This window comes from Actinoplanes ianthinogenes (genome assembly GCF_018324205.1).
Classification (GTDB): Bacteria; Actinomycetota; Actinomycetes; order Mycobacteriales; family Micromonosporaceae; genus Actinoplanes; species Actinoplanes ianthinogenes.
In genome coordinates this window covers 9663208-9719808 of sequence record NZ_AP023356.1, presented here as the reverse complement: position 1 = coordinate 9719808, position 56601 = coordinate 9663208, and the positions used below count along the sequence as shown (strand labels likewise).

General features: G+C 72.0%; 53 protein-coding genes (2 of these 53 cut by a window edge). 28 read left to right on the top strand and 25 right to left on the bottom strand.

Going from position 1 to position 56601, the window contains the following annotated elements:
- Positions 1–56, top strand: partial view of a patatin-like phospholipase family protein gene (locus Aiant_RS44410; RefSeq protein ID WP_189335501.1) — the 3' portion only. The gene continues 838 nt to the left of window position 1, outside the view; only the last 56 of its 894 coding nucleotides appear in the window; its start codon lies beyond the left edge, outside the window; the stop codon is at positions 54–56.
- A gap of 210 nt (positions 57–266) precedes the next feature.
- On the opposite strand, the gene Aiant_RS44405 is transcribed toward Aiant_RS44410, so the two are convergent.
- Complete coding sequence (locus Aiant_RS44405) at positions 267–1910, bottom strand: methyl-accepting chemotaxis protein (protein WP_229831226.1); 1644 nt, start codon at positions 1908–1910, stop codon at positions 267–269.
- Between the two features lie 156 nt (positions 1911–2066).
- Between Aiant_RS44405 and Aiant_RS44400 the strand changes: the two genes are divergently transcribed.
- The gene (locus Aiant_RS44400) at positions 2067–2474 is read left to right on the top strand and encodes an MmcQ/YjbR family DNA-binding protein (protein ID WP_189335503.1); all 408 of its coding nucleotides are present in this window, start codon (positions 2067–2069) and stop codon (positions 2472–2474) included.
- Between the two features lie 49 nt (positions 2475–2523).
- On the opposite strand, the gene Aiant_RS44395 is transcribed toward Aiant_RS44400, so the two are convergent.
- Positions 2524–5415, bottom strand: coding sequence for a hypothetical protein (locus tag Aiant_RS44395; protein ID WP_229831228.1), 2892 nt, complete (start codon positions 5413–5415; stop codon positions 2524–2526).
- Positions 5416–5876: 461 nt separating this feature from the next.
- Here Aiant_RS44395 and Aiant_RS44390 point away from each other — a divergent pair, with 461 nt between their 5' ends.
- From Aiant_RS44390 to Aiant_RS44380, 3 genes are all read left to right on the top strand, one after another.
- On the top strand, positions 5877–6152 hold the full coding sequence (locus tag Aiant_RS44390) for a DUF1876 domain-containing protein (RefSeq protein ID WP_189335504.1): 276 nt from the start codon (positions 5877–5879) through the stop codon (positions 6150–6152).
- Positions 6153–6331: 179 nt separating this feature from the next.
- On the top strand, positions 6332–7042 hold the full coding sequence (locus Aiant_RS44385) for an AraC family transcriptional regulator (protein ID WP_229831232.1): 711 nt from the start codon (positions 6332–6334) through the stop codon (positions 7040–7042).
- A 55-nt stretch (positions 7043–7097) separates the two neighbouring features.
- Positions 7098–7757, top strand: coding sequence for a dihydrofolate reductase family protein (locus tag Aiant_RS44380; RefSeq protein WP_189335505.1), 660 nt, complete (start codon positions 7098–7100; stop codon positions 7755–7757).
- Positions 7758–7833: 76 nt separating this feature from the next.
- Here the strand turns inward: Aiant_RS44380 and Aiant_RS44375 are convergent, their stop codons facing one another.
- The 8 genes from Aiant_RS44375 to Aiant_RS44340 all read right to left on the bottom strand — a co-directional run bounded on the left by Aiant_RS44375 (position 7834) and on the right by Aiant_RS44340 (position 19374).
- A complete protein-coding gene (locus Aiant_RS44375) occupies positions 7834–9423 on the bottom strand; it encodes a glycoside hydrolase domain-containing protein (protein WP_189335506.1) in 1590 nt (529 codons plus the stop codon).
- 111 nt (positions 9424–9534) lie between these two features.
- Positions 9535–10548 (bottom strand): hypothetical protein, encoded by a 1014-nt coding sequence (locus tag Aiant_RS44370; RefSeq protein WP_189335507.1) that lies wholly within the window; start codon positions 10546–10548, stop codon positions 9535–9537.
- A 57-nt stretch (positions 10549–10605) separates the two neighbouring features.
- On the bottom strand, positions 10606–11244 hold the full coding sequence (locus tag Aiant_RS44365) for a C39 family peptidase (RefSeq protein ID WP_189335508.1): 639 nt from the start codon (positions 11242–11244) through the stop codon (positions 10606–10608).
- A 227-nt stretch (positions 11245–11471) separates the two neighbouring features.
- A complete protein-coding gene (locus Aiant_RS44360; RefSeq protein WP_189335509.1) occupies positions 11472–15836 on the bottom strand; it encodes a PAS domain S-box protein in 4365 nt (1454 codons plus the stop codon).
- An 83-nt stretch (positions 15837–15919) separates the two neighbouring features.
- Positions 15920–17227 carry a Na+/H+ antiporter NhaA gene (gene nhaA / locus Aiant_RS44355; protein WP_189335510.1) on the bottom strand — a complete coding sequence of 436 codons (1308 nt, stop codon included), beginning with the start codon at positions 17225–17227 and terminating at the stop codon, positions 15920–15922.
- Positions 17228–17407: 180 nt separating this feature from the next.
- Positions 17408–17614, bottom strand: coding sequence for a DUF1918 domain-containing protein (locus Aiant_RS44350; RefSeq protein WP_189335511.1), 207 nt, complete (start codon positions 17612–17614; stop codon positions 17408–17410).
- Between the two features lie 404 nt (positions 17615–18018).
- Positions 18019–18948, bottom strand: a complete 930-nt coding sequence (locus tag Aiant_RS44345) for a CE1 family esterase (protein ID WP_189335512.1) — start codon at positions 18946–18948, stop codon at positions 18019–18021.
- Between the two features lie 33 nt (positions 18949–18981).
- Entirely contained in the window at positions 18982–19374 is a 393-nt protein-coding gene (locus Aiant_RS44340) for a nuclear transport factor 2 family protein (RefSeq protein WP_189335513.1), read from the bottom strand.
- Positions 19375–19636: 262 nt separating this feature from the next.
- Here Aiant_RS44340 and Aiant_RS44335 point away from each other — a divergent pair, with 262 nt between their 5' ends.
- Genes Aiant_RS44335 through Aiant_RS44325 form a run of 3 tightly spaced genes read left to right on the top strand, consistent with a single transcriptional unit; the run spans position 19637 to position 22283 of the window.
- A complete protein-coding gene (locus Aiant_RS44335; protein ID WP_189335514.1) occupies positions 19637–20473 on the top strand; it encodes a CPBP family intramembrane glutamic endopeptidase in 837 nt (278 codons plus the stop codon).
- Positions 20470–21627 (top strand): sensor histidine kinase, encoded by a 1158-nt coding sequence (locus Aiant_RS44330; protein ID WP_189335515.1) that lies wholly within the window; start codon positions 20470–20472, stop codon positions 21625–21627. The genes Aiant_RS44335 and Aiant_RS44330 overlap by 4 nt, the downstream gene beginning before the upstream one ends.
- Positions 21624–22283: a response regulator gene (locus tag Aiant_RS44325; protein WP_189335516.1), complete on the top strand. Its 660-nt coding sequence runs from the start codon at positions 21624–21626 to the stop codon at positions 22281–22283. The genes Aiant_RS44330 and Aiant_RS44325 overlap by 4 nt, the downstream gene beginning before the upstream one ends.
- A gap of 90 nt (positions 22284–22373) precedes the next feature.
- On the opposite strand, the gene cspE is transcribed toward Aiant_RS44325, so the two are convergent.
- Positions 22374–22577 (bottom strand): transcription antiterminator/RNA stability regulator CspE, encoded by a 204-nt coding sequence (gene cspE, locus Aiant_RS44320; RefSeq protein WP_189335517.1) that lies wholly within the window; start codon positions 22575–22577, stop codon positions 22374–22376.
- Positions 22578–22694: 117 nt separating this feature from the next.
- On the opposite strand from cspE, the gene Aiant_RS46825 reads away from it, so the two are divergent.
- The gene (locus Aiant_RS46825; protein WP_268248854.1) at positions 22695–22817 is read left to right on the top strand and encodes a hypothetical protein; all 123 of its coding nucleotides are present in this window, start codon (positions 22695–22697) and stop codon (positions 22815–22817) included.
- Between the two features lie 3 nt (positions 22818–22820).
- Positions 22821–23195 (top strand): ArsC/Spx/MgsR family protein, encoded by a 375-nt coding sequence (locus tag Aiant_RS44315; protein WP_189335518.1) that lies wholly within the window; start codon positions 22821–22823, stop codon positions 23193–23195.
- A gap of 187 nt (positions 23196–23382) precedes the next feature.
- Here the strand turns inward: Aiant_RS44315 and Aiant_RS44310 are convergent, their stop codons facing one another.
- Positions 23383–26097, bottom strand: coding sequence for a bifunctional acetate--CoA ligase family protein/GNAT family N-acetyltransferase (locus Aiant_RS44310; RefSeq protein WP_189335519.1), 2715 nt, complete (start codon positions 26095–26097; stop codon positions 23383–23385).
- Positions 26098–26401: 304 nt separating this feature from the next.
- Between Aiant_RS44310 and Aiant_RS44305 the strand changes: the two genes are divergently transcribed.
- The 6 genes from Aiant_RS44305 to adhE all read left to right on the top strand — a co-directional run bounded on the left by Aiant_RS44305 (position 26402) and on the right by adhE (position 34790).
- Positions 26402–28057 carry a DUF4331 domain-containing protein gene (locus tag Aiant_RS44305; RefSeq protein ID WP_189335520.1) on the top strand — a complete coding sequence of 552 codons (1656 nt, stop codon included), beginning with the start codon at positions 26402–26404 and terminating at the stop codon, positions 28055–28057.
- A gap of 67 nt (positions 28058–28124) precedes the next feature.
- The gene (locus Aiant_RS44300) at positions 28125–29435 is read left to right on the top strand and encodes a tetratricopeptide repeat protein (protein WP_189335521.1); all 1311 of its coding nucleotides are present in this window, start codon (positions 28125–28127) and stop codon (positions 29433–29435) included.
- The gene (locus Aiant_RS44295) at positions 29432–31189 is read left to right on the top strand and encodes a sulfite exporter TauE/SafE family protein (protein WP_189335522.1); all 1758 of its coding nucleotides are present in this window, start codon (positions 29432–29434) and stop codon (positions 31187–31189) included. Before Aiant_RS44300 ends, Aiant_RS44295 begins: the two co-directional genes overlap by 4 nt.
- A 259-nt stretch (positions 31190–31448) precedes the next feature.
- Entirely contained in the window at positions 31449–31703 is a 255-nt protein-coding gene (locus tag Aiant_RS44290) for a hypothetical protein (RefSeq protein ID WP_189335523.1), read from the top strand.
- Between the two features lie 40 nt (positions 31704–31743).
- Positions 31744–32085: a hypothetical protein gene (locus Aiant_RS46385; protein ID WP_229831235.1), complete on the top strand. Its 342-nt coding sequence runs from the start codon at positions 31744–31746 to the stop codon at positions 32083–32085.
- A 119-nt stretch (positions 32086–32204) separates the two neighbouring features.
- Positions 32205–34790 carry a bifunctional acetaldehyde-CoA/alcohol dehydrogenase gene (gene adhE / locus Aiant_RS44285; protein WP_229831237.1) on the top strand — a complete coding sequence of 862 codons (2586 nt, stop codon included), beginning with the start codon at positions 32205–32207 and terminating at the stop codon, positions 34788–34790.
- Positions 34791–34798: 8 nt separating this feature from the next.
- Here adhE and Aiant_RS44280 read toward each other — a convergent pair whose 3' ends face one another.
- The 5 genes from Aiant_RS44280 to Aiant_RS44260 all read right to left on the bottom strand — a co-directional run bounded on the left by Aiant_RS44280 (position 34799) and on the right by Aiant_RS44260 (position 38369).
- Entirely contained in the window at positions 34799–35068 is a 270-nt protein-coding gene (locus tag Aiant_RS44280; RefSeq protein WP_189335525.1) for a GlsB/YeaQ/YmgE family stress response membrane protein, read from the bottom strand.
- Positions 35069–35178: 110 nt separating this feature from the next.
- Positions 35179–36075: an NADP-dependent oxidoreductase gene (locus tag Aiant_RS44275; protein WP_189335526.1), complete on the bottom strand. Its 897-nt coding sequence runs from the start codon at positions 36073–36075 to the stop codon at positions 35179–35181.
- A 78-nt stretch (positions 36076–36153) separates the two neighbouring features.
- Positions 36154–36987, bottom strand: a complete 834-nt coding sequence (locus Aiant_RS44270; RefSeq protein ID WP_189335527.1) for a helix-turn-helix transcriptional regulator — start codon at positions 36985–36987, stop codon at positions 36154–36156.
- Positions 36988–37179: 192 nt separating this feature from the next.
- Entirely contained in the window at positions 37180–37857 is a 678-nt protein-coding gene (locus tag Aiant_RS44265) for a DUF4389 domain-containing protein (RefSeq protein WP_189335528.1), read from the bottom strand.
- Between the two features lie 164 nt (positions 37858–38021).
- Positions 38022–38369: a nuclear transport factor 2 family protein gene (locus Aiant_RS44260; RefSeq protein WP_189335529.1), complete on the bottom strand. Its 348-nt coding sequence runs from the start codon at positions 38367–38369 to the stop codon at positions 38022–38024.
- 52 nt (positions 38370–38421) lie between these two features.
- Between Aiant_RS44260 and Aiant_RS44255 the strand changes: the two genes are divergently transcribed.
- Positions 38422–38979, top strand: coding sequence for a hypothetical protein (locus Aiant_RS44255; RefSeq protein ID WP_212846844.1), 558 nt, complete (start codon positions 38422–38424; stop codon positions 38977–38979).
- On the opposite strand, the gene Aiant_RS44250 is transcribed toward Aiant_RS44255, so the two are convergent.
- Both Aiant_RS44250 and Aiant_RS44245 read right to left on the bottom strand, forming a co-directional pair.
- A complete protein-coding gene (locus tag Aiant_RS44250) occupies positions 38934–39809 on the bottom strand; it encodes an ATP-grasp domain-containing protein (RefSeq protein ID WP_189335543.1) in 876 nt (291 codons plus the stop codon). The genes Aiant_RS44255 and Aiant_RS44250 overlap by 46 nt on opposite strands.
- Positions 39810–39998: 189 nt before the next feature.
- A complete protein-coding gene (locus tag Aiant_RS44245; protein ID WP_212846531.1) occupies positions 39999–41462 on the bottom strand; it encodes an NF041680 family putative transposase in 1464 nt (487 codons plus the stop codon).
- A gap of 216 nt (positions 41463–41678) precedes the next feature.
- Between Aiant_RS44245 and Aiant_RS44240 the strand changes: the two genes are divergently transcribed.
- The 4 genes from Aiant_RS44240 (at position 41679) to Aiant_RS44225 (ending at position 45619) form a co-directional block, all read left to right on the top strand.
- Complete coding sequence (locus tag Aiant_RS44240; protein WP_189330604.1) at positions 41679–42653, top strand: efflux RND transporter periplasmic adaptor subunit; 975 nt, start codon at positions 41679–41681, stop codon at positions 42651–42653.
- Positions 42650–43339, top strand: a complete 690-nt coding sequence (locus Aiant_RS44235; RefSeq protein WP_189330603.1) for an ABC transporter ATP-binding protein — start codon at positions 42650–42652, stop codon at positions 43337–43339. The genes Aiant_RS44240 and Aiant_RS44235 overlap by 4 nt, the downstream gene beginning before the upstream one ends.
- On the top strand, positions 43339–44622 hold the full coding sequence (locus Aiant_RS44230) for an ABC transporter permease (protein ID WP_229830031.1): 1284 nt from the start codon (positions 43339–43341) through the stop codon (positions 44620–44622). The genes Aiant_RS44235 and Aiant_RS44230 overlap by 1 nt, the downstream gene beginning before the upstream one ends.
- A gap of 325 nt (positions 44623–44947) precedes the next feature.
- A complete protein-coding gene (locus Aiant_RS44225; protein WP_189330601.1) occupies positions 44948–45619 on the top strand; it encodes a hypothetical protein in 672 nt (223 codons plus the stop codon).
- Positions 45620–45670: 51 nt separating this feature from the next.
- Here Aiant_RS44225 and Aiant_RS44220 read toward each other — a convergent pair whose 3' ends face one another.
- Positions 45671–45817 (bottom strand): hypothetical protein, encoded by a 147-nt coding sequence (locus Aiant_RS44220; RefSeq protein ID WP_189330600.1) that lies wholly within the window; start codon positions 45815–45817, stop codon positions 45671–45673.
- A gap of 25 nt (positions 45818–45842) precedes the next feature.
- Here Aiant_RS44220 and Aiant_RS44215 point away from each other — a divergent pair, with 25 nt between their 5' ends.
- Positions 45843–46400 (top strand): CGNR zinc finger domain-containing protein, encoded by a 558-nt coding sequence (locus Aiant_RS44215; protein WP_189330599.1) that lies wholly within the window; start codon positions 45843–45845, stop codon positions 46398–46400.
- Here the strand turns inward: Aiant_RS44215 and Aiant_RS44210 are convergent.
- On the bottom strand, positions 46378–47241 hold the full coding sequence (locus Aiant_RS44210) for a hypothetical protein (protein ID WP_189330598.1): 864 nt from the start codon (positions 47239–47241) through the stop codon (positions 46378–46380). The two genes, Aiant_RS44215 and Aiant_RS44210, sit on opposite strands and share 23 nt — an antisense overlap.
- Before the next feature lie 50 nt (positions 47242–47291).
- Between Aiant_RS44210 and Aiant_RS44205 the strand changes: the two genes are divergently transcribed.
- The gene (locus Aiant_RS44205) at positions 47292–48377 is read left to right on the top strand and encodes a helix-turn-helix domain-containing protein (protein WP_189330597.1); all 1086 of its coding nucleotides are present in this window, start codon (positions 47292–47294) and stop codon (positions 48375–48377) included.
- Between the two features lie 377 nt (positions 48378–48754).
- Here the strand turns inward: Aiant_RS44205 and Aiant_RS44200 are convergent, their stop codons facing one another.
- Positions 48755–49291, bottom strand: a complete 537-nt coding sequence (locus Aiant_RS44200) for a hypothetical protein (protein WP_189330596.1) — start codon at positions 49289–49291, stop codon at positions 48755–48757.
- Positions 49292–49499: 208 nt separating this feature from the next.
- On the opposite strand from Aiant_RS44200, the gene Aiant_RS44195 reads away from it, so the two are divergent.
- The 5 genes from Aiant_RS44195 (at position 49500) to Aiant_RS44175 (ending at position 55132) form a co-directional block, all read left to right on the top strand.
- A complete protein-coding gene (locus tag Aiant_RS44195) occupies positions 49500–50156 on the top strand; it encodes a ribonuclease FAU-1 family protein (protein ID WP_189330595.1) in 657 nt (218 codons plus the stop codon).
- A gap of 119 nt (positions 50157–50275) precedes the next feature.
- Positions 50276–51874 (top strand): cellulase family glycosylhydrolase, encoded by a 1599-nt coding sequence (locus Aiant_RS44190; protein ID WP_189330594.1) that lies wholly within the window; start codon positions 50276–50278, stop codon positions 51872–51874.
- Positions 51871–53046: a cellulose-binding domain-containing protein gene (locus tag Aiant_RS46820; RefSeq protein WP_189330593.1), complete on the top strand. Its 1176-nt coding sequence runs from the start codon at positions 51871–51873 to the stop codon at positions 53044–53046. Before Aiant_RS44190 ends, Aiant_RS46820 begins: the two co-directional genes overlap by 4 nt.
- Positions 53047–53119: 73 nt before the next feature.
- A complete protein-coding gene (locus Aiant_RS44180) occupies positions 53120–54637 on the top strand; it encodes a sensor domain-containing diguanylate cyclase (protein ID WP_189330592.1) in 1518 nt (505 codons plus the stop codon).
- A gap of 15 nt (positions 54638–54652) precedes the next feature.
- Positions 54653–55132: a hypothetical protein gene (locus Aiant_RS44175; RefSeq protein WP_189330591.1), complete on the top strand. Its 480-nt coding sequence runs from the start codon at positions 54653–54655 to the stop codon at positions 55130–55132.
- On the opposite strand, the gene Aiant_RS44170 is transcribed toward Aiant_RS44175, so the two are convergent.
- The 3 genes in view from Aiant_RS44170 to Aiant_RS44160 are tightly spaced (at most 47 nt apart) and all read right to left on the bottom strand, a layout consistent with a single transcriptional unit that may run on beyond the window.
- On the bottom strand, positions 55111–55518 hold the full coding sequence (locus tag Aiant_RS44170) for a YybH family protein (RefSeq protein ID WP_189330590.1): 408 nt from the start codon (positions 55516–55518) through the stop codon (positions 55111–55113). The two genes, Aiant_RS44175 and Aiant_RS44170, sit on opposite strands and share 22 nt — an antisense overlap.
- An 11-nt stretch (positions 55519–55529) precedes the next feature.
- On the bottom strand, positions 55530–56417 hold the full coding sequence (locus Aiant_RS44165) for a hypothetical protein (protein ID WP_189330589.1): 888 nt from the start codon (positions 56415–56417) through the stop codon (positions 55530–55532).
- A 47-nt stretch (positions 56418–56464) separates the two neighbouring features.
- Positions 56465–56601 carry the 3' portion of an NAD(P)/FAD-dependent oxidoreductase gene (locus Aiant_RS44160; RefSeq protein WP_189330588.1) on the bottom strand. The gene runs 1108 nt beyond the window's last position, so the window shows 137 of its 1245 coding nt (coding positions 1109–1245); its start codon lies off the right edge, out of view; the stop codon is at positions 56465–56467.

Genomic DNA, 56601 nt, shown 5'->3' with positions numbered 1-56601 from the left:
CTCAGGCCGGGTTCACCCAGGGCAGGCGTGAAGCCGGGCGCCTGACCTTCCGCTGATGTGTGTCCGCGCCCGCCGGAGCGTCACGGCCGGCGGGCGCGGGCGGGATCGCCTCGATGTGGCCCTTGTGGAACTCGACATCGGCCACTCCGGCCGCGTTGCGCCGCGCAGGTCGAGCATCTCGTCGGTCATGTCCAGGCCGTGCACCGTGCCGGTCGGGCCGACCCGGCGGGCGGAGAGCAGGACGTCGATGCCGCCGCCCCGGGCGGTCAGACGCGGAACTGCGCCACCACGGTCTGCAACTCGCCGGCGATCCCGGCCAGCTCGGTGGCGGTGTCGGTCGCCTCGGCCAGCGCGACGGTCGTGTTCTGCGCGGCCGTGGCGACCCCGCCGATGTTCCCCGCGATCGCCGCGGTCCCCTGAGCGGCGTCGCCGACACTGCGGCTCATCTCGCCGGTGGTGGCGGTCTGCTCCTCCACGGCCGACGCGATCGTCGTCTGGTAGTCGTTGATCCGCGCGATGATCGTGGAGATCTCGCCGATCGCGGCGACCGCGTTGGCCGTGTCGTCCTGGATCGCCTCGACCCGCCGGGCGATGTCCTCGGTGGCCCGCGCCGTCTCCTGCGCCAGGTCCTTGACCTCGTTGGCGACCACCGCGAAGCCCTTGCCCATCTCACCGGCCCGCGCCGCCTCGATGGTGGCGTTGAGCGCGAGCAGATTCGTCTGCTCCGCGATCGCGGTGATCGTCTTGATCACGTTGCCGATCTCGGCGCTGGACTCGCCCAGCTTCGACACGGTGGTGTTGGTGTTCTGCGCGACCCCGACCGCCTCCCCGGCGACCCGGGCGGCCTCGGTGGCGTTCGAGGCGATCTCCCGGATCGAGGCGCCCATCTCCTCGCTGCCGGCGGCCACCGACTGCACGTTCGTCGACACGCCGCCGGCCGCGGTGGCGACCACCTCGGCCTGCGCCGCCGCCTCCCGCGCCGACTGCGCGATCCGGTCCGCGGCCCGGCCGAGCCGGTCGGTGCTGGCGCCCAGCGTCTGTGAACTGGCCGTCACCCGGACGATCATGCCGCGCAGCCCGTCGCGGGCGGTGTTGACCGCGGCCGCCATGGCGCCGAGCTCGTCGCGGGCGTGCACCTCGGCCGGCACGGTCAGATCCCCGGAGGCGACCGCGGCCAGGGCCGACGAGACACTGCCGAGCTGCCGGGTGATCAGCCGGGTGACGACCGTGGCCAGCGCGAGCGCGAGCGCCAGCCCGGCCGCCAGGTAGATCAGCATCTGGTTGCGCGCGTCGTGGTAGGCGTCCTCGTCCTCGGCCGCCATCGCCGTGGACTCGCGGTCCTCGGTCTCCTGCAGGTGCACCACCGAGGCGGTGAGCCGCTGCTGCGTCTGGGTCCACTCCGCGGACAGCCGGTCGCCGGCCGGCATCGACACCCCGGCCGGCGGCGCCTCCCGGAACAGCGCATAGTCGCGCAACTGCTGGAAGTAGGCGAACGTGTGGGCCACGTCCTTCGCGGCCGCCGCCCGGGTCGCCGAACCCTTGGCCAGCTCCTGATAATTCTTGATCGCGGTGACGGTGGCCTCGTCGGCCGCGGCGACCGCCGAGCGCTGGGCCGCCTTCTGCGCGGCGGGCAGGACGGCCCAGCCGAACATCGCCGCGGATCCGTCGCCCAGCGCCCCGCGCAGCGTGCTCAGCTGGAGGCTGCTGTCGACGTGCTGCGCCTTCATCGCCTGAAGGTCGCCGTTGAGCGTGCTGAGCCGCCCGAGCCCGACCCACCCGATGCCGGCCGCGACCACCGCGCCGCACAGCGCGGCGGCATAGATCTTGGTGCCCACGCGGCGGTCCGCCAGCCCGCCGACCAGCCCGTTGCGCCGGCTGGTGACCACCACGTCCGGACCCGATCCGCTCACCACAACCACGTACCTTCCGCGTCGACGGCCCGAGAGGTGCCTAATGCCGTTATCGACCGGTGCGCGCTCCCGATGAGGCGATTTGTCAGACCACATTTTTCGTACGCCCAGAGCGCGGGCTCGCGTGGTCCCCGGGTGGTCGTTACTGTCGTGCGCATGTCCGCCCCTGGAGACGTGCCCCCGGAGATCCTCGACCGGCTCCGCCCGATCTGCCACCGGTTGCCCGAGACGTATGAGGAACCCGCCTGGATCGGCATCCGCTGGCGGATCCGTGCCCGCACGGTCGCCCACGTCTACATCCCGACCCCGGACCGCTTCCCGATCTACGCGCCCTTCGTGGTCGACGGCGAACCCCCGGTCGTGCTGACCTTCCGGGTCCTCGTCGAGGACCTGCTGGGCCTGACCGCCGACGGTTTTCCGTACTTCCGGCCGGATTGGGGCCACAACGTCGCCGGCGCCATCCTCGGCCCGCACACCGACTGGACCGAGATCGCCGAACTGGTCACCGACAGCTACCGCGAGATGGCCCCGAAGTTCCTCGCCGCCCGCGTCCCCTTGGGGTGAGGACCCTCGTGCGACTAATCCGGCCTTGGGGCACGGCCGGACTAATGGCTCATGGTGCCGCAGGGCGGCGCCACGAACGGTGTGCGCCGGCCGCGCCCAGGACGGTCAGGACGGCGCCGGCGGCCGTGACCCAGAGAGGCAGCTCGGGTGGGATGTCCAGGTAGGTGACGATGCCGAGGATGCGGTGCAGGCCCCACGGCAGCAGGGCCATCTGGTCGTTCCAGACGGTCAGGCACTGCTCCAGGCCGGCGGTCCACAGCAGCACACCGAGGGCGAGCACCGGCACACCGGTCGCGAGCAGGAGGGCGGCGGTCACCCGGCGGCGGGACCAGGCGTAGCGGGTGCGCAGGACCGAACCGGTCGCCACGAAGAGCCAGAGGAAAAGAGCGAAACCGATCGTCACATACGCCGACCGCGCGCCCGGATTCGCCCAGAACCCGAGCCAATAGTGGCCGGGACCACGCACCGCCAGCACACCGAGCAGCAGCGCCGACCGTGACAGGGCTACGCCGCCCAGCACCGTCCACAGCGCATACGGGTCCCGGCGGCCGATCAGCAACCGGGCGACCAGCGCGAACAGCACCCACGAGCCGAGCGTCGCCAGCACGTGCGCCGGCGCCGCGAACCAGGTGAACACCTCCCGGCTCAGCACCAGCACGGTGGCCGGGAAGGCGATCACGACCCAGCGGGCGGCCCGGCCCGGGGCGGCCGACGGGGCCCGCCACGGCAGGATCGCCGACCGCCACAGGTCGCGCAGCGGACGCCAGGGCACCAGGAGCGAGACGACCAGCACGCCGAGCAGGACCTTGGCGAGCACCGCCATCGCCGGATCGCGGTCGAACCGCCGGGTGCCGAGGTCGGCCGCGGTGAAGTTGTAGGCCGGGAGGTCCAGGTCGGCGGCGTATCGGCGTACGAAAATCGTCCTGGTCTCCTGGTAGTGATCCGCGGCGGCCGTCCAACGGTCGCGGGCCTGGGCCGAGCCGGTGCCGGTCCACTGGGCGCGGCGCAGGAACATCGTGCGGTACGCGCTCAGTGTCCGGTAGAGGTCACTCTGGTAGTCGAGTGCCGCCAGCAGGCTCGCCCGCAGCGCCGGATCGCGCCAGGTGCCGGGATCGGTGGCGGCCACCGTGGCGCGCTGCTGGTCCGCGACGGCGGCCGCCCGCTCGCCCTCCGCGATGGTCTCGTCCAGGTGTCCGCGACTGATCGCATAGATGCTGTCCAGCGCCGCCGAGTCGCCGGTCACGATGTCCCACTCGAAGATCCACATCATCGGCGGCGGTTCCAGGCCGAGCGCCTTCGCCGAGTAATCGGCGTACGGGGTGAGGTAGAGACCCGTGGTGATCGCCTCCCGGGACGCGGCGAACATCCGACCGATCGCGGCCACCGTCGCCGGATCCGGCGAGAACGTCTGGCGCGCCCAGTCCGCGGTGATCTCCCCGGGGTCGGTGGACGGGTCGCGCGCCAGGCGGCCCATCGCATACGCGTTCAGGTCGTAGAGCTGCCAGAACCCGGTCCGCAGGTACAGCGTGCGCGGCCCGGCGTGCAGCGGCCCGCCGTCCTGGGTCCACAGCCACACGCCCTCGATGTGCGGGTTCAGGGCGAGCAGCCGGTTCAGGGCGGCGCCGTGCAGCGCGGTCAGGTCGTTGGGCAGCGAGCCGAAGCCCTCGAACTCGCGGCGGCCCTGGAACTCGACGATGCGCCGCTGGTCGCCGGTCGCCAGGGTGGTGTTCATCGGCAGGTGGCTGTAGAAGTCGCCGGCCGTGAACTTGGTCGAGACGATCAGATGCGGGTCGTGCAGCGAACCCAGCACCGTCTCGTAGGACTCGGGGTTGGTGTGCAGGTCGCCGACCGCGCCGACGCCGACCGTCCAGCTGCGGAAGATGATGTCGCGCCCGGACTCCCCGGCCACCGCCAGGAACGCGGCGAGCATCTCCCGCACCTGCTCCGGGGTGGTGACCGCGATGTCCGAGTAGTAGTCCCAGCCGGGCGCGCGGTAGGCCGAGCCACCCTCGCCGATCCGGATCATCAGCCCGGAGGCGAACGGCATCGCGGCGAACAGCTCGCGCAGCCCGGCCTGGTAGGTCGGCCACGGCGAGGACTGCGTCCTGAGGTATCCGGCCAGCGGCGGCGAGAGCGCCAGCATGTCGGTGAGGAAGTAGACCCGCATGCCCATGTCGGCGGCGTACCGGAAGACCGGCGCGAACGCCGCGGTCATCGCCTCGGCGCGGGCGAGGTGCGGGTCGTCCGGGGCGTAGACGGTGTCGCCGAACGTGACGTATTCCAGGAAGCCGGGCACCACGACGCCGGTGTAACCCTGCGCGGCCGAGTGGTCGATGAACTGGTGAAACTGAGCGGTGATCCGGCCGACCGCCTGCTGATCCACCCACGGGGCGCGGGGGAGGAGGGCGCCGGTGACGATGTCGGTGTTCAGCGAGTAGTCGGTGCCGCCGCGCCACAGCGCCGGGTCGTCGTCCCGGCCCACCGAGCCCGCGTCGGTGAGCCGCAGCCCGAGCCGGGGCGTCACGGTCCCGGTGGGGATCGCCGCGCCGGACCGGATCCGATCAGCGATCGCGTAGAGCCCGGCGGTCGCGCCCGCCTCGCCGCCCGCGGTCAGGGTGAGTCCGTCGCCGGTCCGCGCGATCCGGTAGGTCTCGGCTCTGTCGTCGCCGGTCACGGTCACGGTGAGCACGCCGGCTCGGGCTCCGGCCTCGGTTGCCGCGTCGGTGACCGATCGGGCCGCGACGTCCAGCCGGTGGCTGTGCCGGTTCAGCGTCACCGCCCTGATCGGCGCGGGCACGGCAGGAGCGGCCGGCGGGACGGTGACCCGCGGCTCGGCCATCACCGAGGCCGGCTGCCAGGACAGCCGCAGCGTGTCGCTCAGCCCGAGTGCCATCCCGGCACCGAGCACGAGCAGCGTGACCACTACCACGAGACGTCGCACGCCTCTTTGTAGATCAGAAAACCGGTTTTCGGTACGCCCGGAGCCGGCTGATCGCCGTGGACGGCGGGTGGCGGCTGTGGGCGTACCGTAATGGGGTTTTGATCTGTCAGATCAGCCAGGGGTTGCGGCGGACCAGGGGCAGGCTTGCCCACCAGCGGCCCAGGCCCCAGGTGTGCCCGGCGTAGGTGAGCGCGGTGACGATCACGCCGAGCGCGTAGACGAGGTGGTAGTCGACGATCGGGTTGGTCGAGTGGGTGGCCTCGCCCGCGCCGGTGGTCTGGATGACTATTCGCTGTCGCGCGCATGGTCACCCGGGCCGGCCGCCCCGTTTCCGCCGGGCCGAACGGCCCGGGGCCGGTCGCCGGATGTGGCAGATCGCGGATTCGGGACCAACGGCACTGGGCGGGCGCGCCGGCGAGCGCCTGGATGGGAGGAGACACAACAACCGGGGAAGGAGAGCGATGATGCACACGCGGACCTGGACGGTTGAGATCACCATCGACGAGCACGAGGAGGAACGGCGGACACATGCCGTCGCCGTGCTGCGCACCGAGGCGCGCCCGCAGGTACGCGGCGAGGGCACGGCACACCGCGCGCCGCGAGACCGGGAGGTGCCGGCGATCGGGGACGAACTGGCCACCGCGCGGGCTCTGGCGGATCTGGCCTACCAGCTGCTGGACGTGACGGCCGCTGACATCGAGGCCGTCGTCCACCGGCCGGTCTTCCTGGACAGCTGACCGCTGAGCCGTGCGCGACTCCCGCGGGACGCGCCGCTGATCCGGTCGCCGACCGGGCCAGCGGCGCGGCAGTGCCAGTCGTCCCGGACGGGATTGGCGGATTCTGGCGGTTGTCGCAACACTCCAGGTGAGCAACTACGCCTACATGTGGGAGTCGGCTTCGTCGGGGAGGGCACGGCGTGCGGTTCGAGCATCGTGACGTCGAGACCGACGGGTGCATCGTCGACCGTGTGTGGCGGACCTGTAGCGACTCCGCGAGCACCATGACATCCGCGGCGCGCACATCGTGCCAGCTGATTCTCACGCGAACGCGGGGAGAACTTCTTGCCAGCGTGCGCGGGCCCGAGACCACCGCGACCACGGCGCCGATTCCCCCGGACGCCGAGTTCCTGGGGATCCGGTTCGCGCTCGGCGCCGTCGTCCAGCCTCACCCCGCCGCCTCCATCGTCGATGGCTACGCGACGCTGCCCGTGACCGATTCGGGGCGAATCATCATCGGTGGAGAGGATTGGGAGGCACCGACCTACGAGAATGCCGAGCACTTCGTCCGACGGCTCCGGGATGCGGGTCTGCTGGTGCCTTCGGATCTATGGAAGGAGGGACATCCTGGCGGTGACCGGTCCCGGCGAACTCGGCAACGCCGATACCGCGTGATCACCGGCCTTTCCGAGGCTGCGGTGACCCAGATCGACCGCGCCAACGCCGCGGCCACCATGCTCCGCGACGGCCTCGACTGGCGTACGGTCGTCGCGACGCTGGGATACTTCGACCAGGCGCATCTGGCGCATGCGCTGCGGCGTTACGTCGGGCACACCGCCGGCGGCCTGCGGGCAGGCGAGGTTGCCGCGATGTCGTTCTTGTACAAGACCAGCTCCCAGCCCGGTAGCTAGCCTCCGGTGGTCGGCCGCCCGAGCGGCTGTCCCCCATTCCCTTCGGAGGAGAACCGTGCTGCTCAGCGTCAACGTCTTCGTCAGCCTCGACGGCATCATGCAGTCGCCGGGGGCACCCGGCGAGGACCCCTCGAACGGCTTCGACCGTGGTGGCTGGCTCGTCCCATACGCATCCGAGCACACCAACGAGGTTGTCCAGGGCTGGTTCCGCGAGGCGGATGCGTTTCTCTTCGGCCGTACGAGCTACGGCCTGCTCGGCGGGTACTGGCCGAAGGTCACCGCACCGGACGACCTCATCGCAACCAAGCTGAACACCCTGCCGAAATATGTGGTCAGCACAACGCTGCCGGATGACGAAGCGGACTGGAGTCCGACAACCGTTCTGCGTGGTGACTTCCTGGATGACATAAGGCGACTCAAAGCCGCCCCGGGCGGAGAACTCCAAGTGCACGGCAGCTGGCAACTCATCCAGGCGCTGCATCAGGCAGAACTCGTCGACCGCTACCGACTGTTGCAGTATCCGGTCGTCGTCGGGACCGGAAAGCGCCTGTTCTCGACCGGATCGACGCCCGTCGCGTTGAAAGTCGCGGAAGGAGACTCGCGCGTGCTCCCCGACGGGGTCGTCTCACTGACCCTGAACCCCGCCACCTTCGGCATGCTCGCCGCCGGGTCCTACGCCGTAGAACAAGGGCGCTCGAAAGCAATCTCGCGCTAGTTGGCATGCGCCCGCTCATCGGCTACTTGTCTACTGGTGGCACATCCCCAGCCCGGGTCGGGCTGGGGATGTGGCTTCACAGCAACGGCGTGCGTCCGGAGAAGCCGGTGGCCGCCTGGATGCGCGGCAGCAGCGTGGTGCCGTTGCCCGGGTAGAGGTAGAGAACGTTGCTGGAGACGGTCACGGCCGCCAGGTCGAGGTGGCCGTCGCGGTTGAAGTCGCCGACGCCGAGCAGGTCGCGCATGCTGTTCCAGCCGGTGCCGATCTGGCGGCGGGCGGCGAAGCCACCGGAGCGTCCGGGATAGAGGTAGAGGGCGCCGGTGGAGGTGAGCCGGGCGATCAGGTCGGACCAGCCGTCGCGGTCGAAGTCACCGACACCGGCGAGCTCGCTCATGGTGTCCCAGCCGCCGGTGCCGACCTGCACTCGGGGGCCCAGGGTCGCGTCGGCGCGGCCCGGGTAGACGTACAGGGCCTTGTCGCTGGTCTGTGCGGCGAGCAGATCGGGATGGCCGTCGCGGTCGAAGTCGCCGATCGCGGTGAGCTCGCGCATGCTGTTCCAGCCGGTGCCGATCTGCTTGCGGGCGCCGAACCCGGATCCGGTGCCGGGATAGAACCACAGGACCCCGTCCGAAGCCTGCCGGGCGACGAGGTCCTCGTGGCCGTCGCCGTTGAGGTCGCCGATGCGCAGGAGCGCGTTCATCGCGTTCCATCCGCCGGTGCCGACGGTGACGGGTGCGCCGGTGTCGACGTAGGTGCCGTTTCCCGGATAGAGGACCAGGCTGCCGTTGCCGGTGAGCCGGGCGATCACGTCGGACCAGCCGTTCCCGGTGAAATCGGCGAACTGAGCGGAGGGCAGTGGCGCGACGTCGGCGTAATCGTTGTCGATGTTGATGGTGACGCCGCCGTACGTCTCGGTGTGGTCGCCGCGGTACTGCTTGATCCGCCGCTGCGGCGACCAGTAGGCGGCCGGGATCGCCGGGTCGGAGACGGTTGCCACGCCGTCCCACCGGGCGAAGTCGAGGTAGTCGGGCCGCACATATCCGCTGGTGTTGTAGTTGGCGACCTGGTCGGCCACACCGGAACCCATGCTGCTGTAGAAGCCGGACAGGTAGCCCCGGTCGTGCAGCCGGGCGGTCCAGGCGCTCATGAAGGCGAGTACGCCGCTGCGGCATACGGTGTCATCGGTGCGATAGGCCTCCATGTCGTAGATCAGCATGCTCTGCGGTCCCAGCCCCAGCGCGGTCGCCTGAGCGGCCGCGTCGTCGGCGGTGGCCCGGCCCTGCGCCGCGGCCTGGGTGTTGTCGATCCGGTTCGGCTTGGTGGAGGTGGTGCAGGACGCTTGCGGGCCGAGGTAGAGCGGCAGCAGGTGCCACCCGCCGGCCTGCTGGCGGGTGACCCAGTCGGCGGTGAGGTTGGGCTGGGTACAGCCGCGGTTGTTGCCGCCGAAGTAGATGCCGATGGCTCGGTAGGGTGACGCGAGCCACGCGTCCATCGTGGTGTTGGACGGGGCGGTGCAGGCGTCGAAGCCGGATCCGGTGAAGCTTCCCGGCGCGGCGGCCGCAGCGGCCGCCGCCGGGACGAAGGCGGCAGGGCCGGCGGTCACCAGGCAGACGGCGGCCATGAAGAGTAGACGGCGCAGGGGCGGGGTAGCACTGGACGGTCTCATGACGACCTCCCTCGGGTTGACCCCTCCGAGGCAAACAAGGCGTTCCCGTGGTCGGCAAGGGCCACATGGCTCGTACCGCCCGGTTCGATCCGGCTGTGATCGACGCCTGGATCAGCCGGTGGCTATCTCCGTCGTGCAGTTCTCCCGGTTCGGCTCGTCGCGCCAGAGGCAGACCTGGATCGTCACCGGCTGGCCGCCGATCGTGGTCGAGACGGCCGGGGAGTGGACGTAGCCTCGTTCCGCCAGCGGCAGCGGCGTCGCGCAGCTGTGCCACGGCCCGTCCGCGATCCTCCACCGGACGCGGGTGCCGCCGGCGTGCGGAGTGGCGTCGTCGGAACCGGCCCGGCCCCAGTAGTAGATGCGGCCCTGATGGCTGGCGTAGCGGGCGGATCCGTTCATCGCGTCGAAGTCCAGCGTGGGGCTGAGCCGGGTGGCTTGGTCGTCGTCGAAGACCGTGGAGGCGTCGGTGATGATCTCGTCGCCGGTGGCACCCTCCCGGCAGGCGTGATCCTCCTTCGGCCAGGCAAGCGTCAGCGCCAAGCCACCTGCCACTGCGGCCACCGCACCCACCGCCACGACGCCGCGCACCGGCACCCGGCGGCGCCGCTCCGGCGGCCGGGGAACGGCTCTGGCGTTCACGATCAGGCCAGGCGACGCGCGCGGGACGGGCAGCAGGGCCGGGGCACGGAGGTCGGCCTCCCTCGCCTGGGCGATCAGAATGTTCAGGTGCTCGACCGCGACGGTGAGACGCCGGACGTCGTCGTCGCCGAACGTGCTTCCGGTGATGTGGTGCGCCGCCCGAGCGACCGCCACCACCGCCACCGGATCGGTCAGGTATCGCAGGTCACCGGCGAGGACGCCGCCGACAATGTCCTTGTCGACAGCCAGGCTGGGTGCCATCCGATGGGTACGGATCACCTCGGCGAGGTGCCGCAACGATGCCGGACGGCGCGGGCGGCGGGGGACCGGCCGGCCGGGCGGCGGCGTGTAGACGCCGTCCCGGCCGGCCTTCGTAGCGGCCGCGTTCACCGTCGAGACGAGAAGTTGCGCCGCCTCGTCGACCCGTTGCCACCACGGATCCTTTCCGTCCACCCCGATCACCCCCAGCTCATCGACCGGGGTCATTTTACTGAGCTTCCGGAGTCGAGGTTGCTCCCGCGTCCGCAGCCTGACCTCAAAAGCTCAGAATGCGTACAGGTATGCCTTCATCACGAGCTGGCACAGGTAATCGAAGCGGATGCCGTACGTGGGATCCGGGTCGTACCCGGGCCACGTCGAAGCCGGGTCGAGGATGTAGACGATGCGGTTCGTGGGCTCGTAGCCGTAGATGACGAACCAGTGGTCGATGGTGTGGTCGTTGGTCCAGTCATCCGGCTTGTACCGGCTGTTTGCCGGCACCACCACGTTCACGATCGGCGGCGTCCATTCGCTGATACTTTTCTCGATCCGGCGCCAGAACTCCTCGCGCAAATCGCGAGAGCTGCGCAGTCCGCCCTCGTCCTCGACGTCCTCGAGCTCGTAGGTGTACCGCCCGAAGATGTATTCCGTGCCGTACAGCATCTGGTATCGGGTGCTGCCGTTCGAGTCGGTGCCGATCTGGTTCGCGAGCTCTCTCTGGCCGGGCATGTCGTCTTCGTCGTACCAAGCGGAGGACGCTATGCGCAGGGACGCCGGCCCGCACCAGTTGTCCTGCAGCTGCGTCTGCCAGACCAGCGGGATCTTCACCGGTGCGGCGAGGGCCGCGCCGGGAAGACTCAGCGCACCCGTCCCGGCGGCGGCCGCCCCCAGCAGGGGAAGGGTCAGCAATCTGCGTCGGTTCATCGACGGCATCCTCTCGACGAATTAGCGGCGGTCCGGCGACCGCCGACGTCCATCGTGGATATCTATCTGTCCCCGGCGCAGCGTCATCTGTCGGTGGGACCAGCGACGGGACAGATGAACCGCTCGGTCAGAGCGGCACCTGGCCGTCTGAGCGAATCGGGCGAGTGTTCTCCCTGATCCCGGCTGCTATGCGGTGAGCTTCGTCTCGGGAACCCGCCGTGGCGAGCTCACGGTGTGGCGAGCAGCATGGTCAGGGAAACGACGAGACCGCCGGATCGGGCCGGTTTCAGGCGCAGGTCGTCGACGAGATGACCGGCCAGCCAGAGCCCGCGTCCACCCGGCGAGTCCAGATCGGGACGACGGTCCTTGGCCTCGGTGTCGGCGCCGTGGGTCCCGTCGTCCTGGACCTCGCATTCCACGCCTGTGGCCGTCCGGCGCAGACGTAGCCGGCCTCGGCCGCCGCCGTGCCGGACAGCGTTGGTGAGCAACTCGTACACCGCGATGGTGAAGTCCTCGGCCCGCTCCGGAGTCAGTCCGGCGGTCTCCGCCGCGTCCCGCACGACTCGGCGCAGCCCGGCGATGGTCTGCTCGGTGAAGGGGATCCGGAGGCCGGTGTCCTGGCCCTGCCTCCGGGGATGGTGGCGGACCATGACGAGGGCTTGATCGTCTTCGCCGGCGAGTGCCGCGGCCAGGACGGCGTCGGCGATGTCGTCGGCTCGTGCGTCGGCCGGTGTGCCGGCCAGGAGGGCGTGCAGGTCGCGGATGCCGTCGTCGTAGTCCTCCTCGCGGCGTTCGACGAGGCCGTCGGTGTACGCGAGCAGGGCGGCGCCCGGGGGGAACGGCACCGAGGTGACCGGGATGGGCCGGGTCACCATCCCCAGTGGTGGGGTGCGATCGGTGGCGACCGCGGTCGGCGTGGTGCCGGGGCCGAGCAGGACGGGGTGCGGATGACCGGCTCGGACGATGTCGGCTCGCTGTTGCGCAGGATCCAGCACGAGCACGACGGCCGTACCCCAGAAGCCTCGCCCGACCAGCGCGGTGAAGCGGGCGAACAGGTCGTCCAGCGGCACCTCGAGCCGGATGAGGGTGTTGATGACGGTCCGCAGCTGGGCCATGTCGGCTGCCGCGTCGATGTGGTGGCCGACCACGTCACCGACGACGACGGCCAGGCGTCCCGCGGACAGGTTGATCAGGTCGTACCAGTCGCCGCCGAGTTCGAGGCCGGACAGTGCCGGGCGATACCGTACGGCGATGTCCAGTTCGTCGGGCACGACGGCGGAAGCCGGATGCAGGCGGGTGGCCAGCCGCGTGATGAGCTGGTGTTCGGTGGCGACCAGCCGAGTCCGTTCCAGCGTCTGTTCGCAGACGTCGGCGACGGTGTCGAGCCGGGTCACGTCGGCCGTGGCGAACTGCTGCGGATACGTCCAGCCCAGACCCAGGGCGGCAACCGTGCGGCCTTGCGAGTCGTGCAGGGGCAGAACCACGGTGCTGACGATGCCGTGCTCGGCGACCAGGTCGGACAGGCCGGGGTATCGGGCACGGAAGGCGGCCCGGTCGGGCAGCAGAATCCGCTGCCCGGTGCGCAGCGTCTCCACGATCGGCTGCGGATCGTCGAGGTCGGGGCGGGTGTACGCGGCGGCGAGGGGGTCCGGCAGACCGGGCCCGTACAGCCGCAGCCGGTTGCCCTGCTCCCGCACGAGCAGACCGCACATGGTGGTGCCCAGAGCGGCGGGAACGGACTCGAGCATCACCGTGATCGCCTCGTCGGGCGTACGGGTGACGCTGAGGCGGGCCGAGAGGGTCGCCATGCCGGCGACCGCCGTCAGCAGGCCGGTGCGTTGCAGCGCCTGACCGATGAGGTCGGCCACGGTCCGGAGCACGCTGCGCATCCGGGCATCGACCTCCACGGGCCGGGTCCAGCGCACGAGCACCGACCCCGCGGGAGAGCCCTCGCGCAGCACCGGCATCGTGAACACCGTCGCGCTGATCGGGTCGTCACCCGCCGCCGGTGAACCGGAGGTGGCGGGGATCCAGGTGGCCGAAGCACCGTCGACTATGGCGGGCAGGAGCGTACCCACCGCGGTGGTGACGTCGGCAGGATCGGTGGCGGCGCTCAGTGCACTGGCGAACCGGGCCAGGGCCTCGGCCTGACGCAGGGTCCGCTGCCGGTCGGTGACGTCCCGCGCCACGACGGCGAGGTGTCCCGTGGCCGCGGAGTCGCCGGCCACGCTGAACGCCTGCAGATCGACCTCGACGGGCGTCTCGCCCCGGCCCGGGGGAAGGGCGCGAACGGCACGCTGCGGTACGACCGGCGATGCCGGCGCACGCCCGTCCGCGGCCTCGGGCCTCGGCATCGGCGCGCCGACCAGGTCGGTGAGCCGTTCAGGCGCTGCGGCGCGGTCCGTCATCCGCAGGCCGGCGGGATTGACGTAGCGCAGCGATCCGTCGGCCCGGGCGACGGCGACCAGGTCACCGGTGCGTTCCACCAGGGCCTGGAACAGCCGGGACTCGGCCTGCGCCGACCGTTCGGCGGTCAGGTCGGCGGCGTATGCCAGCCACCGCAGCGGGGCGTGACCGAGTGCCACCACGCCGACGAGAACCGGCACCCGTCGCCCGTCGGCGTGCAGGTACTCCTTCGGGAAGGCGCTCGACCGGCCGGTGGCGGCGAGTTCGGCGAGCGAGCGCTGGTCGGCCTCCTCCCAGCCGGGCGGGGTGAGTTCCGGCCAGCGCAGCCGGCCCAGTTCCAGGTCGGCGCGGCGGTATCCCAGCATGCCGAGGAACGCGTCGTTGGCCTCGGTGATCGACTCGTCGACGCCGCCGAACACGGCGAGGACGTCGGTGTCCACCAGCCGCTGGAACCGGGTGCGCTGCTCGCCCAGGGCCTGCAGCAGGCGAGTCCGTTCGGTGACGTCCACGACGGTGAACCCGATACCGACGTCCTCGGCCGAACCGGCGATACGAATCGGGAAATAGCTGGCCACGCGATGGCGTACCAGCCCGGTGTCCGGCTCGGGGGCGACGAACTCGACACCGTTGATCGGCCCGTCCGTCATCACCGTGCGCATCAGGTCCTCGATACGCCGGCCGTCCCCACCCCACAGATCGGAGGGACGCTGCCCGAGATGCGCCTCGGCCGGCAGGCCGTTGATCCGGGCGAGCGCCGGGTTGACGTGCCGCAGCCGCAGATCGAGGCCGGCCCATCCGATACCGACGGGCGCCTGCTGCAGGATCGCGTCGATGATGGCGGTGGTCCGGCGTACCGCCTCCTCCGCCTCGACCTGCCCGTGGACGTCGGTGATCGTGCCCAGCCACTCCATGACGTCGCCGTGCTCGTCACGGATGGCCGCGGCCCTGCCGACGACGTGGCGGTAGGAATCACTGAGAGCGTGGCGCAACCGGTAGCGCACCTCGACCGGCGTGCCGTTGCCGGTGGCGTCGCCGAAGGCCCGAGCGACGTGGTCACGGTCATCCGGGTGAACCATGCGCAGCCAGCCGGTTCCCCCGTGCTGCGGCCACGGTTGCCCGGTGAAATCGGCGAGAGCCGGCTGCGGCTGAGTGATCATGCCGTCCGGGCCGCGCGACCAGATCACCGTGTTGGTGGCCTCCACCAGGGAAAGGAACCGGCGCTCGGCACGGATCTGCTCCGCCCGGGCGGCCGCCTCGACCTGCCAGACGCGCGCCTGCTCGGTGGCGTCCGCCACCGCCGACCGCAACCGATCGGTCACCTGCCGCTGTTCATCCCGGGTCTCCAGGCGCTGGAGGGCCTGACCGGCGGCTGTCGCGGCCAGCCCGAGAATGAGGTGCTCCTCTCCCGTGACCCGGTGCTGCCGCGCGAAGGCTATCCACACCCGCCACCGGCGCGTGCCGGTCAGGATGCGTGCCTGCACACCCGGTAAGGGGTCCGCGGTGTGGGGCTCGGGTTCCGGCAGCATCAGCCCGGCAAGCACCTCGGACGGGACGGCCGAGGCAGGGACGGTCCCGCCAGCGGTGATCACCTGCGCAATCGTCTCGCCGTCGTGGTCGGCGAGATAGACCTCGGCGTCGAGCATCTCGCCGAGGGTGCCGGTCAGCAGCCCGAGAACCTCGTCGACTTCCGACGCCTCGTTCAGGCGTTGCGAGAGCTCGACGGCGAGTTGCTGGCGGCGCTGCACGGCCCGCTGTTCGGTGACGTCGCGGACGGTGCCCACCAGCAGCCGCCGTCCGGTGTCGGGATCCGAGACCGAGGCGGCGGAGACCGACACCCACACCGGGTGGCCCAGCCGGTGACGGACCGGCACCTCATAGGTGCCGCTGCCGGCACCCAGCAGGTCGTCCAACGCGCCGGCCAGCCGGGCGCGCGAGGCCGGGTCCTCGGCCGCGTCCGGCCACCACGGATAGGGCGGGGTGTACGGGATGCCCTCCCGCCCGAAACCGACGATCCTGGTCCAGGCTTCGTTGACCTGGATCACGACACCGTCCTCGTCCGCGAGGAAGATCCCGTTGTCGCTCTCCGCCAGCAGACGTGCCGCCCACGCCGCGTCCGGCACGACAGCGGCGCTCTCACCCGGGGCTCCAGGCCGTGCTTGCGGCGCCGACTCAGCGTCGCTCACCATGCGACCTCCGCCCGGCATCGAGACAACGACGAAAGCTTATCGTCGCGCCGGAGCGATCAAAGCCGCAGTCGGGAGTGCCGTGGCTACGAGACAGAATCCTGTTGGTACACGTCGGGTACGCCGTCGGCGTCCGAGTCGAGCTCCTCGGCCGCGCAGATCCGGCGGTAGTGTCGGTTGCGGATGCGCAGGACCGCCGCGGCCAGCAGGGCGGCGATCAGCGACCCGGCCAGGATCCCGATGCGGGCGTGCTCGTCCTTCTCGCTGCCGGTGCCGAAGGCCAGTTCCCCGATCAGCAGCGACACGGTGAATCCGATCCCGGCCAGCAGCGACAGCCCGAGCACGTCCCACCAGCTCACCCCGTCGCCGAGGGAGGCCCGGGTGGCCCGCCCGACCACCCAGGTCGTGGCCAGCACCCCGGCGCACTTGCCGAGCACCAGTCCGGCGACGACGCCGACGGTCACCGGGTCGCGCAGGGTGGCGGCGAGCCCGCCGGCGCCGGACAGCGACACCCCGGCGGCGAAGAACGCGAACACCGGCACCGCCACCCCGGCCGACAGCGGCCGCCACCGGTGCTCGAAGTGCTCCGCCAAGCCGGGCCCCGGCCCGTGGGAGCGGCGCCCGACCGGAACCATGAAGCCGAGCAGCACACCCGCGACGGTGGCGTGGATCCCGGAGGCGTGCACCAGCGTCCAGGTCGCCGCGGCCAGCGGCAGCAGCAGCCACCAGGACCGCACCCGGCGCTGCACCAGCACCGCGAACAGGCCCAGCGGGAGAAGGGCGGCCAGCAGTGGCAGCAGATGCAGCGAGCTGGTGTAGAACACCGCGATGATGACGATCGCGAGCAGGTCGTCGACGACGGCGAGGGTCAGCAAGAACGTGCGGAGCGCGGCGGGCAGGTGGGTGGCGATGACACCGAGCACGGCGAGTGCGAACGCGATGTCGGTGGCGGTCGGCACCGCCCAGCCGGACAGTGCGCCGCCGGCCGCGCGGGCGTTGATCGCCGTGTACACCAGCGCCGGGACGGCCATACCGCCGACGGCCGCCGCGACCGGCATGATCGCCCGGCGCGGATCGCGCAGGTCACCGGCGACGAACTCGCGTTTGAGCTCCAGGCCGGCGACGAAGAAGAAGATCGCCAGCAGGCCGTCGGCAGCCCACTGGGCGAGCGTCAGATGCAGGTGGAGAGCGTGCGGACCGATCGCGAACGCGCCGAGATCCTGATAGGCGGGCGCCCACGGCGAGTTGGCCCACAGCAGGGCCAGCACCGCGGCGCCCAGCAACAGCGCGCCGCCGACGGTCTCGGTGCGCAGCACGTCACCGATGCGGCGGGTCTCCGGCCAGCTGCCCCGGCCGAACAGGAAACGGCGCGGACGAGAGGGTGTGTCGGTCACGGAACTCCTTCACCAGGGCACGGCAAGAACACCGCCGACCAGGCTTCCCGGCACACCTGACCGTCAACCTACCGTGCCGCACGAACGCCGGCAGCGATTCACCTCTGGCGGCTGATCCGCCGTGCAGGGTGCGGTGGCCGCTCTCGGAACCGTCCACCCCGACGACGATCAGATGGTCGTTCATGTCTCCCTGATTCGGATGTTCCCCGGTTCGATGTGTGCGCCCAGGCCCGGGAACAGCAGGGTGGTGTGCCCGAGGTCCAGCCAGTGCACGCGGTACGGCGGATAGCCGTCCTGATGACCGACGCCCGTGACGATGCCGACCCGGGGCCGGCCGTTCAGGCCGGCCGGGTCGATCACGATCCGGTCCCCGGGCCGGGCCCTCATGACCGGCCTCCTGCCGGGGCGGCCTCGGTGTGAATCTCCAGGGCCCGGGCCGGCGCTGCCTGTGCGGCGGGCGACCCGCCGAATCCGATGACGATCTTCGTGTCGCGCATGATGCGGGCCTCCTTCTCCGTCTCTCTTCATCGGACGCCGGTGGCGGCGGAGGCAACAGGGCCGATGGCCCTGCTCCGCGGGGCCGGAAGCCGGGTGGTGACGAGAAGCGGAGAGCAGGCGTACGGCTGGGGCAAGCGGCGCGGCGCCCGGACGACCGGACATCCCGCAGGGCGTGGGCACGCGCATTCTTGGACCGGCGTTGCGTTCGACCCGGGCCATCCGGCCCTGTCCGCCGCGCGGCGTGCGCTCCACCATGGAGTACGAGCAGCGCCTGCGGACCCTCCGCGGCGGGCTCACCGGGCGGGTTTGACCTGGGACAGCAGGAAGTCCGTGACGGCCGGCGCGAAGGCGGCGGTCAGCTGCGGCACGTGGGAGCCGCCGGTCATGGTCCACGCCTGCACGGTCGAGCCGCCGGCGCAGCCCGACGAATAGGTGCGGACCGACGTCTCAGCGCCCGGCAGGCTGGCGATCAGGTCGAGTTTCGGGCCGTCGCGGCCGTCCGCGCCGCACCCGTCGTAGCCCCGCCACTGGGTGACCGTGGCATCCGCCGACGGGTACGCGACGCCGTTGTTGAGCCCGCCCTCGAAGGCGATGGTCTCGTCGGCGCTGCCGTGGATCGCGAGCACGCTCACCGGCTCGGACGGCCGGCACCGGGCGGCGTCGTTCCAGGTGGCGGCGTTGAGGGAGACGATCGCGGTCACCTGGTCGGCGTGCTCGCAGGCCATCCGGAACGACATGAACCCGCCGTTGGAGTGCCCGATCAGATAGACGCGGGCGCGGTCGATCCGGTACGTGCCCTCAAGGGTGGTGATGAGCCCGCTGAGGTAGCCGGAGTCGTCGGGTTGCTGATGGAAGAAGTCGCAGCAAGCGTCGGTGGCGTTCCAGAAGTTCGCGCCGCGGCTGTCGACCAGACCGTCCGGATAGGCGTAGACGAAGCCCCGCCGATCCGACTCGGCGGTCAGCCCCATGTACTGCTCCATCTGCTTCCCGTACGACGTGTAGCCGTGCAGCGCGACGAGCAGCGGCGCGGGCCGGGCGGGATCGTAGGAGGCCGGGACGTGCACGGTGACCTGCCGCCCGCCGATCTCCAGCGTGGCGGTGCCGCTCACCGGCATCGACGACGACGGTTTCGGATCGTCGGTGGAGCCGCAGGCCGCCAGGGCCATGGTGACGGCCGCGACGGCGATCACCGCCCGAGCCGCCTGCCACGCGCGCCGCGCCATCGCACCTCCCCAGGTGCGCTCAGATTAGCGGCCTCAGCGCTGGGTCGCCTCCCGGCGAATCTGGTCGAACTGGGCGTTCATCGCCTCGGCCAGCGCCTGCGCGCCGGACAGCGGCCGGACCATCACCATGAACCGGTCGATCAGGCCGTCGTCGTCGAGGTGGATGAAGTCGCAGCCGGTGATGTCCTTGCCGCCGACCTTGGTCTCGAACACCAGCGCGTGGTCCCGATCGTCCGCGCCGGCCAGCTCGCTGACGTACCGGAAATCCTCGAAGACCCGCAGCACGCCGCGCAGGATGGCGGCGGTCATCGCCTTGCCCGGGTAGGGCTGGAACGCGACCGGGCTGATGAAGACCACGTCCTCGGCGAGCAGCGCCTCGATCGCCGCCAGGTCACGGGCCTCGACCGCTTGCCGGAACGCTTTCATGAGTCCTCCTCGCCTTGGTGATCACGGTCATCGTCGCACGGGACGGCCGGACACGTGCGGCGCACGCCCGGGTGTCACGGCGCGCCAGGCCGCGGCCTCCTGGTGGCCCGTCCGGACAGGGCAGGTACTACTGGTGACACCCCCGTGTCCCCCGTGCGAGCTACCGGCAAGTGTCCACCGCACGGTGACGATTGTGGCGGCGCAAATCCATAGGTTTCTTTCGTGCCGCGCCGTTCCGGTCGCGGCTTGCGAAGGAGGCACCATGCGATTCGTCAAACAGCTGCTGGCCGTCGCCGCCGTCGCCCTGGTCGGCGGGCAGAGCGCCGCCGCCGTCGAGGGCAACTTCCTGCTCACGCTGGTGATCGGCGCCGGGACGGCCGTGCTGGGCGTGGTCGTCTACCGGTGGGTCGTGCGGCGCACCGAGCGCCGGGAGCCGGCCGAGCTCGGCCGGGACGGCTGGGGCGGGAAGCTGTGCCGCGGGACGCTCCTCGGCTTCGCCATGTTCGGGGCCGTCATCGCCACCATCGCGTTCCTCGGCGGCTACCACGTCGAGGGCTGGGGCTCGCCGGCCGGAGCGCTGGGGCTGCTCGGGTTCATGGCGGCCGCTGCCGTCAGCGAGGAACTGCTGTTCCGGGGCGTGCTGTTCCGGATCATCGAGGAGCGGACGGGCACCTGGATCGCCCTCGCCCTGACCGGCGTGGTGTTCGGCGCGATGCACCTGGCCAACCCGGACGCGACGCTGTGGGGGGCGACCGCCATCGCGATCGAGGCCGGATTCATGCTGGCCGCCTGCTACGCCGCCACCCGGAACCTGTGGGTCCCGATCGGTCTGCACTTCGGCTGGAACTTCGCCGCCGGCGGCATCTTCAGTGTCGTGGTCTCGGGTAACGGCGAGTCGAAGGGCCTGCTCGAAGCCTCCACGTCGGGGCCGGTCGCGCTCAGCGGTGGCGCCTTCGGGCCGGAGGGCAGCCTGTGCGCGGTGCTGGCCGGCGTGGTGCTGACCGTGGTGTTCCTGTGGCTGGCCAAGCGCCGCGGGCACCTCGTCCCGCGCCGCGGCCGTGCGGCGCAGGCCCCGGCAACCGCTACAGTCGCCCCGTGATCCAGCTCCGGAGGCTCCCGGACCGGTGGCGGCGGTTGCCGACCACGGTCCGGGATCTGCCGCTCGCCCTCGCCTTCGCTCTCCTGGCGGTGGTTCCGGCGCTGGAGCGGCACGGTACCCAGCTCGGCGACCTGCCGGCCCGCCCGTACGACACGCTGACTGCCGTTGTCATCGCCCTGGAGTGCCTGCCGCTGGCCGTACGCCGCCGGTGGCCGGCCGTCTGCCTCGCGCTCGTGTCGCTCGGCTTCGTGGTCGACCAGGTCCGCAGCTACCACACCGTCGCGGGTGCCGGTCTGGCCGTCGCGCTGGTCAGCGCGGGCGCCTACGCAGAACAGCGCCGCTGGGCCGTCGTGGGTCTCGGCTCGGCGGCGTACCTGCTGCTGGCGATCGCCCTCGACCGGCTCGGCTCGGGTGAGGGCGTCGTCGGGTTCACCACCTTCTACCTGCTGCTGGCGTCGGCGTGGGGCATCGGGGCGTGGCTGCGCCAGAACCGGACCGCCGAGGCGGAACGCCGCCGCCAGGTCGAGGAGGTCACCCGGGCCGCGGAACGCACGCGCATCGCCCGCGAGCTGCACGACGTCGTCACCCACCACGTGACCGCGATGGTCGTGCAGGCCGAGGCGGCACGCTACCTGACGGGTGCCCCGGACCGGCTGGACCAGACCTTGACCGCGATCACCGATACCGGCCGCCGGGCCGTCGGCGACCTGCGGCAGCTGCTCGACCTGCTCAACCCCGATCACCGGACCGACGACCCGCGTACGCCCTCCGCCGGCGACCTGGGCACCCTCGTCGCCCAGACCCGGCAGGCGGGGCAGCCGGTCGAGTTCGTCCAGGACGGGACGCCGCCGGCGGCCACCGGCAGCACCGAGGTGACGGCGTACCGGGTGGTGCAGGAGGCGCTGACCAATGCGTTGAAGCACGCACATGGCAGCCGGACAAGAGTGCACATTCACCATGGGCAGGGGCAGACGACCGTGGAGATCAGCACCGACGGCTCCGGATCCGGCAGCGGGTCCCCGGGCGGCAGCGGGCGCGGGCTCGCCGGGCTCCGCGAGCGGGTCACGGTCCTCGGTGGCGACTTCAGCGCGAGCGCGCAGGCCGGCGGTGGCTTTCTCGTGCGGGCCCGGATCCCGGCCGGAAACCCGTCGTGACCGCGCCGATCCGGGTGCTGGTCTGCGACGACCAGGAACTGATCCGCGCCGGCTTCGCGACGATCATCGACGCCCAGCCCGACATGGAGATCGTCGGCGAGTGCGGCGATGGGCGCGCGGCGGTCGACCTGGCCGCCCGGCTCCGGCCGGACGTGGTGGTGATGGACGTGCGGATGCCGGTGCTCGACGGCATCGGGGCGACCCGCCTGCTCGCCGGCGCCGGGGTTCCCGAGCCGGTGAAGGTTCTCGTGGTGACGACGTTCAACCTCGACGAGTACGTCTATGAGGCGCTGCGCGCGGGCGCCAGCGGCTTCCTCCTCAAGGACGCCCCGCCGGCGCAGCTGCTCAACGGCATCCGCACGGTCGCGACCGGTGCCGCGCTGCTCGCCCCGGAGGTGACCCGGCAGCTGGTGGGCAGGTACGCGGCCCGGATCCGGCCGGCCGAGAGCGACCCGGGCGGCGGCGAGCTGACCCCGCGCGAGCGGGAGGTGCTCCGGCTCCTCGCGGAGGGACTTTCCAACGGCGAGATCGCCGCGGCGCTGGTGCTCAGCCAGGAGACGGTCAAGACGTACGTGTCCCGCATCCTCACCAAGCTCGGCCTGCGCGACCGGGTGCAGGCCGTGGTGTACGCGTACCGCCGTGGCCTGGTGAGCTGAGCGGTTCGCTACTCCTCCCCGGTGGTGCTCATCGTGCTGGTCGCCGGCTGGTGGCGGCCCGCCGGCGGGCCGCCGTTCGCCGACGGTGGATCAGAGCGGGCGGATGTTCGCCGCCTGCGGGCCCTTCTGGCCCTGGGTGATCTCGAACTCCACCTTCTGGTTCTCCTCCAGGCTGCGGTAGCCGCTCGCCGAAATGGCGGAGAAGTGGGCGAAGACATCAGGCCCGCCGTCGTCAGGGCTGATGAAACCGAAGCCTTTGTCCGCGTTGAACCACTTCACAGTGCCGGTAGTCATTCCTGCTCCTTTCCCTGCCGTCGAAGACCCCAAATGCGGATCTTCAGCCGTCGCGTCGGTCGCCCGCGTCGGACGACACGGAAACCGAAGGCGCGCGGTTGGACCTCGGTTACCCCTGTGAACGCCGAGAAAACGTCGCAGGAGATCAACTCGGCGCGACCGCAGTGGGGAGCCGCGGCGATCCCGCCGGCCGGCGTCGACTTCACCGACGCGGTGCCGGTCCGCCGCTACCATCGGTGAGCGATGGAGATCTGGATCAACCCCGAATGTTCGAAGTGTGCCTCGGCGCTGTCGATCCTCGACGCCGAGCAGGCGCAGTACACCGTGCGGCACTACCTGGAGCAGCCGCCCACTCCCGACGAGCTGCGCGAGGTGCTGCGCCGGCTCGGGCTGGACCCGTGGCACATCGTCCGGTTCGGCGAGCCGGTCGCGGCGGAGCTCGGGATCGCGGACTGGCCGCGTGACGAGGCCGGGCGGGATCGGTGGCTGGAGGCGATGGCCGCGCATCCCGCGCTGATCCAGCGTCCGATCATCACCGCCGACGACGGTACCGCGTCGGTCGCGCGCACTCCCGACGCGGTTCGCGAGGCGCTGGCGCGTCCTGCCGAGCGGCACTGAACCCCTCGTGCCGGTCAGGCCGGGCCGCCGAGTGGTCCCGGCCCTCCTTGCGTGGTGCCGACTTCAGGCTCACCTCCTCACCCTCCGCCGTGGGCGGGCCGGCGGACAGGGCCGAGCGCACCGCCGTCCGGGACCTCCGGACACCGGGACCGCATTCCGCTCCGGGTGCCGCCGCGGCGGTGGCGCGTCAGGAAGCGGCTCGGCGGATGCCGCGGACCGAGCGCTCCGGCCGGCCGGGCTTGCCCGGCGGGGCGGCCGGGGCGACGGGCGCCGGAACGGCCGGGGACAGCCGTCGCAGCGTCGCGTCCGGCTCGGCGCCGACCGGGGCGATCCGGATCCGGGCGTCCGCGACCAGCATCCCGCCCGGCCCCGCGAACACCGGCTCCAGCCGCAGCTCCGCGATCTCCGGAAGGTCCTCCGCCAGCCGCCCCAGCCGCAGCAGCAGATCCTCCAGATCGGCCGGGTCGAACAGCGGAGCCTGGCGGCGTCCACCGGACAGCGACGCGGCCGGCAGGTCCCGCCACATCCGGCCGGCGTCGAGGTCGGTGAGCGGCACGAGGCGTGCCGTGTCCCCGGCCCACCCGCCGCGCAGCCCGAGCCGCACCAGCGAGCCGAACAGCGGATCGTGCTGGATCCCGGCGGCCAGCTCGACCGGCGCCGCGAGCTGCCGCTGGATCAGCACCCCGGCCGGTCGGGGGCTGCTCGCGGTCACCACGTCGAAGGCGGACCGGACCGCCGCCGCGCTGGTCAGGTCGCGCCGCACGACGCCGGGACGATCGGGCGGCAGAGCCGCCGAGCGCACCACCACCGGGAAGCCGAGGCGTTCGGCGACGTCCACCGCGTCGACCCCGGTCCAGGCCGCGAAGACCGGGACCAGGAAGATCCCGTACGCCCGGAGCACCGCCGCCGCCCGGATCCGCGGCATCCAGCCCGCCCCGGTCGCCAGCGCCTGCCCGATCAGGGCCCGGGCCCGTGCCGGTTCGATCCCGGGCAGATCGGGCCGGCGGCCCAGCGGCTGCCGCTGCCAGCGCGCGTACCGCTCGGCGTGTGCCAGGGCCCGGATCGCCCGGTCCGGCTGCGGATACACCGGCGCGCCGCGGGTCCCGAACCGCTGGATGTCGTCGTTGCTGCCGGTCAGCACCGCCGCGACGGTGACGTCCGGATGGTTGTCGACGACCTCGGCGAGCGCGGCCATCGTGCCGACCGAGCAGTTCGCCCGGGTGCCGACGATCATCAGGAGCAGGATGTCCACCTCGCCGCTGTTCGCCACGGTCTCCGCGGCCGAGGCGATCGTCGCCGGGGTCGCGTCGATCCCGAGGTCGACCGGGTTGTCCCGGCCGCGCGGCAGTTGACGGCGGGTGTCCCGGCTCAGCGGGACCAGGGTGAACCCGGCGGCCTCGGCGCCGGCCACGGCCAGGTCGGTCAGCCCGCCCGCGTTGCCGACGATCCCCAGTCGCATCCCGGCCGGCGGCGGCTGGCCGATCAGTGCCCGGGCGGCGTCGAGCATCTCGTCGATGCCGGTGGTCCGGACGACGCCGGCCTGGGTGAACAGCGCGTCCACCAGCCCCGGAGCGTCCGGCCCGGCCGATCGCGGGCTCTGTAGGGTGAGGACCGGCTTGCGGCGGCCCAGCGCGCGGACGGTGCGGGCGAACCGGCGCGGGTTGCCGAAGGACTCCAGGTAGAACGCGACGGCCTGGGTGGCCGGGTCGTCGTACCAGTAGGCGATCAGATCGTTGCCGCTGACGTCGAGCTTGTCGCCCAGCGACACGAAACTGGAGATGCCGCAGCCGCTGCGGGCCGCATTCGCCAGCAGTGCGATGCCGACCGTCCCGGACTGGGTGGCCACCGCCAGCCCGCCCGCCGGCGGGCGCACCGGGGACAGGCAGGCGTTGAGCCGCACCTGCGGGTCGGTGCCGAGCACGCCGATACTGGCCGGCCCGACCAGCCGCATGCCGTGCTCGCGGGCGGTCCGCAGCACGTCGGCGCGGCGCTGCCGGGCGACCGGCCCGGAGCCGCCGAAACCCTTGCTGAGCACGACCGCGGCGCGCACCCCGCGCTGCCCGGCCTCCTTGAGCGCGGCCGGCACCAGGTCGGCGCGGACCGCCACGACCGCCAGGTCGACGGCCTCCGGGAGGTCGCCGACGCTGCGGTGCGCCGGCAGGCCGCAGACCGGGCGGCCGGGTGGGTTGATCGCGTACAGCCGGCCGGTGAACCCGTAGTCCCGCAGCGCCCGCAGCGTCTCGTGCCCGGCGCCGCCGTGCCGCTGCCCGGCGCCGATCACCGCCACCGAGCGGGGCGCCAGCAGCGGGCGCAGCGACGCCTGCTCGGCGACCCGGTCCCGGGCGTCGGCGGCCCGTTCGAACGCGGCGTGATCGGTCAGGTCGATGTCCAGGTCGACGTACCCGGCCGTGAGCCGCGTGTGCGCGTGCTCGTGGAAGTCGCTGATCACCCGGAGCATGCCGGAGTTGCCGGGCAGCATCTCGCCGACGAACTCGGTGATCCCGACCGACCGGGCCCGGGCGGCCAGGTGCTCCAGCAGCAGCGTGCCGATGCCCCGGCCGTGGTGCTCGTCGGCGACGAACGCGGCGATCTCGGCAGCCCGGCCGGCGTGGTCGAGGCGGACGCAGGAGGCCACCCCGATCAGCTCGGCGGCCTGCCAGGCGACGACCGTCAGGCGGTCCCGGGTCGCGGGGCGGCACAGCGAGTCGAGCTCGGCGCTGATCGTCTGCCGGCCCGGCACGATGAAGAAGCGCAGCAGCAGATTGTCCCGGGACGCTCCGGCGTAGAGCGCGGCCAGGGCGCCCCGGTCGTCGGGCCGGGCCGGCCGGATGGTGACGATGCCACCGTCGGAGGCCAGCGCGTCGGCGCCCTCGGAATCGCTGATGATCGGTGTACTGGTCATCGCCATCACGGCCTTCACCTCCGGACGCCCACCATCGGCGTCGCGCCGGCGCTGCCCCGCCGGCCAGGGCCACGGCTCCCATCCTGCCCCGGAAGAGCCGCCGCGCGGAAGCTCAGGACCGTGCCGCATCAGTTTCAGTGACGTCGATGCGCCCGGCCGGCATGCTGCGGCCCGAACAGAGTCATTCGCAGCCGGAGCCCGTGCGGATGGCCGGAAGTCGGGTAGTTCACAGCAGCCCATCCGGGCAGGCGCCGGCCCCGAATCCCGGCCGACAAAGCTCCACATCGGCACGGGAGGAACCACCATGACGGTCAACCGTCCCAGAGCACCTGGCAGCCGCACCCTCGCCGCCCTCGGCCTCGGCGCGCTGCTGGCCGGCGCGTTGTACGGCCTCGGCCCCGGCACCGCGACGGCGTCGAGCCACCGCGAGGCGCCCCTGGTCGCCGCCGACCCGGCGATCGACAACACCGACGTGTACGCCTTCGTCAGCCCGGACCGCCCCGGCTACGTCACCTTCGTGGCGAACTGGCAGCCGTTCGAGGAACCCAACGGCGGCCCGAACTTCTACCCGTTCGCGACCGACGCGACCTACCACATCAAGGTCGACAACGACGGTGACGCGAAGCCGGACGCCGAGTTCCGGTGGAAGTTCAAGAACATCGACAAGCGGGGCAACGACACGTTCCTGTACAACAACGGCCCGGTCACCTCGATCGACGACGAGAACTTGCTGTTCCGGCAGACTTACACCCTGGAGTCGTCGTTCAACGGCGGGGACTTCACGACCCGGGTCGAGGACGCGCCGGTCGCGCCCTCACGCGTCGGCCCGGCTTCCATGCCGGACTACAAGACGCTGCGCGACCAGGCCACCACCACCCTGCCGGGCGGCTGGAAGCTGTTCGCGGGCCAGGCCGACGACCCGTTCTTCCTGGACCTGCGGGTCTTCGACCTGCTGTACGGCGGGGACCTCTCGGAGACCGGGCAGGACACCGTCGCCGGGTACAACGTGAACACGATCGCGATCCAGGTGCCGTTCAAGGACGTGGCCCTGAACGCGGACGCCACCCGCAACCCGGTCATCGGCGTGTGGTCGACCACCGAGCGCAACCGGGTGCGGATCACCGGCGGCGGCCAGTCCGGCGGCAAGGTGCAGGTGTCCCGGCTGGGGCAGCCGCTGGTCAACGAGGTGATCGTGCCGGCCGGCCTGAAGGACGCGTTCAACGCCAGCAAGCCGCGGCAGGACGCGCAGACCCCGGCGCTGGTCAAGCGGGTCCTCGAACCCGAGGTGCCGAAACTGATCGAGCAGATCTACGGCATCCCGGCGCCGCAGACGCCGCGCAACGACCTCTCCGAGATCTTCCTGACCGGGATCACCACCAAGGCCGGCGGGCCGATCAAGGCCGACCTGAACTCGCAGCTCAACAACAAGGACGTACGGGCCTCGGCGTTCGTCCCGGCGGAGGAGCTGCGGCTGAACCTGTCGGTGCCGGTGGCGGACAAGCCGAACCGGCTCGGGGTGCTCGGCGGGGACCTCCAGGGCTTCCCGAACGGGCGGCGGCTGACCGACGACGTGGTCGACATCGAGTTGCAGGCGCTGGTCGGTGCGGCGCAGACCGGGAAGATCGTGGACGCGCTGGCCGCGGGGGACCGGGTGAACGCGAACGATCAGCAGTTCAGCGGTCAGTTCCCGTATCTGGCGCTGCCGAACGGCGTGGCGGTGAACAGCGCCGGTAAACGGGGTGGGGCCCAGCCGGCGCCGTCGAGCAGCGCGCAGAAACTCAGTGGGGGCACCGCCCCGGCGGCGGCTCCGGCCGCTGCTCGGCCCATGGTTCCGGTGGCGTACGCGACCGGAGCGTCCGGGCTCGGGATTCTGATCGTCCTGGGCGGCCTGGTCGTCCTGCTGCGCTGGCGGCGGGGACGGGTGACCAGGGCGGACGACGATCCGACCCTCCGGTTCTGACAGTTCCCGGGTGGGCGCGCCCGCATCCCGTGCGCGCCCACCCGCTCGCTCTCCTGGGAGGAACACCATGCGACGTGCCCTGACCCGGCTCGCTCTGGCCGCCGCGCTCGCGGCCGTCCTGCTCGGCGTGGCGGCCGTGCTGATCCGTCCGCGCGCCACGGCCCCGGCCACGCCCGCGAACCAGGTCGCCGCCCCGCCGGCCGCCGACGTGCTGGCCGCCCGGGTTGCCCGCGCCCAGCGGCAACTGCGGGACGTGCCCGGGGACTGGCCGGGCTGGGCCGCGCTCGGCGGGGCCTACCTGGAGCAGGCGCGGATCACCGCCGACCCCGGGCTCTACCCGAAGGCCGAGCAGGCCGCCCGCCGCTCCCTCCAGCTGCGGCGCGACGGCAACAGTGACGCGCTGGTGGTGCTCGGCGCGCTGGCCAACGCGCGGCACGACTTCGCGACCGCCCGGGCACAGGCCCGCGCGGCGCTCGCGGTCAACGATCACGACGCCGACGCGTACGGGGTGCTGGCCGACGCGCTCACCCAGCTCGGCGACGCGCCCGGCGCCACCGGCGCGGTGCAGCGGATGCTCGACCTGCGGCCGGGGCTCGCGGCCTACGCCCGGGCCTCCTACGACCTGGAACTGCACGGCCGGATCGCCGAGGCGGACGACCTGATGCGCCGGGCCCTGAACGACGCGGTGGACCGGCACGACGTCGCGTTCTGCCGCACCCAGCTGGGCGACCTGGCGTTCGCCCGGGGCGACCTGGAGGCCGCGACCGGTGAGTATGCGGCGGCGCTGACCGCCGATCCGGCCGCGCTCGGCGCCCTCGCCGGCACCGCCAAGATCCGGGCCGCGCACGGCGACCTGTCCGGTTACGCCGACCTCACCGCGCGCCTGCCCGGCCCGTCCACCCTGGTCGAATACGCCGAGCTGCTGCGCGCCGCCGGCCGGGGGAGCGAGGCCGCCGAGCAGCTGGCCCTGGCCGACGCCGCGGACCGCCTGTTCACCGCGAACGGCGGCACCGACGGACTCGCCACCGCCGCCCTCGCCCTGGCCCAGGGCCGCCCGTCCGACGCGGTCACCGCCGCCCGCGCCGAGTGGACCCGCCGCCGGCACCCCGACGTGGCCGACACGCTCGCCTGGGCACTGCACCAGGACGGCAAGGACAAAGAGGCTTTTCGGTACGCCCAACGCGCCCTCGCCGGCGGCGCGCGCCCCGCCGTCTACGCCTACCACCTCGGCATGATCCAGCTCGGCCTGGGCCGGCCGGCCGAAGCCCGTACCGAACTGGCCCGTGCCCTGGCCACCAACCCGTACTTCTCCCCGGTCGAGGCCCCGATCGCCCGCCGAGCCCTCGCCGCCCTGACCCCTCCCGGAGGGAACCGATGAAGAAGTACCTCCTCGGCACGATCGTCGCGGCCGCCGGCCTCCTCGCCTGGCCCGCCACGCCGGCCCAGGCCCACCCGATCAGCAATTTCTCGGTCAACCAGTACGCCGGGCTGACCCTGCACCCGGACCGTGTCGAGGTCACCGCGGCCGTCGACGTCGCCGAGATCCCCACCCTCCAGGACCGCACCCGCGCCGACACCGACCGGGACGGCACCCTGTCCCCGGCCGAGCGCGCCGGTTACGCGCAGGCGGAGTGCGCCCACCTGGCGTCGGCCTTCACGGTGTCGGTGGACGGCCGGCGCCTGACGTGGACGGTGCCCGCCCGGTCCTATGCGGTCACTCCCGGCGCGGGCGGCCTGTCCACCGGCCGCCTCGACTGTACGCTGACCGCGCCCACCCACCTCGCCGACCGGTCCGCGCTGACCGTGGACAACGCCTATCGCACCGACCGGGTCGGCTGGCGCGAGATGACCGCGGCCGGCGCCGGGGTCGGCCTCGCCGCGTCCACCCTGCCCGCCGAAAGCGTCTCCGGCCAGCTCCGCAACTACCCGCGCGACCTGCTTTCCTCGGCGCTGGACGTGCGCTCCGCGACGATCCGCGTCGGCGCGCCGGGCACGGTGGCCGCCGCCGACCGCCCGGCGATCCGCGCGGCCGGCCCGACCTGGCTCATGGCCGCGCAGACCCGCGTCGAGAAGGCACTCGGCGGGCACCTCACCCCGCTGGTGGTCGGGCTGGCGTTCCTCCTGGCACTGCTGCTGGGCGCCGGCCACGCGGCCCTCCCCGGCCACGGCAAGACCGTCATGGCCGCTTACTTCGCCGGCCGCCAGGGGCGAATCCGGGACGCCCTGGCCGTGGGCGGCACGGTCACCCTCGCCCACACCGGCGGAGTGCTCCTGCTGGGCCTGCTGCTGAGCACCTCGACCGCCCTGGCCGGTGAACAGGTCCTGACCGCTCTCGGCCTGACCAGCGGTCTCCTGGTCGCGGCCGTAGGCGTGACCATGCTGATCGCCGCCCGCCGCCCCGGAACCGTCCACACCCACCACCACGGCCCCGGCCCCCACGCCCGCCACCACCACCACGGCCCCGGCGCCCACGCCCACGTTCATCCCCACCGCCACAGCCACACCCACGGGCACCACCACGGCGACGGCCGGGAGCCCGCGCACGAGAACGGTCGTGTGCACGACGTCAGCCGGGGGCCCGCGCACGAACACGGGCACGACCATGGCGTCAGCCGTGAGCGCGAGCACGCGCACGGCCACAGCCACGAGGCCGCACCCGATCACGGTCATGGGCACGATGCCGGCCGCGAGCCGGCGCACGAAGACGGGCACGAGGTCAGCCATGGGGACAGCCGGGAGTCCGTTCCGGGCCACGGCCATGCGCACGGACGGGGGAGCCGGCTGCGGCGGCGTCTCGGGCTGGCCGGAATCGGTCTCGCCGGTGGCCTGGTGCCCAGCCCGTCGGCGCTGGTGGTCCTGCTCGGCGCGATCGGCCTGGGCCGGGCCGGACTCGGGGTGGCACTGGTCATCGCCTACGGCATCGGCATGGCTGCCACCCTCACCGCGGTCGGCCTGCTCCTGGTGGTCGCCCAACGCCGCCTCTCCCACCTGATCAGCAACGGCCGCTGGACCGGCCGCGTCAGCGCCCGCCTGACCCATTGGGGCCGCCGAGCCGCCGCCGGCGCCCCCACCGCCACCGCGGCCCTGGTGGTCCTGGTCGGACTCGGCATCGGCGTCCGCGCCATAGCCTGACCGGAACATCCATATTCCACACCCCTTTCCGGTACGCCGCAGTCGCGCATCCGATCCGCGCGAGGCGGACCCGGGTGGGGATCGGAGGCGCGTGGCGGTCCGGGGTGGCGGCGGTCCGGCGTGGACGGGTGCGGACGGGAGTGCTCCGGGCGTACGGAAAGCGGAATTTGATTTTTGTTCGGAGCGGACGAAGGAGCGCGGCGCTGGGCGGCCTACTCTGGTAGGCGAGAAGTCGGGGCTCCAACGCGGAGGTGGCCCGGTGGAAAGCGACAGGGACCAGCGAGAGTTCGACCGGATCGTCGCCCGGCTGGTCGACGACTTTCCCGGGCTGGCCGGGCGACGGCGGTGGCCACGCCAGGTGCGGATAGCCGTCGCCGTCTTCGGCGGGCTGCTCTGGGGCCTGCTGTCGGTCGCGATGGTCGCGTGGGGCGCGGCCGGCGTGGTGCTGACCTGCGTCCTGGTCGCCGCTGCCGTCGCGCTGTTGATCGCCGACCACTACCGCCGAGGCGGCTGAGCGACCCTCGACGGGTGTGTGCGTCATCTCGAGCCGGGCCATGATTCGACGCCAGGTCGCGTCCCGGTTCTGGACGTCGTCGAAGGAGGCCGAGGTCATGCTCTTCCTGGTCCTGTTCACGATGGCCGTGCTGTTCGCGGTCGCGCTCGCCAGATGGCCGGCCCTCGGCGGACCGAAACTGACGAACAGCGCCGCCTCCCCGCCGGCCGGCGACCCGCCTACCCGGGCGACCACTCTCGAAGGCGCACTGACCGCCCAACTCGTCCGTGGCGAGATCAACCGCGCGCAGTACCAGCGTGCCCTGGAACGGCTCGCCGCCCGGGAGGCGGAGAAGCATCCGCTGTCCGCGCCCGAGAAGGGCGACCCCAGCGCGGGGGCGTGAGTCACGAGTTCGTCGTGATCGGGCCGTTCGCAACCGGCCGTCCGGGACCTGTGGCCCTGTCTGCCGGGTACTCAGTGGATCAGGCTGGAGGTGTCCGACCACGAGTGAAGGAGACGGCCGTGACCGTTCAGCCCACCGATGTCACGATCGAGGTGGACGCCCTGGTGACCGCCGCTCTCAAGGCGCTCGCCGAGTACGACGGCTTCGACCAGGAGAAGATCGACTACATCGTCAAGAAGGCCTCGGTCGCGGCCCTCGACCGGCATGCGGCGCTCGCCCAGCTGGCCGTGGAGGAGACCGGCCGGGGTGTCTTCGAGGACAAGGCGGTCAAGAACATCTTCGCCTGCGAGCACGTCACGCACAGCATGGCGAAGCTGCGCACGGTCGGCGTGATCAGCCACGACGAGATCAGCGGGATCACCGAGATCGCCGACCCGGTCGGCGTGGTCGCCGGCATCACCCCGGTCACCAACCCCACGTCGACGACCGTCTTCAAGGCGCTGATCGCGCTGAAGACCCGCAACCCGATCGTCTTCGCCTTCCACCCGGCCGCCCAGCGGTGCAGCGCCGAGGCCGCCCGGATCGTGCGGGACGCCGCGGTCGCCGCGGGCGCGCCGGAGAACTGCGTGCAGTGGATCGAGCACCCGTCGGTCGAGGCCACCACGGCGCTCATGCACCACCCGGGGGTCGCGACGATCCTGGCCACCGGCGGCAACGCCATGGTCCGCGCGGCGTACTCGGCCGGTAAGCCCGCCCTGGGCGTCGGCGCCGGCAACGTGCCGGCCTACATCGAGGCCACCGCGAAGCTGTCCCGCGCGGTCAACGACATCGTGCTCTCGAAGTCCTTCGACAACGGCATGATCTGCGCGTCCGAGCAGGCCGCGATCATCGACGACGAGATCTACGGCGCGGCGCTGGACGAGTTCCGCGGCCTGCGCGCCCACGTCGCCACGGCCGACGAGAAGCGCCTGCTGGAGGAGTACATCTTCGGGGCCGGTGGCCTCAACCCGAAGGTGGTGGGACAGCCGGCGGCCTGGATCGCCGAGCAGGCGGGGTTCACCGTCCCGCCCCAGACCTCGATCATCCTGGCCGAGGTGGGCGAGATCGGGCCCCGCGAGCCGCTGACCCGGGAGAAGCTCTGCCCGGTCCTGGCGGTGCTGCGGGTGCACTCCCGCGAGGAGGGGCTGCGCGCCGCGCTCCAGATGGTGGAGTTCCACGGACTCGGCCACAGCGCCGTGATCCACACTGCGGACGAACAGCTGGTCATCGAGTTCGGCCGGCGGGTCAAGGCGGTACGGGTGATCTGGAACTCGCCGGCCTCGCAGGGCGGCATCGGCGACATGTACAACGCGTTCCTGCCCTCGCTGACCCTCGGCTGCGGCAGTTACGGGCACAACTCGGTGTCCAACAACGTGTCGGCGGCCAACCTGATCAACGTGAAGCGGATCGGCCGGCGGACCAACAACCTCCAGTGGTTCAAGGTGCCGTCGAAGATCTACTTCGAGCCGCACGCGATCCGGTACCTCAGCGACATGCCGGACGTGCGGCGGGTCACCGTGGTCACCGACGAGACGATGACCCGGCTCGGATTCGTCGAGCGCATCGACCGGGTGCTCCAGAGCCGGCCGAACCGGGTGGTCCTCCAGATCATCGACGACGTGGAGCCGGAGCCCCGGATGACCACCGTCGAACGTGGCGCGGAGCTGATGCGCTCGTTCCACCCGGACACCATCATCGCGCTCGGCGGCGGCTCGGCGATGGACGCCGCCAAGGTGATGTGGCTCAAGTACGAGCACCCGGAGGTTGACTTCGACGACATGCGGGAGAAGTTCTTCGACATCCGCAAGCGGGCGTTCACCTTCCCGACGCTGGGGGAGAAGGCCAGCCTGGTCTGCATCCCGACCACCTCCGGGACCGGTGCCGAGGTGACCCCGTTCGCGGTGATCACCGACCACCGGACCGGCAAGAAGTACCCGCTCGCCGACTACGCGCTCACCCCGACCGTGGCGATCGTCGACCCGGCGCTGACCGCGAGCCTGCCCCGGGTGATCGCCGCGGACAGCGGGTTCGACGCGCTCACCCACGCGATCGAGGCGTACGTGTCGGTGTACGCCAACGACTTCACCGACGGCCTGGCGCTGCACGCCATCCGGCTGATCTTCGCCAACCTGGAGAAGTCGGTGGTGCACGGCGACAGCGAGGCCCGGGAGCGGATGCACAACGCCGGCACCATCGCCGGGATGGCGTTCGGCAGCGCCTTCCTCGGGATCGTGCACGCCATGTCGCACACGCTCGGCGCCACCTTCCACGTCGCGCACGGCCGGACGAACGCGGTCCTGCTCCCGCACGTCATCCGCTACAACGGCACCACCCCGTCGAAGCTCTCTGGCTGGCCCAAGTACGAGAACTACCGGGCGCCGCAGCGCTTCGCCGACATCGCGGCGATGCTGGGGCTGCCGGCGACGACCCCGGCCGAGGCGGTCGAGGCCCTCGCGGCGGCGGTGGAGACGCTGCGGACGGCGGTGGGGATCGAGTCGTCGTTCGCGGAACTCGGTGTGGACGAGAAGGCGTTTCTAGCGGCGCTGCCGCAGCAGGCCCTCAACGCGTACGAGGACCAGTGCGCCCCGGCCAACCCGCGGATGCCGATGCTCGGCGACATGCAGGAGTTGATGCGCGCCGCGTATTACCGGACCGAGTGCCCGTAGCGGACCGGTCAGTAGTGGCGTCGTCCCCGGACCCCGGCCACGAGGGCGACGCCGACCGCGGCGAGGCCCACCTGGAGGGCGAGCTCGATCCAGTCGATGCCGCGGGTGTCGGCCACGCCGATGGCGGCGGCGAGGAACGTGCCGAGCAGGGCGGCGACCACGCCGATGAGCAGGGTGAGCCAGATCGGGATGTTCTGCTTGCCGGGGACCACGAGCCGGCCGAGCGCTCCGATGATCAGGCCGATGATGATCGCGGTGAGGAATCCGGTGATTTCCACGTTTCCGCTCCTTGAGGTAACGGCGCCGGTGGTGCATCAGGAACCTCGATGAAGCGTCGCATCACGCCGCCGCCCCGGGCAAGGACGGCCCGTCCCTGCCCGGGGGAGCGTCAGGCGGTGGGCGCGACGACGACCGTCTTGCCGGGCAGCTCGCCGGCGGCGGCCTGGGCGTGCACGGCCGGCAGCTCCGCGAGCGGGACCCGCTGGGCCACGTCGACCCGCAACTCGCCGGAGTCGACCAGCGCGACCAGTCCCGCCAGCTGACCGGCGTCGCTGCTGACGAACAGGTCGATGCCGCGGACGCCGCGCTGTTCGTCGCTGGGCGCCGGCATCCACACCGTGGTGTTGACCAGCACCCCGCCCGGACGGATCAGGTCGAGCAGCGCCGCCAGCTGAGCCGGGTCGATCGGCGCCAGGTTGAGCACCACGTCCACCGGATCGGTGACCTGGTCCAGCGTCGTGCCACCGCGGCGCGGGCCGGTCACGGCGATCACGTCTGCCCCGGCGTTTGCGGCCAGCTGCGCGGCCAACCCGCCGACCGCCCCGCCGGCGCCGTTGATCAGGATCCGCTGCCCGCGGGTGAGCTTCGCGTGGTCGAACAGCGCCTGCCACGCGGTGAGCCCGACGATCGGCAGCGCGGCCGCGTCGACCAGCGGGATCGTGGTGGGCGCCGGCGCGAGAATCCCGGCCGGGGCCAGCACGTATTCTGCGGCCGCGCCGTCGCCGGTCATCGGCAGGAACCCGACGACCCGGTCACCGACCTGGAACCCGGTGACGTCCGCGCCCAGCTCCGCGACCGTGCCGGACACGTCGATGCCGGGCGTGTGCGGCAGCGCCACCGGGATCGGCCCCTGCATGAAACCGGCGCGGATGTTGCCGTCGACGCCGTTGAACGAGGTCGCGGCGACCCGGATCAGCACCTGGCCGGCGCCGGGGACGGGCTGCTCCACGTCCTCGTAGCGCAGGACGGCCGGGTCGCCGTACTCGTGGAAACGCACTGCCTTCATCGGAATCCTCTTCCTTCGGTCTTCGTCGGCGCTGCCAGCGTCGCGCGACCCCGGAATCGGAGGAAGGGCGAAGACAACCTAGGACAGAATGTCCGAGGATGAGCGCAGGTCCCGCAGCTTCGCCTCGCTCGGCGAGCCCGGCGTCGCCAGGAAGACCAGCAACTCCTGGCCCTCGTCGGGGTCCAGCAGCCGCCGGCCGTACAGCTCCAGCTCGCCCAGCTCCGGGTGCCGATAGCGTTTGAGGTCGTGGTGGTGGGTGACGTCCACCTCGTGCAGCCGCCAGACCTCGGCGAACTCGGGGCTGACCGCCAGCAGCGCCTCGATGATCTCGCCGGCCGTGCCGGTCGGGTCGGCCGTGTACGCCGCCCGGATGTCCACCGTGAAGACCCGTCCCCGCAGCGCATGGTCCTCGGGCGGATAGAGCGCCCGCTGCCGCGGATCGGTGAACCAGCGGTAGACCAGGTATCGGGCCATGCCGGTGAACCGGGTGTAGTCGCCGAACAGGGCGACCGCCTTCGGCGTCTGCAGCAGGGCCTCGCCGAACCGGGAGAACACGATCGCCGGGGTGTCCGGGAGCCGCTCGACGATGTGCCGCATGGTGAGGCTGGCCCGCTCGTCGCGCTGCACCCGCCGGGGCGCCGAGTGCCCGCTGAGGGCGAACAGGTGCTCCTTTTCGCTCGGGCTCAGGTGCAGCGCCCGCGCCAGCGCGCCGATCATCTGCTCGGACGGCATCGGGCCGCGCTGCTGCTCGATCCGGCTGTAGTAGTCGGTGGACATGCCGGCCAGCGCCGCGAGCTCCTCCCGGCGCAGCCCACCGGTACGACGCCGGGAGCCTCGGGGGAGCCCGACGTCCTCCGGTTGCAGCTTCTCCCGGCGCGCCCGGAGGAAGTCCGCCAGCAGTGCTCGGTCCATCGCTGTCGCTGTCCTTCAGCCGGTCCGGCGCGAGGCTCGATGGAGCAGCAGCGGGGCGGTGCCCTCAATCACTCCATGATCTTACGTGGAGCGCCGTAGAGAGTGGAGCGCCGTAGAGAGTGTGCCGGCGTCCGAGCCGGACCCCCAGCACGACCAGGCCGACCGCCACCAGGGCGGTGGGTCAGCGGCGGGCTAGTAGTGCGGAGCGGCGGGCGGCCCCGAGGGTTCCGCCGGGGGTTCCATCCCGCCCTGGTCCAGCCGGAACGGCGGGTATCGCGGGGTGAGCAGCGTCAGATACGCCATCACCCGCAACTGCCACCGCGCGATCCCGACCAGCAGGTCGTGCAGCCCGTCCAGGAACCGGCCGGTGAACAGCAGCGCCAGCCCGAGGATCAGCACCGCGGCGCCCAGCACGCTCATCGAGGTGCGATAACCCTCCGGAGTGTTCCAGGTCACCGCGGACGTCAGCGCGCCGAGCAGGATCAGGTGCGGCAGCGCGAACAGCCACGCCAGCAGCGGCAGCCACCGGGGGATGTGCTCCGGCTCGGCGACCGCGAACCGGGCCGGGTAGTCCGGCACGTCGGCCAGGGTGAACGGCGGGTACCGGTCGGTGCCCAGCGCCTCGTAGCCGTAGTAGCCGACCCGCCAGGTCCAGCGCAGCACGCCGATGGTGTAGGTGCGCAGCGCCGGGGGATAGCGGCCGGTGAACAGGATCGCCAGGTACGCCACCAGGGTGACCACCAGCAGGCCGATCCAGAGCACCGCCAGGACGATGAAGTGCGGGATCAGCAGGAGCCACTTGACCAGCCAGAGCCAGCGGCTCAGCGACGCGTCCCGATGCGCGTCGACGCGTACGGGGTAGTCGTTCATCACTCCTCCCAAAGGGGTTTTCCTCAGCACAACCCCGCACAGCGAGATCAGGGCAGGGCCGAACGGCCTGCCCGGCGTCGGAACATCGGGTCGTTCGGCCCTGAACCGTCTACGCCGTCAGCGCCGAGGAGGCCGCCATCCAGTTCGGTACGCCACCAAGGTCGTCATCGTCCCGGGCGCGGCCTGGCCATCGATGTTGTCACCGTCAGCTCCACGACCTGCCCGTCCAAGTAGCGCAGCGTCAGCGTCCCACTGCCCCCACGAGACCAGGCGAAGTCCACGACGTCCCGCTCACCGTCGGCCCGCACGCCCGCGATCCCGATCGTGTCGTCCGGCGGCTCCGCCGCGTAGGCTGCCGCGATCGCCTCCCGGCCCCGCCGCGGTCCGGCCGGCACCCCGACGAACCTCATCACCGCGTCCGGGTGCAGAGCCTCGACGAACGGCGACCAGTCCCCGCTGGTCACCGCGTTGTTGAACCGCTCAACGTGCGCTTGCGCCAAGCCCTCCGGCATGCCCGACACGGTACGCCGCCCGCCCGGTTCCGGGTGTGGCATGCTTCCGCGCATGTCGATCGACGACGGGCGGCCGCTGTACTGGGCTCCAGTGCCCCACGTCGACGCCGTTCCCGACCGGCCCCGGTTCGGCGGCGTGTTCGCGGAGCGGAACTGGCGCAACGTCCCCGGCCCGTTCTACGCCGCCGGCACCGACAACTGCTGGGTCGGCCGCGCGCACGCCCCGCGCCACATCCTCTACGGCGGCGACGGCGGCCACGACTCGGAGTTCCTCTACCGCCAGCCCCGGACCCTCGACGAGTTGCGCCTGGTCCTGCGCGGCATGGCCGACGACCCCACGATCGGCTGGGCCCGCGACGGCGACGCCCACTGGACGCCGTCGTCGGTCCGCGCCTGGTGGGACGACCGCTCTCGCCTGCGTGAATGGCTGACCGCCAAGCACCGCGCGTTCGCGGAGTCCGACCGCGGCCAGGAGCGCGAGGCCGCCACCGGCCTCCGCGACTATCTCACCTACCTGGACGGCGACCTCGCCCGCCACCTCCAGGCCTACGTCTTCTTCCTCGATCAGGGCGTGGCGCCGTCCTCCCGCGACCGCCTGCCGTCCCTGTGAAGCGCGGCGATCAACTCCTCCGCCGGAGTGCTCCGCGGCCGATCGCTGACCTGCCCGTCGCCGATTTCGACCAGGCGCCACTCGCGGTCGCCCCGCCGGGCCAGGTCGGCGGTGGCGAAAGGCAGGTTCACCGTACGCATGAGCCCCGCGAACACCGTCACGTCCAGATCGGCCGGTGGCTGCTCCCCGGGCGTATCCGGATGTGCCGTGACCAGCCGGCACTCGCCGCCGGCCCACCAGGTCCGCACCTCCGCCCCGATGAAGTCCTCGAAGCGCCGCAGCACGAACCCACCTGTGAACTCGTCGTCCCGCAACTCCCGGAACCGGCTCGCCACCCGCCAGGCGGCCTCGACGTCCGCGATGTCCGGGATGTACGCCGCCTCGTCCCAGTAGTGCTTCATCGACTTGGTGTAGTCGCGCAGCACCGCCGCCCCGGACCCCAGCCCCGCACACGCCGCGGCGAAGTCCTCCCGGCCGTCCCCGGTGGTCCACACCGACTCCGGCGTGTGCCCGGCCGCCGCCGCGTACCACCCGGGCAGCTCGTGCGCCCGCCGATACCGCGACGGTCCGGTCCGTAGCGTGACCCCGCGCCGCTCCAGCGCCGCGGCCATCGCCTGGTAGTGCGACGCCCGCAGCATCCACCCGCGATAGACCGCGTCCGCGCCGCCCGGCACCCGGGCCACCGCCTCGTCCGCCGAGTCCCCGCGGGTCAGGGCATCGTGGTCGATCACGGCGACCTCGATCCCGGCCTGCCGGGCAGCCGCGGCCTCGTCGGCGAAGTGCTCGTCGGGGCGGCGCGGCCGCAGGACGTCTTTGGGAACCAGCAGCATCACGCCGCGAGACTAAGGCCTGTTTCATAACCCGACCGGGGCTGCGGCGTGGCCAGGAGCGCGCCTGGCAGCGTCCGCGATTTGCCCGCATACAACACCGGTATGCGGGCAAATCGCGGCCGTTGCCAGCCACACTCCTGACCTCGCCTCGCACTCGGCCGGGTTATGAAACAGGCCTTAGCTTGAGTTTTAACCGGTGCGGCGTGGTCTGGGTCTGCTCGAGATTCTCTTCGTCTTGTCGCTTGGGCTGGTGTTTGGGCTGGTGACGATGTGGACGTCGTGGCGGGTGGCCGGCTGGTTGTTGCGGCGGCCGGGTGGGCGTCCGGGGCCTGGCCGGGAGGGTTTCGGTGCAGCAGTAGGACTGCCGGTCCTGCTGTGCAGGTTCCGAAACCCGCGCCGGACGCGGGCGGGCGTGAGCCGTTCGGCAGGCATGGGTCGTTCCCAGGGGCGGCGTAGGTCGCTGACCGCTGCTCGGGCGAGTCGCAGTTGGGTGTAGGCCGCCAGCACGAGCCAGGCCCAGCGGTCGGCGGCCTCGGGGTCGCGTAGTTTTGGGCGGGTCCAGCCGAGGGTCTGTTTGAGCATGCGGAAGGTGTGCTCGATGTCGAACCTGCGGAGGAATGCCTGCCAGGCCAGGTTGACTTCGTGGCTGTCGGCGGTGGGGTGGGACCACCAGAGCCAGACCGGTTTCGGGTTGCCGCCGGACGGCAGTTGTTCGACGCTCAGTCTGATGACGGTGCCCTCGATGATCGGTAGCTGCCCGTTTTGGCTGATCCAGGCGGTGCGGTGAGTCAGACGCGGATGCAGCCGGTGCCAGGCTCGGGCGGTCGCGGCGCCGTAGAGGCGGGTGTCGGTCGTGGTAGCCGCGTCGGGCTCGCCCCAGCTGGCAGGGTCGCCGAAGAGGAACTCGCCGCCGTGGCGGGGCGGACGGCCGGTCGTGCCTGGCGTCCGGGCTGGTGCGGGCCGGCGCAGGACTCGGTCGGAGCGCATCCTGACCAGGATCTGCACGGGCAGGTCGGTGAGCAGGAACGCCAGTCGGGGTCCGTCGTAGCCGGCGTCGGCGACGATCCAGATGTCGGGGTCGCCGGGCTGCCAGTGTCCGGCGGCGATGAGCCGTTCGACCACGTCGCGGAGTTGCCCGGCGGTGATCGTGGCAGTGTCGTCGCCGGGTGCCAGGCGGCGGGCGTCCAGGGGTGCGGTCCACGAGCTGCGGCCGGTCTCCAGGGCGGTGACCAGTGAGTATGGCCAGCCCGGGACCATGATGTGGGTGTCCTTGCCGCGGCCGTAGGTGTGGCAGAGCACCCGTTGCGGGCTGGTGTGGGCCTCGGGTCGCAGCCAGCAGGTCACGTCCACGGCCAGGACGATCCGTCCGTCAGCGGCTCTCGGGACGGTGACCGAGGCCAAGGCGGTCCGTAGCCGGTCGACGTCGATACGGCCGCGGCTCAGGGCCGCGTACAGCGAACCATGACTGCGCCGATGTTCACCGGTCAGTGACAGCTCGGGCAGCGAGATCACCGGGCCGTCCCCGCACAACAGCGCGTCCACCAGCTCGAACAAAGCATCCGGACGGCGGCTCAGGCAGCGGTGGAACTCCTGCCTAAACGCGGTCAGCTGCCCGACCGCGTCAGCCGGAACAGCGTCGTGCACACTGATCAACAGACAGCCCTTGATTCGGTTTTCTTCCCTAGACAAGAAGATCATCAATCAAGGGCTGTCTCCATGATCAGCCAGGGTCGATACCGCCAGGCCGCACGTTAAAACTCAAGTTAGCCGCAGAGGTCGCTTCGCCGGTTTCTTGGAGTTGACGGCGTCCGGTACCCTTCGCCCCGCAATTGATCACATCGACGACGGGGGATCCGGGTGAAGGCGAGCATGCCTGTCCGGCTGAGCGTGGTGTTGCTGGGGTTCGTGGTCGCCGGCTGCACGTCGGGCGGCGAGGAAGCCGCCACGCCCGAGCTGGCCGACCGGGGCACGGTGCTGACCACCGTCCAGCCCACCCGCCAGGACCTGAGCAACCAGGTCAGCCTCTCCGGCAAGGTGACCATCAACCCGGTCTTCGGGATCGTCGCGCCGACCGACGGCGAGCTGCGCTGGGTCGTGCGGGTGCCGTCGAAGACCCCGGTGAGCAGCCCGGAGTGGGTGGCCAGCGTCTGGCACGACGGGTTCCCGCGCCGGGTGGAGATCCCCAAGGGCGCGACCTTCGCGGGCCGGCTGATGGAGGACCACGCCGACGTCGCCAAGGGGATGCCGGTGGTGTCCGCGCAGCACTCCGGGTACGGGATCGTCGCGGACATCGGCAGTGATCAGGCGTACCGGATCTCCGGCGCGGTCAAGACCGTCCAGGCGCAGATCAAGAACGGTCCGGGGCCGTTCAAGTGCAAGACGCTCGGCACCATCGCCGCCCTGCCGGCCGGCACCGTGCCCGAGCCGGCCGCCACCAGCGCCTCCCCGACCCCGAACGCGTCCGCCCCGGCCGCCCCGGTCGAGGGCGACCCGGGCGCCGGCAGCAGCGGCGGCTCCGAGCCGACCGGCATGCGCCTGGTCTGCGTGCCCCCGGCGAGCGTCAAGCTGATCAACGGCGCCGACGTCACCCTCGAGGTGGTCACCGATCGCGCGTCGAACGTGTTGGTGCTGCCGGTCGAGGCGGTCGCCGGCTCGCAGGGCAAGGGCAAGGTCGACATCGTCACCGGCGAGGACCACACCCGCAAGACGGTGGACGTGGTGCTCGGCCTGACCGACGGCAAGGTCGTCGAGATCAAGAAGGGCCTCAAGGGCGACGAGACCATCGCGGTGCCGGGTCCGAACCTGCCCACCGTCGCCCCGACCGGCGCGGGCCCCGTCGGATGAGCGAGCTGATCGAACTCACCGGCATCTCCAAGGTGCTCAAGGGTCAGGAGCAGCCGCGGACCATCCTCGACGGCGTCGACCTGACCGTGCGGGCGGGGGAGAGCGTCGCCATCGTCGGCCGCTCCGGCTCCGGCAAGAGCACCCTGCTCAGCGTCCTGGGCCTGTTCGACCGCCCGGACTCCGGCACCTACGCGCTCAACGGCCGGGACATCAGCCGGCTGCCCGAGCGGCACGCCGCCAAGCTGCGCAGCTCGCACTTCGGCTTCGTGTTCCAGCGGTTCTTCCTGCTCAAGCACCTGACCGCGGCGCAGAACGTGGCGATGGCCCTGATCAACGGCCAGGGCTGGCTGTCCCGCCGGGAACGCCGTACCCGGGTGATGAACGCCCTCGACCAGGTCGGCATCGCCCACCTGGCGAAAAACCGGCCGGCCAAGATGTCCGGCGGCGAGCAGCAGCGGGTGGCGATCGCCCGCGCCCTGGTCCGGGAGCCGCAGATCCTGCTGGCCGACGAGCCGACCGGCGCCCTGGACATCGAGACCGGCACCATCGTCATCGACGCGCTGCTCGACGCGACCACCCGCGGCTGCGCGCTGATCCTGGTCACCCACGACCGGGACCACGCCGCCCGGATGGGCCGGATCGTCGACCTGGAGGCCGGCGTGCTCAGTGAGCGGGTGCCCGCGTGATGCGTCTCTCCGGCCGGCTGCGGACCGCCACGATCATCGGCATGCAGGGCATCCGGGCCCGCAAGCTGCGCACCTTCCTGTCCATGGTCAGCCTGTTCCTCGGCGTCCTCGCGGTCGTCGTGGTCCAGGCCGGTGCCGGCATCGCCGAGCGCCTCCAGCTCGCCGACGTCGAGCTGAACTCGGGCATCGACGGCACCAAGGTGCTCTACATGCCGACGGTCCCCGGGGCGAACCAGGCCGTCGTCGACACCGTGCACGGGCGGGCCGACGCGGTCGCCCTGTTCAATATGAGCGCCACGATCGGCGAGCCCGGGGTGCGGCCGATCAACGAGGGCGGGTCGCCGTTCGACCAGGACTGGGGCGGCGGATCGCAGATCTGCAACCAGAACGGGTGCTACGACCCGAATGCGGGCGCCCCCCAGGGCCAGGCGATCGAGATGCGGCTCACCGCGCTGACCGGGGACGTCCGGCCGTTCCGGCCCTACCAGCTGAAGTCCGGCCAGTGGCTCGACTTCGGCAGCGGGCCGGTGATGTCCCCGCGGCTGGTGCTCAACGAGGAGGCCGCCAAGGGCTTCGCCCGCTACCAGGTGCCGGCCGAGATGCGGGTGGCGGGCGCCACCGCGAACATGACCCCGCAGTTCATCGGCGTGGTCAAGGACGGTGACCCGTCGCCGCACGCCTACCTGCGCTTCGACGACCTCACCAACTGGGTGCCGAAGGCGTGGCTCTACGACCCGAACCAGATGGGTGACGTGCAGGTCGCGATGGCCGGCTCCACCCCGGTCGAGCCGGTCCTGATGGCCAAGCTCACCGGTCTCGGCGCGCAGGGCATCACCGCCGACACGATCAACATGCGCAAGCAGATGAAGGACGAGCTGAACCTGCTCCGCATGATCTTCCTGGCGATGGCCGGTCTGGTCCTGGTGATCGGCGCCGCCGGCGTCCTCAACGTCGGCCTCGCCACCGTCGGCGAACGCATCGAGGAGTTCGCCCTGCGCCGCGCGGTCGGCACGCCACGGGCCGTGCTGGCCGGCATCGTGCTGGCCGAGACCCTGCTCACCGGCCTGCTCACCGCCGCCCTGGCGATCGGCCTGAGCGTCGCCGGCCTCAAGGTCCTGGCGATGTTCCTCGGTTCTTCCCAGCCGTTCCTCCAGAACGTCGAGTTCCCCTGGTCGGCCGGCGTCTCCGGGATCATCGCCGGCCTGGTGGCGGGCATCCTCGGCGGCTTCATCCCGGCCCTGCGGGCCGCCCGCATCCCGATCGCCACGGTCATGCGCGCCTGACGACCGCCCTTTTTCGGTACGCCCTGAGCAAGGCCCCCGGCCCCGCGCCCACCCGCGCGGGGCCGGTCCGTTTCGTCACCCCGGCCCGGACCTGAGGCCGGACGGCGTGCCCGGCAAGCGCGGCTGGCGCGGACGTCGTATGGTTCACCGTATCCGGCCCGGCCACCACCAGCGCGAACTTCCCCCATCACCGCACCCGGGCGCGGACCACCCCCGAGCATCGCGTCCCGTTGCCGGACGCCCAACCCCCGGCGGTGCCGTCACCCACGACACCCCTTGAGCTCGCCGCACCGCGAGCCGACCGACCACTGTAGAGGGAGCATTCATGGAGATCGGTGACCTGGAACGTGCGGGAGGTGTCTTCGAGAGCGACGGTTTCGTCGACCGCGCGAACCGTTCCATGATCACCCTCTTCGACCGGCTGGACGCCCTCCCGCGCAGCGACGCCTTCTGGGCCCGGACGAACTATCGCGCCACCTGGTACAAGCTCGGCGAGTTCGCCCGGCAGTGCCTGGCCCGGGATCCCGGCGACGACGTCGCCCGCTGGACGCTGATCGCGATGTCCATGCAGACCGGGATGTACGGCGGCCTCGCTCTGCTCGCCGAGCAGCCGTCACCGTCGCCCGAGGTGGTGTCCGACCTGCTCGCCCTCAGCGAGCACGTCTGGATGGAGGTCGGCGTCCCGCCCGGCGCCGAGCTGGAGAAAGCGTTGCTGAAGGTCGGCCCGGAGCTGCTCGCGCAGGCCACCGAGCCGGCCGCCTCCGCCGCCCGCGCCTTCCTGGCCGGGCAGCCGTTCGCCAAAGCCCTCGGCCGCGACCGGTGGGAGGCGTTCGTCGACGCCCTCGCCGAGGATCGCCGCGAGAGCGCGGTCGAGCGCGCCCGGGAATACCTGCACTCCGACGACAAGGCGGTCGACGACCTGCTCGCCGCGGCCCGCTGGTGGGTCGAGTTCCGGGACACCGACGCGCGCGAGCGCCTCCAGCAGCTGCTCGGCTGACCGCGGTACGCGGCGGCCCGCGCCGCGGCCGAGCCGGACGGCTTCCGGCCGTCACGACGTGGGCACCCTGATCGCGGTGGTGGTGCGCACCCGGTCGACGACGAGGCGCCAGCGTCCACAGCAGGCACAGGACTGGTAGCGGACCAGCCCCTCACTGGTCGCATGGGTGGATCGGGTCTGCCAGGCATGTTCGTCCATGCGTCCAGCGTGGTGTAATGCCATTGTGCACATCAACCCTTACGGCGAAGATCCGGTGCGCCTGGCCCTCGACCTGGTGACCGACCCGCCCGCGACCGCGGCCGACCTGGGCCGTCGCTGCGCCGCCGCCGGCCTGGTCATCGACGTGCCCGCGAGCGACGCCGACCTCACCGAGACCGAGCGTTTCCTCGACGCCTGGCTCGGCGTCGTCGACGCCCCCGACGAGACCGCCCGCGCCGACCGGCTCAACGCGCTGCTGGCGCAGGCCGCCGCTCACCCCCGCCTCACCAACCACGCCGACGACGGCTGGCACCTGCACTATCGCGACCCCGGCCGCCCTCTCGCCGCCGCCCTGCGCGCCCTGATCAGCGTCGGCACCGCCCTGCACCTGTCCGGCCGCGGCATGCACCGCCTGGGCCGGTGCGCGGCCGCCGGATGCGACCGCCCGTTCGCCGACCTGAGCCGCACCGGCCGCCAGCGCTACTGCTCGCCGTCGTGCGCCAACCGCGACGCGGTCCGTCGTCACCGCAGCCGCGCGACGCCGGTTTCCCCCGGCAAGATCACATCTTTCGGTACGACCTGAGCGTCCGCACCGCCTGCACCGTCACGATCCCGCGCCACTCCAGCCGGGAAGCGTCGCTCGGCGGGTCCCAGGTGATCGGCCAGCCGCCGTCCGCCTGCTGCGCGGCGGCGAGGTGGTCGAGGTGCGCGTCAAGCTGGCCGTCGTCGAACAGTCGCCGCCACGGCGAGTCGGCGGTGGCGGCCACGTGCAGCGGGGTCAGTCCGTACTCGCCGGGTTTCGGCACCGGCTGGAACATCGGCGACGCCGTCATCCGCTCCAGCACCGCCGGGGCCGCCTTCTCCGCCCGCGCCCGGTCCGGCACGTGCGCGAGGAACGTCATCGCCTCGCCCAGCGCGTGCACCTCGTCGGGCAGTTCCCCGGACTCGATCACCCGCCAGCAGTAGCCGGTGGCCGCGTCCCGCCACGGGTGCGCGAAGTCCAGCCGGTGCAGCAGCCCGGCCAGCCCGGCCGTCGGGTTCAGGCCGGGCACGTAGGTCCAGTCCGTCCAGTGCGCCGCCCGCGGATAGTCCTCGATCACCGGAAACGCCAGCGGCACCGAGCCGTCGGCCGCGGCGACTCCACTGAGGTAGTCACACGCCGGCCCCAGCAGGTCCGGCGCGACGGCCCCGGCCGCGGCGAGCGCCTGGACCGCCACCTCCACGTCGATCGGCAGGCTGACCGGGCAGCGCTTGTCCGGTTCCAGGCCGTGCCCGAACCCGCCGTCCGCGTTCCGATAGCCGCGCACCACATCGACCACGCCGGTGGCGGGCGCGCCCCGGAACAGAGTGTCGAAGAGGCGGCGCTCCAGCAAACGTGCTTCAGCCTGAAGGAACCGGTCGGCGGCGAGGAACTCATCGGTCATGACACGCACGCTAGATGCGCGGACCGCCGTCCGTCTTGTATGAATCGGACATGGGCTACAAGGAGTGGGCGCCACCGGCAGCGCTGCGAAGCGTCGCCGTCTGCCTGTGGCGCAGCACGATCCCAGACGCACCGCCCTCGCCGCTGTCCGTCAAGCCTCGGCCGAGGCCGCTGCCGGAGCTGTCGCCCGAGCTGGAGTCGAAGCTGTCGTCCGAGTCTCGGTCCGGGATGGTGTCCGGACCGGAATCGGGGCTGCCGTCCGGGTCTACGTCGGCGCTGTGGTCCGGGCCGGAGTCGGCGCTGTGGTCCGGGTCTACGTCGGCGCTGTGGTCCGGGCCGGAGTCGGCGCTGTGGTCCGGGCCCGAGTCGGCTTTGTGGTCCGGGCCGGAGTCGGCTTTGTGGTCCGGGCCGGAGTCGGCGTTGTGGGCCGGGCCCGGGGAGGGGCTGCCATCCGGGCCGGACCTGGTCTCGTCCGGGTCGGCGCCGGAGCTGTCGCCCGAGCCGTGGCCGGAGCGGCGGCCGATCCTGCCGGACGGGTGTGTCGACCTGATCTGGGAGAGTGGGCGCGGGGCGTTCCTGGCCGGTCCGGACACCGGTCCGGTGCCGGACCACACGCCGGGCGGCCGCACGCTGGTCGGGGTGCGGCTGCGGCCGGGCGCGGGCGGGACGCTGCTCGGCGTACCGTTGGAACCCCTGCAGAATCTGCGCCCGGACCTGACCGACCTCCGCCCCGAAGCGGCCGCCGGGCTGCCGGGCGATCTGGCGCCGGGGGAGGCGCTGCGCCGCCTGGTGACGCTGACCGGCGTGCTGTCCGAGGAGCGCCCGCCGGACCCGGCGCTGCTGGAGGCGGTGCGCTTGCTGAGGGATCCCCGGACGCGGATCCCGGCACTCGGCGACCATCTCGGGATCGGTGACCGGCAACTGCGGCGCCGGTTCAGCGCCGCGGTCGGCTACGGCCCCAAGACGTTGCAGCGGGTGTTCCGCTTCCGCCGCTTCCTGAGCCTGCTGGGCGAGGGCACCATCGCCGACCTCGCGATCCGCGTCGGCTACACCGACCAGGCCCACCTCACTCGCGAATCAGTCGAATTCGCCGGCCTGCCCCCGGCCGCCCTCGCCCGCCGCCTGACCACCGACTGACAGCGCCTGCGGTTTGGCCGCCGAGTGGCAGCGCCTGCGGTTTGGCCGCCGAGTGGCAGCGCCTGCGGTTTGGCCGCCGAGTGGCAGCGCCTGCGGTTTGGCCGCCGAGTGGCAGCGCCTGCGGTTTGGCCGCCGAGTGGCAGCGCCTGCGGTTTGGCCGCCGAGTGGCAGCGCCTGCGGTTTGGCCGCCGAGTGACAGCGCCTGCGGTTTGACCGCCGAGTGACAGCGCCCGCGGCTTGACCGCCGAGTGACAGCGCCCGTCGCTCGGATCGGGCGCGGGCGCCGGCTGACCAGGCGTGTGCCCCCGGATGACGCCACGAGAGAGGGCGCCCTCAGCGAGGACGCCCTCTCTCGATCGCGTGTCGATACCGGCCGGTCAGCAGTAGCCGGACGGGCACTCGCCGCTGGCGAGCAGCTCATACTGCCGGCAGCGGGGGCAGATCGGGCGGTCCGGGCGGGGTGCGGGGCGCGTGGCCTTCGGCGCCGCGGCCCGGGAGGAGCCGGCCGCTCGCGGGGTCGCCGCGGCCCGCGGGGTGCGCGGCGCCTTGGCCGGTCCGCCGGCCCGGCGCATCTCGACCGCCTGCACCGCGGCGTCCAGGATCGCGTCATAGTTGGCGTCGATCAGGTCGCCCTCGACCGAGACGAACGGCACCGGGTCGTCCGGATCCTTCACCGTCGCGCCGTAGATGGTGCCGGCCACCTCGTCCGCCTGCGCCCGCGCCACCGCGATGTCGACGCCGCCGGGGTGGATGTGCACCGCCACGTTCCGCGCGCCCTGCGGCCGGACCTGGATGCTGCGACCGACCGGCTTGACCTCGACGGTGGTCCGCCCGCGAAGCTCCAGAAGCAGTCGCGCCACCGACGGCGCCGCTCCGATCCCCTCGGATTCCTCTTCCACACCCTGAAAGTCCATGTGTTCCTCCCGATCCCCGTGCACGCCCATGACCGGCACCGAGATGCCGAGCGTGAGGCCGCCGTCCGCGAGCCTACCCGGCGCGATGATCGCCCATCGGCAACCGGGCTCCCTCCCGCACCGCCGCCCGGTCGGTGGCCGGAAGTGGATCACCCGAGCAGTGTGCTCCGGGCGTACCGAAAATTGGGCGGCCTCTATGCTCACGACCGTGAGTTCAGTGATCGGCCGTGACCTTCTCTACCGTGATTTCCGTGCTGATGGTCAGCTGGTGCTGGTCATCCCGCAGCGGGTCATCGCCGACGACGACCGGGGGCTGCTGACCTGGCGGCCGATCGGGACGAAGTACCTGTTCCGGCGGACGGTGGACGGCCGGGACCGGCGGGAGGTCCCGTTGGCCGAGCGGGACACCGTGGAGTGGACGCTGGCGCCGCTGGAGTGGTCGGGGCTGCACGTGCTGCACCTGTTCCGGCCCGGGCACGCGCATTCGGTGTGGTGGATGTTCAACCCGGACCTCACGCTGAACCGGTGGTACGTCAACCTCGAGGACCCGCCGGTGCGCTGGTCCGGCGGGGTGGACACCTTCGATCACGCGCTGGACCTGGTGGTCATGCCGGACCGGTCGTGGCGGTGGAAGGACGAGCACGAGTACCTGGAGCGGATCGGGCATCCGGCCTACTGGGACGCGGCGCGGGCGGCGGAGATCCGGGCCGAGGGGGAGCGGGTGGTGCGGGCGGTCGAGTCGGCGGCCTTCCCGTTCGACGGCACCCACCTGACGTTCTGCCCGGACCCCTACTGGCCGGCCCCGTTCCTGCCGGCCCACGGCTGGGACCGTCCCCGGGCCGTCGCCCCGGAGGAGTCTTCCTAGGGCGGTCCACGCGGGCGCGGGCTGAATCAGTTTCGAAACCATTGATGAACATTGTTAGTGGGAGCGCTCCCATGTAACCATGTCGGGAACGCCTTCCGTTCTCGAAGGAGCTCCCACCCATGAATCCCCGTAAATGGCTGGCCGGCGTCACCGTGCTGGCCGCCGCGGCCGTCTCGACGGCCATCGCGCTGGCCCAGCCAGCAGCCGCCGCCACCGGTGGCACCGGAACCGGCTACCTGCACACCAGCGGCAACAAGATCGTCGACAGCACGGGCGCCACCGTCCGGCTGACCGGCATCAACTGGTTCGGCATGGAGACCGACAACAAGACCTTCCACGGGCTGTGGTCCAGCAACCCGTGGAAGAGCCAGATCGACACGATGGCCTCGCTCGGCTACAACACGCTGCGGGTCCCGTTCTCCGACGACGCGATCAAGGCCGGCGCCACCGCCACCGGCATCAACGACTTCACCAACCCGGACCTGGTCGGGCTCTCCCCGTTGCAGATCCTGGACAAGGTGATCGCGTACGCCGGGACCAAGGGCATGCGGATCATCCTGGACCGGCACCGGCCGACCTCGGCGGGACAGACGCCGCTCTGGTACACCTCGGCCGTACCGGAAAGCACCTGGATCGCGGACTGGAAGGCGCTGGCGCAGCGCTACGCGGGCAACACCACGGTGATCGGCGCCGACCTGCACAACGAGCCGCACGCCGAGGGCACCAACCCGGCCGCGACCGGCGCCTGCTGGGGCTGCGGCGACACCGCCCGCGACTGGCGGCTGGCCGCCGAGCGCGCCGGCAACGCGATCCTGGCGGTCCAGCCCAACTGGCTGATCTTCGTCGAGGGCGTCAGCTGCCCCAGCGGCGGCCTCTCCAACGTCTGGGACAACGACACCAGCAACGACGAGGACTGCGGCTGGTGGGGCGGCAACCTGTCCAAGGCGGGCCAGTTCCCGGTACGCCTGGACGTCGCGAACCGCCTCGTCTACTCACCGCACGAGTACGCCACCTCGGTCTACCACCAGGCGTGGTTCGACGACCCGGCCTACCCGGCGAACATGCCGGCCATCTGGGACAAGTACTGGGGTTACCTGTACAAGCAGAACATCGCCCCGATCATGATGGGTGAGTTCGGCACCACCCTGCAGGCCAACGTCGACAAGATCTGGCTCCAGGAGCTGCTGAAATACACCGGCACCGGCGTCAACGGGATGTCGTTCACCTACTGGTCGTGGAACCCGAACTCGGGCGACACCGGCGGCATCGCCAACGACGACTGGACCACGATCAACCAGGCCAAGCAGGCGATCATCTCGCCGTACCTGATCCCGCCGGTCGGCGGCGGCACCAACCCGCAGCCGTCCGGGTCGACGTCCCCGTCCACCTCGACCCCGCCGGTGCCGACCGGTGGCTGCAAGGCCACGTACACCCAGGACAACGCGTGGCAGGGCGGCTTCCAGGGCCAGCTCAAGGTGCAGAACACCGGCACCGCGGCGGTCAACCCGTGGCAGGTGACCTGGACCTGGCCGTCCGGGGTGACGCTGAACAACGGCTGGAACGCCACGGTCACCCAGAGCGGGACGACGGTCACGGCGGCCGCGCCGAGCCACGCGCTGTCGCTCGCGGCGGGCGCCTCGGCCACGGTCGGATTCACCGCCAACGGCACGGCCAGCGCCCCGGCCGCGGTCAAGCTCAACGGCGTGACGTGCTCATGAGGCTGGTCCCGATAGCCTCGGTCGTGGTCCTGGCCGGCGCCGCCATCGGCGTCGTCGGCCTGGGCCCGGCCCACGCCGCCGCCACGTGCGACGTCACCTGGACGGCCAACAGCTGGAACACCGGCTTCACCGCCGACGTCAAGGTCACCAACCTCGGCGCGGCGGTCACCTCCTGGACCCTGGCCTGGGACTTCGCCGGCAACCAGCAGGTCACCTCGGCCTGGAACGCGACGGTGCGGCAGACCGGCGCCGCGGTGACCGCCACCAGCGTCGGGTGGAACGGTTCGCTCGGCACCGGCGCGTCGACCAGCTTCGGCTTCCAGGGGACGTACTCGGGATCGAACCCGGCCCCGGCCACGTTCCGGTTCAACGGGGTGACGTGCGGGCCGGAGCCGGTCCCCAGTGACGCGTCCGGCCTGCCGTCGCCCTCGCAGTCGTCCGCATCTCCGTCGCCCTCGCAGTCGTCCGCGTCTCCGCCGCCCCCGGCGGACTGCGGGGCCACGGTCCGCTGTGACGGCTTCGAGTCGCAGGCCGGCTCGGCGCCGTCCGGCTCGTGGTCGGTGACCAGCCCGGACTGCTCCGGCGCCGGCACCGCCACGATCGACAAGACGGTCGCGCACAGCGGCTCCACGTCCCTGCGGATCAACGGCGCCGCCGGTTACTGCAACCACGTTTTCGCCCGCAACACCGACCTTTTGGGTACGTCGAGCGTCCGCTACATCCGCTACTGGGTGAAGCACACGACCGCCCTGCCCGCCGCGCACGTCACGGCGGTGGCCATGGCCGACGCCAATGACAACGGCAAGGACCTGCGCTTCGGCGGGCAGAACGGGGCCCTCCAGTTCAACCGGGCCTCCGACGACGCGACGTTGCCGGAGCAGAGCCCAGCCGGGGTGGCGCTGTCCAAGCCGCTCCCGGTCGGGACCTGGAACTGCGTGGAGTTCAAGGTCGACGGCAGCAACGGGACCATCGAGACCTGGCTCAACAACACCTCGGTGCCCGGCCTGCTGGAGGACGGCACCCCGACGCACGACGTCGACAGCCAGTGGCTCAACCGCACCTGGCGCCCGGCCCTGACCGATCTGCGGCTGGGCTGGGAGAGCTACGGCGACGGCGCCGACACCCTCTGGTACGACGACATCGCGGTCAGCGCCGCCCGCAACGGCTGCTGATCACCGGATCGGGCGTGGTGCAGGCCACGCCCGATCCGCTCAGCTCGAGCCACCGGCTGCCGAACGGGACCCCGTGCGAGCCGTACTGGTCCCGGCCTACGTCGCCGCGGCCCTGGTCGCGGCGCTCTACGCCGTGCTGTCCTGGCGCCGCCACGCCAAGTCGCTGGCCCTGATCACGTCCGGCGCCGCGCTGTGGTCGCTGGCGCAGGCCTTCGCCACCGCCGCCTCGCCGACCGTGGCGCTCGCGGGCACCTACGCCATGTTCCCGGGCGTCGCGATGCTGGTCGCCGGGTTCCACTGGCACATCACGGTCTTCACCGGGTACGGCCTGGACCGGCTGCGCCGATGGCACGCCCTGCTGCTGATCCATCCGGTGCTGCTGACCGCGGCGGTCGCGACCGACCCGTGGCATCACGCGTTCTTCAGCTCCGTCGTCAGCCACCCGGACGGCGGTGTCACGCCGCACTTCGGGCCGCTGTACTGGCTGCACACCGCCTACTCCTACACCCTGATCGCGACCGGCATGGCCCGGGCGGTGGCGGCGATGCGCCGCGCGGTCCGCGGGCATCGCCGGGTCTTCCTGCTCTTCCTGGTCGGCGGGTTCGCCCCGGCCGTCGGCAACCTGGTCAGCATCTTCCTGCTCACCAACGACCGGCAGGTGGACCTGACCCCGATCCTGTTCCTGGTCACCGCATCGATGTGGTGGTGGGCGGAACGGAGCGGGACGCCCGCCCGGCAGACGCCGGTCTCCTACAAACAGGTGATCGCGGCGCTGCGGGACGCGGTGATGGTCCTCGACGCGGACGGGCGGTTCCTGGACGTCAACCCGGCGGCGGTCGACCTGCTCGCGGTCCTGCGTGGCTCGGACGGCGGCGTGGTGGGCCAGTGCTGGCAGGACGTGCTGGGTCCGCGGCTCACGTCGGCGTTCACCGGGGTCGACCAGCAGACCGTCGCGTCGGCGGACGGGCGGATCTACGACGTGCGGGTGGTGCGGATGTCGCCGGAGAGCGGCGGCGGCGCGGGCACGGTCGTGGTGGTCCGGGACGTCACCGAGCTGGAGCGGCTGCGCGCCGAGCTGACCGACCAGGCGGTGCGGGACGGCCTGACCGGCGTCTACAACCGCCGGCACCTGACCACCGTGCTGCGCGAGCAGGTGGCCGCCGGGCACCCGCTGGCCGCGGTGATGATCGATGTGGACCATTTCAAGGCGGTCAACGACACGTACGGGCACGCGGTCGGCGACGAGGTGCTGATCCGGCTGGCCCGGGAGCTCGGCGACGCGGTCGGCGCGGCCGGGACGCTGGCCCGGTACGGCGGCGAGGAGTTCGCGGTGCTGCTGCCCGGCGCGGGCGCGCGGACCGCGGCGGAGATGGCCGCGCAGTGCCGGCAGCGCTGCTCCGAGATCGTGGTGGCGACGCCGCTCGGCCCGTTGCGGGTCACCTTCAGCGCCGGGGTGGCGCAGCTGGAGGCCGGCGAGAGTGCCGAGGATCTGCTGCGACGGGCCGACCGGGCGCTTTACACGGCCAAGGAGCAGGGCCGTGACCGGGTGGTGACCGACGAGCCGGACCGGCTTCCGGCCGCGACGGCGTGACGCTTTACTGGGCGGATGAGTCGTGTCCTGCCCGAGGCCGATCTGGCGGCCATCTTCGGTGTGCTGGTCGTCGTCCACGGCGACCTGCACGCCGAGCAGCTCGATCCCGACCTGACGGCGCACCTGATCCGGCGCCTCTCGGAGCACGGCCCGCTGCCGGCCGGCGCCTCACCGGGTGAGTTGAACGCGCTGCTCGGCGACCTGTGCCAGCGACTGCACTGGGCCATGGGCGTCGGTGAGGACTATCCCGAGCCGTCGCCCCGCGTGGTCACCTATCAGCTCGGCATGCCCGACGAGGAGGCGGCCGGCGCCGTGGCCCGCCAGTTGTCCGCCGACGGCGGGACCGTCACCACGGTCCCGTCCTCCGCGTCGTCGTGGCTGGTCGAGGCGACCTTCCCGGACCTGGTTCCCAGCGCCGGGCACCGCCACCGCACCGATTACGTGACCATGCTCGCCGAACAGCACGGCGGCAGCTACCTGGGCTGCGGGTCCTGACCCGCAGCGGTGCCGAACGGGTTGTCGATGAGGTAACGCCAGCGGCCGTCGGGGCCGCGGCGCAGCACGTCGGCGGCGACGCCGTGCACGTCGAGGGGGAAGCCCTGGCGGGCGGTGCCGCGTATCGACCACTCGACGACGGTGAGTGCGAGGTCGCCGGTGGTGTAGTGGTGCCGGAGCTGTGCCCGCATCGGCAGGCCGAAGTCGAGGAGATGCTGGAGGGTCGCCTGGCGCTGGGCGGCGCCGGCCCGCGGGGTGCCCGGCTGCGGGACCACGATGGCGTCCGGCTCGTAGAAATCGTCGAGGGCGGCGCTGGAGCCGGTGGCGAAGGCCGCGGTGTAGGCGGCGAGGTGAGCGGCGAGGTCGGTGCCCGGGAAATCCGTCATGCCCTCCGAGGCTAACCCGGCGTGCTGCTCAGGGGGAGACGCCAGACCTGGGTCTGGTTCTTCTTGCCGGGGTGGCGGCTGAGGCGGAGGCGATTGAGGTCGGCCTCGCCGGGGACCTCGAAGACGATGGTGCGGGCGGTGAGGGTCTGCGGGTCGAGACGGTGGGCGGCGATGGGGTTGCGGGCCTTGGTCTTGGCGGGGTCGAGGGGGTACGCGTGGCCTTCGCGGTCCAGCAGCCAGGCGTATTTCTCCAGGTCGCTGATGAAGGGGACGCCGCCGACGTTCCCCACGCGGACCGTGACCTGGACCAGGCGGTGGCCCAGGGCCGGTTTCATCGGCGGGCCGCCGGCGTCGGTGCTGAGGGCGGGATTCCGGTAATCGGTGATCTCCAGGGTCATCTCCTCGCCCGATTCGCCGTGCAGGACGACGACGCTGTCATGCGCGGCAACGCCGGTGCTGACCGGGACCGGCACCGGGGCCGGTGGGGGAGTCCAGGGTGCCGTGGGAGTCGGGCTGGGCGTGAGGAGCCAGGCCCGGTCCGGTACGACCGGGCTGAAGGTAGCGAGCGAGCCGTCTCCAGCGTCGGCGGGGCGGGGCCGATCGCCGGTGGCGACCATGATGCCGATTCCGGCGGCGGTGACGGCGATCGTGGCCACGACGGTCAGGGCGCGACGGCGGCGGGCCGTGAGCCTGGGCGCAGGCTCGGCCGGGGCCGGGGCCGGGGCCGGGGCTGCGGCCTGGGCCGGTGGCGGTGGTTCGGGCGCCGGCGGCGGGGGAGTGGATCGTGGCCACCGGCGGGCCACCACGGCGCCGCCGACGGCCGCCACGACGGCCACGGCGACGAACGCCACCCAGCGGGAACGGCCGCGGCAGGCGCGGCGGCGCGGCGGTTCGGTCACGGCCACCGCATCGGCCGGGAAACCGTGAAGTTGAGAGGATGGTGGTCTCAGCCGGACGTGGCGGGGGCCGGGCGGCCGGCGACCATCCGGAGCAGGCCGCGGGTGCCGACGATGCGGCGCAGCACCGCCGGGGCGAAGAACGCGTCCGCCGGCTCCGCGCCGGTCAGGACCCCCAGGAATCGGG

Coding starts and splice junctions, on each gene's coding strand:
- Aiant_RS44400 (WP_189335503.1), top strand. CDS start 2,067: ATGTCCGCCCCTGGAGACGTGCCCCCGGAGATCCTCGACCGGCTCCGC.
- Aiant_RS44390 (WP_189335504.1), top strand. CDS start 5,877: ATGATGCACACGCGGACCTGGACGGTTGAGATCACCATCGACGAGCAC.
- Aiant_RS44375 (WP_189335506.1), bottom strand. CDS start 9,423: ATGAGACCGTCCAGTGCTACCCCGCCCCTGCGCCGTCTACTCTTCATG.
- Aiant_RS44370 (WP_189335507.1), bottom strand. CDS start 10,548: ATGACCCCGGTCGATGAGCTGGGGGTGATCGGGGTGGACGGAAAGGAT.
- Aiant_RS44365 (WP_189335508.1), bottom strand. CDS start 11,244: ATGAACCGACGCAGATTGCTGACCCTTCCCCTGCTGGGGGCGGCCGCC.
- Aiant_RS44360 (WP_189335509.1), bottom strand. CDS start 15,836: ATGGTGAGCGACGCTGAGTCGGCGCCGCAAGCACGGCCTGGAGCCCCG.
- Aiant_RS44350 (WP_189335511.1), bottom strand. CDS start 17,614: ATGAGGGCCCGGCCCGGGGACCGGATCGTGATCGACCCGGCCGGCCTG.
- Aiant_RS44345 (WP_189335512.1), bottom strand. CDS start 18,948: ATGGCGCGGCGCGCGTGGCAGGCGGCTCGGGCGGTGATCGCCGTCGCG.
- Aiant_RS44340 (WP_189335513.1), bottom strand. CDS start 19,374: ATGAAAGCGTTCCGGCAAGCGGTCGAGGCCCGTGACCTGGCGGCGATC.
- Aiant_RS44335 (WP_189335514.1), top strand. CDS start 19,637: ATGCGATTCGTCAAACAGCTGCTGGCCGTCGCCGCCGTCGCCCTGGTC.
- cspE (WP_189335517.1), bottom strand. CDS start 22,577: ATGACTACCGGCACTGTGAAGTGGTTCAACGCGGACAAAGGCTTCGGT.
- Aiant_RS44315 (WP_189335518.1), top strand. CDS start 22,821: ATGGAGATCTGGATCAACCCCGAATGTTCGAAGTGTGCCTCGGCGCTG.
- Aiant_RS44310 (WP_189335519.1), bottom strand. CDS start 26,097: ATGACCAGTACACCGATCATCAGCGATTCCGAGGGCGCCGACGCGCTG.
- Aiant_RS44305 (WP_189335520.1), top strand. CDS start 26,402: ATGACGGTCAACCGTCCCAGAGCACCTGGCAGCCGCACCCTCGCCGCC.
- Aiant_RS44300 (WP_189335521.1), top strand. CDS start 28,125: ATGCGACGTGCCCTGACCCGGCTCGCTCTGGCCGCCGCGCTCGCGGCC.
- Aiant_RS44295 (WP_189335522.1), top strand. CDS start 29,432: ATGAAGAAGTACCTCCTCGGCACGATCGTCGCGGCCGCCGGCCTCCTC.
- Aiant_RS46385 (WP_229831235.1), top strand. CDS start 31,744: ATGATTCGACGCCAGGTCGCGTCCCGGTTCTGGACGTCGTCGAAGGAG.
- Aiant_RS44275 (WP_189335526.1), bottom strand. CDS start 36,075: ATGAAGGCAGTGCGTTTCCACGAGTACGGCGACCCGGCCGTCCTGCGC.
- Aiant_RS44270 (WP_189335527.1), bottom strand. CDS start 36,987: ATGGACCGAGCACTGCTGGCGGACTTCCTCCGGGCGCGCCGGGAGAAG.
- Aiant_RS44265 (WP_189335528.1), bottom strand. CDS start 37,857: ATGAACGACTACCCCGTACGCGTCGACGCGCATCGGGACGCGTCGCTG.
- Aiant_RS44260 (WP_189335529.1), bottom strand. CDS start 38,369: ATGCCGGAGGGCTTGGCGCAAGCGCACGTTGAGCGGTTCAACAACGCG.
- Aiant_RS44255 (WP_212846844.1), top strand. CDS start 38,422: ATGTCGATCGACGACGGGCGGCCGCTGTACTGGGCTCCAGTGCCCCAC.
- Aiant_RS44250 (WP_189335543.1), bottom strand. CDS start 39,809: ATGCTGCTGGTTCCCAAAGACGTCCTGCGGCCGCGCCGCCCCGACGAG.
- Aiant_RS44240 (WP_189330604.1), top strand. CDS start 41,679: ATGCCTGTCCGGCTGAGCGTGGTGTTGCTGGGGTTCGTGGTCGCCGGC.
- Aiant_RS44235 (WP_189330603.1), top strand. CDS start 42,650: ATGAGCGAGCTGATCGAACTCACCGGCATCTCCAAGGTGCTCAAGGGT.
- Aiant_RS44230 (WP_229830031.1), top strand. CDS start 43,339: ATGCGTCTCTCCGGCCGGCTGCGGACCGCCACGATCATCGGCATGCAG.
- Aiant_RS44225 (WP_189330601.1), top strand. CDS start 44,948: ATGGAGATCGGTGACCTGGAACGTGCGGGAGGTGTCTTCGAGAGCGAC.
- Aiant_RS44220 (WP_189330600.1), bottom strand. CDS start 45,817: ATGGACGAACATGCCTGGCAGACCCGATCCACCCATGCGACCAGTGAG.
- Aiant_RS44210 (WP_189330598.1), bottom strand. CDS start 47,241: ATGACCGATGAGTTCCTCGCCGCCGACCGGTTCCTTCAGGCTGAAGCA.
- Aiant_RS44205 (WP_189330597.1), top strand. CDS start 47,292: ATGGGCTACAAGGAGTGGGCGCCACCGGCAGCGCTGCGAAGCGTCGCC.
- Aiant_RS44200 (WP_189330596.1), bottom strand. CDS start 49,291: ATGGACTTTCAGGGTGTGGAAGAGGAATCCGAGGGGATCGGAGCGGCG.
- Aiant_RS44190 (WP_189330594.1), top strand. CDS start 50,276: ATGAATCCCCGTAAATGGCTGGCCGGCGTCACCGTGCTGGCCGCCGCG.
- Aiant_RS46820 (WP_189330593.1), top strand. CDS start 51,871: ATGAGGCTGGTCCCGATAGCCTCGGTCGTGGTCCTGGCCGGCGCCGCC.
- Aiant_RS44175 (WP_189330591.1), top strand. CDS start 54,653: ATGAGTCGTGTCCTGCCCGAGGCCGATCTGGCGGCCATCTTCGGTGTG.
- Aiant_RS44170 (WP_189330590.1), bottom strand. CDS start 55,518: ATGACGGATTTCCCGGGCACCGACCTCGCCGCTCACCTCGCCGCCTAC.